This window comes from Geobacter benzoatilyticus, assembly GCF_017338855.1.
GTDB classification, from domain to species: Bacteria; Desulfobacterota; Desulfuromonadia; order Geobacterales; family Geobacteraceae; genus Geobacter; species Geobacter benzoatilyticus.
In genome coordinates this window covers 403,005-460,675 of record NZ_CP071382.1, presented here as the reverse complement: position 1 = coordinate 460,675, position 57,671 = coordinate 403,005, and the positions used below count along the sequence as shown (strand labels likewise).

47 protein-coding genes and 1 riboswitch (2 of these 48 cut by a window edge) are annotated in these 57,671 nt (G+C 60.1%); of the genes, 23 read left to right on the top strand and 24 right to left on the bottom strand.

The window, feature by feature from the left end; translation table 11 throughout:
- From feoB to JZM60_RS01985, 5 genes are all read left to right on the top strand, one after another.
- Positions 1-1,089, top strand: partial view of a ferrous iron transport protein B gene (feoB, locus tag JZM60_RS02005; protein ID WP_207163878.1) — the 3' end only. 1,155 nt of this gene lie to the left of the window's left edge; only the last 1,089 of its 2,244 coding nucleotides appear in the window; the start codon falls outside the window, past its left edge; the stop codon is at positions 1,087-1,089.
- A 3-nt stretch (positions 1,090-1,092) separates the two neighbouring features.
- A complete protein-coding gene (locus JZM60_RS02000; protein WP_207163877.1) occupies positions 1,093-1,221 on the top strand; it encodes a FeoB-associated Cys-rich membrane protein in 129 nt (42 codons plus the stop codon).
- A gap of 98 nt (positions 1,222-1,319) precedes the next feature.
- Positions 1,320-1,889, top strand: a complete 570-nt coding sequence (locus JZM60_RS01995) for a class I SAM-dependent methyltransferase (RefSeq protein WP_207163876.1) — start codon at positions 1,320-1,322, stop codon at positions 1,887-1,889.
- 116 nt (positions 1,890-2,005) lie between these two features.
- Complete coding sequence (locus JZM60_RS01990; RefSeq protein WP_207163875.1) at positions 2,006-5,602, top strand: DUF748 domain-containing protein; 3,597 nt, start codon at positions 2,006-2,008, stop codon at positions 5,600-5,602.
- A gap of 150 nt (positions 5,603-5,752) precedes the next feature.
- On the top strand, positions 5,753-7,405 hold the full coding sequence (locus tag JZM60_RS01985; RefSeq protein ID WP_207163874.1) for a methyl-accepting chemotaxis protein: 1,653 nt from the start codon (positions 5,753-5,755) through the stop codon (positions 7,403-7,405).
- Between the two features lie 493 nt (positions 7,406-7,898).
- Here JZM60_RS01985 and JZM60_RS01980 read toward each other — a convergent pair whose 3' ends face one another.
- From JZM60_RS01980 to JZM60_RS01970, 3 genes are read right to left on the bottom strand one after another with little or no spacing between them, the layout of a single operon-like run.
- Positions 7,899-8,558 carry a hypothetical protein gene (locus tag JZM60_RS01980; protein WP_207163873.1) on the bottom strand — a complete coding sequence of 220 codons (660 nt, stop codon included), beginning with the start codon at positions 8,556-8,558 and terminating at the stop codon, positions 7,899-7,901.
- Positions 8,555-8,956 (bottom strand): hypothetical protein, encoded by a 402-nt coding sequence (locus tag JZM60_RS01975; RefSeq protein WP_207163872.1) that lies wholly within the window; start codon positions 8,954-8,956, stop codon positions 8,555-8,557. Before JZM60_RS01975 ends, JZM60_RS01980 begins: the two co-directional genes overlap by 4 nt.
- Positions 8,957-8,966: 10 nt before the next feature.
- Positions 8,967-9,365: a helix-turn-helix domain-containing protein gene (locus tag JZM60_RS01970; RefSeq protein WP_207163871.1), complete on the bottom strand. Its 399-nt coding sequence runs from the start codon at positions 9,363-9,365 to the stop codon at positions 8,967-8,969.
- 35 nt (positions 9,366-9,400) lie between these two features.
- Here JZM60_RS01970 and JZM60_RS01965 point away from each other — a divergent pair, with 35 nt between their 5' ends.
- Positions 9,401-9,640 (top strand): hypothetical protein, encoded by a 240-nt coding sequence (locus tag JZM60_RS01965; protein WP_207163870.1) that lies wholly within the window; start codon positions 9,401-9,403, stop codon positions 9,638-9,640.
- 413 nt (positions 9,641-10,053) lie between these two features.
- Here JZM60_RS01965 and JZM60_RS01960 read toward each other — a convergent pair whose 3' ends face one another.
- The 8 genes from JZM60_RS01960 to shc all read right to left on the bottom strand — a co-directional run bounded on the left by JZM60_RS01960 (position 10,054) and on the right by shc (position 21,201).
- Positions 10,054-12,210: an AAA family ATPase gene (locus tag JZM60_RS01960; protein WP_207163869.1), complete on the bottom strand. Its 2,157-nt coding sequence runs from the start codon at positions 12,208-12,210 to the stop codon at positions 10,054-10,056.
- Positions 12,211-12,442: 232 nt separating this feature from the next.
- Positions 12,443-12,697 (bottom strand): helix-turn-helix transcriptional regulator, encoded by a 255-nt coding sequence (locus JZM60_RS01955; RefSeq protein ID WP_207163868.1) that lies wholly within the window; start codon positions 12,695-12,697, stop codon positions 12,443-12,445.
- 111 nt (positions 12,698-12,808) lie between these two features.
- A complete protein-coding gene (locus JZM60_RS01950; protein ID WP_207163867.1) occupies positions 12,809-13,354 on the bottom strand; it encodes a hypothetical protein in 546 nt (181 codons plus the stop codon).
- A gap of 286 nt (positions 13,355-13,640) precedes the next feature.
- Positions 13,641-14,873 (bottom strand): integrase family protein, encoded by a 1,233-nt coding sequence (locus JZM60_RS01945; RefSeq protein WP_207163866.1) that lies wholly within the window; start codon positions 14,871-14,873, stop codon positions 13,641-13,643.
- 194 nt (positions 14,874-15,067) lie between these two features.
- Entirely contained in the window at positions 15,068-16,066 is a 999-nt protein-coding gene (gene hpnH, locus JZM60_RS01940) for an adenosyl-hopene transferase HpnH (protein WP_207163865.1), read from the bottom strand.
- A 67-nt stretch (positions 16,067-16,133) separates the two neighbouring features.
- A complete protein-coding gene (dxs, locus tag JZM60_RS01935) occupies positions 16,134-18,041 on the bottom strand; it encodes a 1-deoxy-D-xylulose-5-phosphate synthase (protein ID WP_207163864.1) in 1,908 nt (635 codons plus the stop codon).
- Positions 18,042-18,096: 55 nt separating this feature from the next.
- Positions 18,097-19,083 carry a hopanoid-associated sugar epimerase gene (gene hpnA, locus JZM60_RS01930; protein ID WP_207163863.1) on the bottom strand — a complete coding sequence of 329 codons (987 nt, stop codon included), beginning with the start codon at positions 19,081-19,083 and terminating at the stop codon, positions 18,097-18,099.
- A gap of 78 nt (positions 19,084-19,161) precedes the next feature.
- Complete coding sequence (gene shc / locus JZM60_RS01925; RefSeq protein ID WP_207163862.1) at positions 19,162-21,201, bottom strand: squalene--hopene cyclase; 2,040 nt, start codon at positions 21,199-21,201, stop codon at positions 19,162-19,164.
- A 231-nt stretch (positions 21,202-21,432) separates the two neighbouring features.
- Between shc and JZM60_RS01920 the strand changes: the two genes are divergently transcribed.
- The 3 genes from JZM60_RS01920 (at position 21,433) to JZM60_RS01915 (ending at position 26,819) form a co-directional block, all read left to right on the top strand.
- Positions 21,433-24,123 carry an MMPL family transporter gene (locus tag JZM60_RS01920; RefSeq protein ID WP_241426337.1) on the top strand — a complete coding sequence of 897 codons (2,691 nt, stop codon included), beginning with the start codon at positions 21,433-21,435 and terminating at the stop codon, positions 24,121-24,123.
- Between the two features lie 90 nt (positions 24,124-24,213).
- Complete coding sequence (gene mnmM / locus JZM60_RS16715) at positions 24,214-24,789, top strand: tRNA 5-(aminomethyl)-2-thiouridylate-methyltransferase MnmM (protein WP_241426336.1); 576 nt, start codon at positions 24,214-24,216, stop codon at positions 24,787-24,789.
- A gap of 80 nt (positions 24,790-24,869) precedes the next feature.
- Positions 24,870-26,819: a SpoIIE family protein phosphatase gene (locus JZM60_RS01915; RefSeq protein ID WP_207163861.1), complete on the top strand. Its 1,950-nt coding sequence runs from the start codon at positions 24,870-24,872 to the stop codon at positions 26,817-26,819.
- Here JZM60_RS01915 and JZM60_RS01910 read toward each other — a convergent pair.
- Both JZM60_RS01910 and JZM60_RS01905 read right to left on the bottom strand, forming a co-directional pair.
- A complete protein-coding gene (locus tag JZM60_RS01910) occupies positions 26,776-27,894 on the bottom strand; it encodes an HD-GYP domain-containing protein (protein ID WP_207163860.1) in 1,119 nt (372 codons plus the stop codon). The genes JZM60_RS01915 and JZM60_RS01910 overlap by 44 nt on opposite strands.
- Positions 27,891-30,062 (bottom strand): HEAT repeat domain-containing protein, encoded by a 2,172-nt coding sequence (locus tag JZM60_RS01905; protein WP_207163859.1) that lies wholly within the window; start codon positions 30,060-30,062, stop codon positions 27,891-27,893. The genes JZM60_RS01910 and JZM60_RS01905 overlap by 4 nt, the downstream gene beginning before the upstream one ends.
- Before the next feature lie 43 nt (positions 30,063-30,105).
- Between JZM60_RS01905 and JZM60_RS16905 the strand changes: the two genes are divergently transcribed.
- The 4 genes from JZM60_RS16905 to JZM60_RS16705 are packed head-to-tail and all read left to right on the top strand — an operon-like array spanning position 30,106 to position 32,027.
- Entirely contained in the window at positions 30,106-30,180 is a 75-nt protein-coding gene (locus JZM60_RS16905) for a hypothetical protein (protein ID WP_207165409.1), read from the top strand.
- A 42-nt stretch (positions 30,181-30,222) separates the two neighbouring features.
- On the top strand, positions 30,223-31,359 hold the full coding sequence (hpnI, locus tag JZM60_RS01895; RefSeq protein WP_207163858.1) for a bacteriohopanetetrol glucosamine biosynthesis glycosyltransferase HpnI: 1,137 nt from the start codon (positions 30,223-30,225) through the stop codon (positions 31,357-31,359).
- A gap of 37 nt (positions 31,360-31,396) precedes the next feature.
- Complete coding sequence (locus tag JZM60_RS16710; RefSeq protein ID WP_241426335.1) at positions 31,397-31,798, top strand: HAD family hydrolase; 402 nt, start codon at positions 31,397-31,399, stop codon at positions 31,796-31,798.
- A 4-nt stretch (positions 31,799-31,802) separates the two neighbouring features.
- Positions 31,803-32,027: an HAD family hydrolase gene (locus JZM60_RS16705; protein WP_241426334.1), complete on the top strand. Its 225-nt coding sequence runs from the start codon at positions 31,803-31,805 to the stop codon at positions 32,025-32,027.
- A 9-nt stretch (positions 32,028-32,036) separates the two neighbouring features.
- Here the strand turns inward: JZM60_RS16705 and JZM60_RS01885 are convergent, their stop codons facing one another.
- A complete protein-coding gene (locus tag JZM60_RS01885) occupies positions 32,037-32,411 on the bottom strand; it encodes a sll1863 family stress response protein (RefSeq protein ID WP_207163857.1) in 375 nt (124 codons plus the stop codon).
- A gap of 190 nt (positions 32,412-32,601) precedes the next feature.
- Between JZM60_RS01885 and JZM60_RS01880 the strand changes: the two genes are divergently transcribed.
- The gene (locus tag JZM60_RS01880) at positions 32,602-34,806 is read left to right on the top strand and encodes a sensor histidine kinase (RefSeq protein WP_207163856.1); all 2,205 of its coding nucleotides are present in this window, start codon (positions 32,602-32,604) and stop codon (positions 34,804-34,806) included.
- A 118-nt stretch (positions 34,807-34,924) separates the two neighbouring features.
- Here JZM60_RS01880 and JZM60_RS01875 read toward each other — a convergent pair whose 3' ends face one another.
- Together JZM60_RS01875 and JZM60_RS01870 are read right to left on the bottom strand one after the other, a co-directional pair.
- On the bottom strand, positions 34,925-39,070 hold the full coding sequence (locus JZM60_RS01875; protein WP_207163855.1) for a translocation/assembly module TamB domain-containing protein: 4,146 nt from the start codon (positions 39,068-39,070) through the stop codon (positions 34,925-34,927).
- Positions 39,067-40,890 (bottom strand): autotransporter assembly complex protein TamA, encoded by a 1,824-nt coding sequence (locus JZM60_RS01870; protein ID WP_207163854.1) that lies wholly within the window; start codon positions 40,888-40,890, stop codon positions 39,067-39,069. The genes JZM60_RS01875 and JZM60_RS01870 overlap by 4 nt, the downstream gene beginning before the upstream one ends.
- Positions 40,891-41,070: 180 nt before the next feature.
- On the opposite strand from JZM60_RS01870, the gene JZM60_RS01865 reads away from it, so the two are divergent.
- The 4 genes from JZM60_RS01865 (at position 41,071) to JZM60_RS01850 (ending at position 42,850) form a co-directional block, all read left to right on the top strand.
- Positions 41,071-41,505 (top strand): PPC domain-containing DNA-binding protein, encoded by a 435-nt coding sequence (locus JZM60_RS01865; protein WP_207163853.1) that lies wholly within the window; start codon positions 41,071-41,073, stop codon positions 41,503-41,505.
- Between the two features lie 156 nt (positions 41,506-41,661).
- Positions 41,662-41,904 (top strand): hypothetical protein, encoded by a 243-nt coding sequence (locus tag JZM60_RS01860; protein ID WP_207163852.1) that lies wholly within the window; start codon positions 41,662-41,664, stop codon positions 41,902-41,904.
- Positions 41,901-42,266 (top strand): translation initiation factor Sui1, encoded by a 366-nt coding sequence (locus JZM60_RS01855; protein WP_207163851.1) that lies wholly within the window; start codon positions 41,901-41,903, stop codon positions 42,264-42,266. Before JZM60_RS01860 ends, JZM60_RS01855 begins: the two co-directional genes overlap by 4 nt.
- Positions 42,267-42,268: 2 nt before the next feature.
- Entirely contained in the window at positions 42,269-42,850 is a 582-nt protein-coding gene (locus tag JZM60_RS01850) for an LOG family protein (RefSeq protein ID WP_207163850.1), read from the top strand.
- A 59-nt stretch (positions 42,851-42,909) separates the two neighbouring features.
- On the opposite strand, the gene JZM60_RS01845 is transcribed toward JZM60_RS01850, so the two are convergent.
- A complete protein-coding gene (locus JZM60_RS01845; protein WP_207163849.1) occupies positions 42,910-43,080 on the bottom strand; it encodes a hypothetical protein in 171 nt (56 codons plus the stop codon).
- Here JZM60_RS01845 and JZM60_RS01840 point away from each other — a divergent pair.
- Positions 43,079-44,098, top strand: a complete 1,020-nt coding sequence (locus JZM60_RS01840) for a hypothetical protein (RefSeq protein ID WP_207163848.1) — start codon at positions 43,079-43,081, stop codon at positions 44,096-44,098. The two genes, JZM60_RS01845 and JZM60_RS01840, sit on opposite strands and share 2 nt — an antisense overlap.
- A gap of 706 nt (positions 44,099-44,804) precedes the next feature.
- A complete protein-coding gene (locus tag JZM60_RS01835) occupies positions 44,805-45,449 on the top strand; it encodes a hypothetical protein (protein ID WP_207163847.1) in 645 nt (214 codons plus the stop codon).
- Positions 45,450-45,662: 213 nt separating this feature from the next.
- Here JZM60_RS01835 and JZM60_RS01830 read toward each other — a convergent pair whose 3' ends face one another.
- The 4 genes from JZM60_RS01830 to JZM60_RS01815 all read right to left on the bottom strand — a co-directional run bounded on the left by JZM60_RS01830 (position 45,663) and on the right by JZM60_RS01815 (position 50,312).
- Entirely contained in the window at positions 45,663-47,054 is a 1,392-nt protein-coding gene (locus JZM60_RS01830; RefSeq protein ID WP_207163846.1) for a rhodanese-like domain-containing protein, read from the bottom strand.
- Positions 47,055-47,200: 146 nt separating this feature from the next.
- Positions 47,201-48,292 carry a putative NPN-dependent ornithine cyclodeaminase gene (locus tag JZM60_RS01825; RefSeq protein ID WP_207163845.1) on the bottom strand — a complete coding sequence of 364 codons (1,092 nt, stop codon included), beginning with the start codon at positions 48,290-48,292 and terminating at the stop codon, positions 47,201-47,203.
- Between the two features lie 209 nt (positions 48,293-48,501).
- Positions 48,502-49,923 carry a response regulator gene (locus JZM60_RS01820; protein WP_207163844.1) on the bottom strand — a complete coding sequence of 474 codons (1,422 nt, stop codon included), beginning with the start codon at positions 49,921-49,923 and terminating at the stop codon, positions 48,502-48,504.
- 20 nt (positions 49,924-49,943) lie between these two features.
- Complete coding sequence (locus JZM60_RS01815; protein WP_207163843.1) at positions 49,944-50,312, bottom strand: response regulator; 369 nt, start codon at positions 50,310-50,312, stop codon at positions 49,944-49,946.
- 131 nt (positions 50,313-50,443) lie between these two features.
- Here JZM60_RS01815 and JZM60_RS01810 point away from each other — a divergent pair, with 131 nt between their 5' ends.
- The 3 genes from JZM60_RS01810 (at position 50,444) to JZM60_RS16825 (ending at position 54,875) form a co-directional block, all read left to right on the top strand.
- On the top strand, positions 50,444-51,481 hold the full coding sequence (locus tag JZM60_RS01810) for an IS630 family transposase (RefSeq protein WP_207163216.1): 1,038 nt from the start codon (positions 50,444-50,446) through the stop codon (positions 51,479-51,481).
- Positions 51,482-51,732: 251 nt separating this feature from the next.
- Positions 51,733-53,409, top strand: a complete 1,677-nt coding sequence (locus JZM60_RS01805) for an ATP-binding protein (protein ID WP_241426419.1) — start codon at positions 51,733-51,735, stop codon at positions 53,407-53,409.
- 134 nt (positions 53,410-53,543) lie between these two features.
- On the top strand, positions 53,544-54,875 hold the full coding sequence (locus JZM60_RS16825; RefSeq protein WP_207163842.1) for a cyclic 2,3-diphosphoglycerate synthase: 1,332 nt from the start codon (positions 53,544-53,546) through the stop codon (positions 54,873-54,875).
- Between the two features lie 7 nt (positions 54,876-54,882).
- On the opposite strand, the gene JZM60_RS01795 is transcribed toward JZM60_RS16825, so the two are convergent.
- The 3 genes from JZM60_RS01795 to JZM60_RS01785 all read right to left on the bottom strand — a co-directional run.
- Positions 54,883-56,703 carry a KUP/HAK/KT family potassium transporter gene (locus JZM60_RS01795; RefSeq protein ID WP_207163841.1) on the bottom strand — a complete coding sequence of 607 codons (1,821 nt, stop codon included), beginning with the start codon at positions 56,701-56,703 and terminating at the stop codon, positions 54,883-54,885.
- Between the two features lie 81 nt (positions 56,704-56,784).
- A riboswitch (cyclic di-AMP (ydaO/yuaA leader) is annotated at positions 56,785-56,924 on the bottom strand.
- A gap of 15 nt (positions 56,925-56,939) precedes the next feature.
- Positions 56,940-57,647, bottom strand: coding sequence for a response regulator (locus JZM60_RS01790; RefSeq protein ID WP_207163840.1), 708 nt, complete (start codon positions 57,645-57,647; stop codon positions 56,940-56,942).
- A protein-coding gene (locus JZM60_RS01785; protein WP_241426333.1) for a sensor histidine kinase crosses the window boundary here: on the bottom strand, positions 57,644-57,671 show its 3' end. The gene runs 1,055 nt beyond the window's last position; only the last 28 of its 1,083 coding nucleotides appear in the window; the start codon falls outside the window, past its right edge; the stop codon is at positions 57,644-57,646. Before JZM60_RS01785 ends, JZM60_RS01790 begins: the two co-directional genes overlap by 4 nt.

Genomic DNA, 57,671 nt, shown 5'->3' with positions numbered 1-57,671 from the left:
GTATTCGTGCCGGTCATCTTCGCCATGATGTTCTTCATTACCTTCCTGGAGGGGAGCGGCTACATGGCGCGGGCCGCCTTCGTCATGGACCGGGCCATGCACGCCATCGGCCTCCACGGCAAGTCGTTCATCCCGATGCTCCTGGGTTTCGGCTGCAACGTGCCGGGCATCTACGCCACCCGCACCCTGGAGAACCCCCGGGACAAGGCCCTGACGGCGCTGCTTCTGCCGCTCATGTCGTGCGGGGCGCGGCTCCCGGTCTACGTCCTCTTCGCCGGCACCTTCTTCGCCGCCAGTTCCGGCACGGTTATCTGGTCCCTCTACGTCATGGGGATCGTCCTGGCCATGGTCATGGGGCTCATCTTCAAGAAGACCCTCTTCCGGGGCGAGGCCCCCATGTTCATCATGGAGCTTCCCCCCTACCGGATGCCCTCCTTCAGGAGCCTCTGCCTCCACACCTGGGAGAAGGGGAAGCACTTCCTGATCAAGGCCGGCACCTACATCCTGGCGGTTTCCATCTTCGTCTGGTTCCTCCTGAACCTCCCCTGGGGAGTGGAGAGCAAGAAGGACTCCTACCTGGGGCAGGCGGGCCAGGTGATGGCGCCGGCCCTGGCGCCCCTGGGCTTCGGCACCTGGGAGGCGGCCTCGTCCCTCATCACCGGCGTCATTGCCAAGGAGATCGTCGTGGGGACCATGGGCGAGATCTACGCCCCCGGGAAGAAGGAAGAGGAGAAGGCCGAGTCGACCCCAACCCTGGGCGAGGACCTGAAGGAGATCGTCGTCTCCTTCGGCGCGGCGGCCAAGACCGCCGTCACCACCACCATCGGCATTGCAGGGGAGGCCGAGGAAGAGGAAGACCAGTCGTCCCTCAAGGCGGCGGTGGGCCAGGCCTTCACCCCGCTCACGGCCTACGCCTTCATGTGCTTTGTCCTCCTCTACATGCCGTGCGTGGTGGTGGCCATCGCCATGCGCCAGGAGTTCGGCTCCTGGAAGTGGTTCGGAGTCGCCTTCCTCTACCAGACGGGGCTGGCCTGGACCGTGGCGTTCATCGTCTACCAGGGGGGAAGACTCCTGGGGCTGGGAGGTTAAACCATGGGAACAGTTGACATGATTATCGCAGCCGCCATCCTGGGGGTGGCGGCCTGGCTCCTCTACCGCTCCGTCTGGAAGAAGAAGGGGCATTGCCACGGCTGCGAGGGGGGATGCTGCGACAAGAGGTAGGGAAACGCCGGCAGTTTGGCCGTGACGGGCCGGGATTCTCCTGTTACAGTTTACCTGTGGTGTGAGCATTTCGGAATGAATGGACGCGGGTGAATGCCATGAACGACGACAGCAGGCGGTGGGACGAACGGTACCAAAGCGAGGAATTTCTCCTGGGGGCGAACCCCTCGAAATTCCTGGCCGAGCGGATCGGGGAGGCGAAGCGTCTCTTCCCCGGCCGGAAGGCCCTGGACATCGCCTGCGGCGAGGGGCGGAACAGCATCTTCTTGGCGCGGCAGGGTTTCAGCGTCACCGGCCTCGACATTTCCCCCGTGGGACTCGCCAAGGCCCGCAGTTGGGCCGAACGGGAGGGGCTCGACTGCGACTTCCGCTTCGTGAACCTGGAAGAATATCGTATCGCCGAGACCTATGACCTCATCATCAACTTCAACTTCCTCCTCCGGGACCTGATCCCCCAGGAGGTGGCGGCCCTCACGCCGGGGGGCGTCATCCTCTTCGACACCATCCTCGAATCACCCACCGCGCCGGTTCCCCACCGGAAGGACTTTCTCCTGCAACCGGGGGAGCTGGCGCGGCTCTTCGCGCCGTACCCAGGCACCATTCTCTTCTGCGGGGAGTATCCCGACAGCGAGACCCCAACCGCAAAACTCTTCTATCTGCATCGTTGATAGAAACTCCGGAAATGAATGAAAACGGCCGCGTCAGCGGCCTTTTTCTTTGACACGGTACCGATTTCTGGCACATTAATAGGGTTGAAGCGTACAGAAAGGGGTGGAGGGAGAGCATGAAAGCCTGGCATAAAATTCTCGTCGGCTGCGGCATTTTTCTTGTGATACTGGCCGGTTTTACCGCGTTCGTTCTGCCGGGCATCGTGAGAAGCCGTGCAATACAGGCCGTGGAAGAGGCTACCGGGCGAAAGCTTGCCATCGGCGACGTGAACATAAATCCCGTCACCTGGACCGCCGAAGTGCGCGGTGTGCGCCTCACCGAGCGGGATGGGACCACCACCTTCGCCTCATTCTCCAGCGCGCGGGTTTCCGTGAGCCCCTCTTCCATTTTCCGGGGGGCCCCCATCGTCTCCGAGGCCCGGCTCCGCTCCCCCTACGTCCATCTGGTGCGGACCGGGGCCAACACCTACAATTTTTCCGATCTCCTGGAAAAGAAAGGACCGGAGAAGCCCGAGCCCTCCAAGGAGCGGGCCAGGTTCGCCGTCTCCAACATTGTCGTTGCCAACGGCGCCATCGACTTCATCGACCGTGGGCTTGCCGTCGAGAAGCTGCACCGGGTCAGCGGGCTGGAACTGGGCATTCCCTTTGTGAGCACCATTCCCCATTATGCCGACAGCTACATCGCCCCCCGGTTCCGGGCGGTGGTGAACGGCTCCCCCCTGGCCCTGGATGGCAAGCTCAAGCCCTTTGCCACTGCCGCCGAGTATTCCCTCGACATCAACCTGAAGGAGCTGGACATCCCCTACTATCTGGCCTATGTGCCGGCAAAGCTCCCGGTCCGGGTGGAGCGGGGGACTGCCGCCACGAAGCTGGCCCTGACCTACCGGACCGACGCCAGCAGGAACCCCGAACTCTTGCTGACTGGCGAGATTTCCCTGGCCGGCCTGAAGGCAGCAGGTGCGGACGGGGCGCCCCTGGCGGCTTTTGACCGGCTGGGGGTGGTGGTCGGCAGGAGCGAGCTCCTCACTCCCGCCATCTCCCTCACCTCCGTTACCCTGGATGCCCCTGTGTTCAACCTGTCGCGGGACGGGAAAGGGGTGTGGAACGTGGCCCGTCTCTCCTCGGGAGAGACGCCGGAGCGTCCGTCGCCAAAGCCCCCGGCGAAACCCAAGGATAAACCGGCAGGCAAAACGATCATCGACGTGGGGGAGGTGACGCTGCGCAACGGCACCGTGACGGTCGCCGATGCCATGCCGCCGGGGGGCTTCAGGACCGAGGCCCGTGAGATCGCCTGCACCGTCCGCGGCTTCTCCACCCGACCGGGCAAGAAAGCCGATTACACGCTTTCCTTTGCCACGGGCCGGAATGAAACCGTGCGCATCACGGGGGGCTTCTCCCCGGACCCAATGGCTGTCACTGCCATGGCCGACCTGAAGGGGATCGTGCTTGAATCCTTTTATCCCTACCTGGCCGGCGTGCTCAACGGTCCGATCAAGGGGCGGGTCGACGTGGGCGGCGAGGTCGCCTATGGCGACAGGACCGTCAGCGCCGACAAGGTGGCGATCCGCTTTACGGGCCTTGCCGCCGATTTCGGCCCCAAGGAAGGGGTGCTGTTCCGGCGCGCCGCCATGGAGGGAGGACATTACAGCCAGAAGGAGAACCTCCTCGAATTCGAAACGATAGCCGTCTCCGGGGCAAATATCCGCCTTTCCCGGCGGGAGGATGGATCGTTCTCGCCGCTGGCGCTGCTGAAGACGGAGCAGCCAGCCCGGAAGGAGCCCCCCCGGCCCAAGGGGGCATCGGGACCTCCTTTCCGGTACCGAACCAAGAAGTTCGTCGTGAACGGCCTTGACGCCACCTTCACCGACCGGAAGACCGTCGGTAATCCCGTCTTCGAACTGACGCGGGGGGACCTCACCGTCCAGAACTTCGCCTGGCCCGAGCGCGAGGCTATGCCCTACCGCATCAGCGCCCGGTACGGACGGGGCGGGGCTATCGCCTCGTCGGGGACCCTCCGGCCGGCTCCCTTTTCCCTCAAGGGGGAGACGACCCTGCGGCGGATTCCCCTCACCGACTTCGACGCCTACCTTCCAGAGGGGCTGAACATCATCCTGGCGGAGGGCTCCCTCGACACCCGCCTCACCTACGCCCTGGCAACGCGGGGGAAGGGGCTCGGCGGCACCTTCGGCGGCTCCCTCGGGGTCCGCTCCTTCCACTGCCTTGATTCCGACGCCGACGATCTCCTCACCTGGGAAAGCCTCCAGATCGACAAGGTGTCGGGGAGCCTGGAACCCTTCTCCCTCAAGATCGGCGAGGTATCCGTCGCCAAGCTCTTCTCGAAGATCGTCATCGACCGGGACGGGCGCCTCAATCTGCAGAAACTCTACACCCCGGAGGCGGGAGACGCGAAAGCCGAGAGCCCGGATGTGGGGGGGCAGTCCCCGGCGATCAAGCCGGCTCAAGCGGTACAGCCGCCGGCCCCGCAAGCGACTCCGCCGGCTAAGCCCCAGCGCCAGGTCACCATCGACGCCGTGACCATCCAGGAGGGGACCCTCGCCTTCTCCGATCATCACATGAGTCGGGAGTACGACACCACCTTCTACAACCTCGGCGGGAGGATCAGCGGCCTTTCATCCGAAGAGAGCCGGTTCGCCGACGTGGACCTGCGGGGCAACCTGGAGAACCTCTCACCCCTTCAAATCACCGGCAAGCTGAATCCACTGCGGGACGACCTCTATGCCGACATCACGGTCCGCTTCGCCGACATCGACCTGACGCCGCTTACCCCCTATTCGGGCACCTATGTGGGGTATGGTATAGACCGGGGAAAAGTATCCTTCGATCTGAAATACCTCATAGAAAACAAGCAGCTCAATTCCGAGAACAAGGTGTTCATCGACCAGCTCACCTTCGGCGACAAGATCGAGAGCGACAAGGCCACCACCCTGCCGGTGAGGCTGGCGGTGGCGCTCCTCAAGGACCGCAAGGGCGAGATCCATCTGGACATACCGGTCACCGGCCGCACCGACGACCCCCAATTCAAGGTCTGGCGGGTGGTCTGGCAGATCATCAAGAACCTCCTCGTCAAGGCGGCAACATCTCCCTTCTCCCTGCTCCAGTCGGCATTCGGCGGCAAGGAGGACTTCAGCGTGGTTCCCTTCGCCGCCGGGTCGGCCCATCTGGCCGAGGCCGAGCAGGCGAAACTGGCTAAAATAGCCCAGGCATTGAACGACCGGCCATCCCTCAAGGTGGATATCAAGGGGTACGTGGACAAGGAACTGGATCCCGAGGGATACCGGCTGGAACTCCTGACCCGTAAGATGAAAACGGAAAAATTCCTGGAGATGGTGAAGGAAAAACGAATCCAGCCGGGGGATTCGGCGGATACGATAGTCATATCGCCCGACGAGGTCTCCCGTTATCTCAAGGCTGTCTACAAGAAGGAGAAGTTCCCCAAGCCACGCAATGTTCTCGGTTTGGAGAAAGGGCTCCCCGAAGCGGAGATGCGCAAGCTGATCCTTGCCAACACGAAGGTTGGAGACGCAGAGCTCAAGGCCCTGGCCGCAGAGCGCGTCGGGGTGGTGAAGGCTCTCCTGGCGGGTCCGGGCAAAGTGGACCCGGCACGCCTGTTCCTCAGGGCGGACGATATCTACAAGGCGCCGGAGGACAAAAGGGGGGCTGCACGGGTGGAGTTTGGCGCGGCGGTGCAGTGAGATTGCGTTAATGTATTGATTTTATTAAAAAAATATCTAATAGAGTCTCAAGTTCTTAGCGATTTCGCCGAAACTTAAATATAGAACTCATGCGCGTGGTCAGATGGCGGGGCGCGGTTCTAGTTTATTTTCAGTGAAGGAGAAATCTCTATGCCGTTCAGATTCACAATCAAGGCCCGTATCGTTTTCATCGTCACTTTTTTCTCGATAATGCTCATTGCTTTCGGCATTCTCGGCCTTTCAGGGATGAAGGATGCCAATTCCACCACCCGGCAACTCTATGAAGAAAACATGGAGAGCGTCCGGATTCTCAGCAAGATTACAGGAATTATGCGAGACAACCGGGTTCAGCTCCTCCTCGCCATACAGCATGATCCGGGAAACGTGAACAGCTCGCTCCATGACCATCCCCTTTCCATTCATATTGAAGCCGTAGCCAAGAATATTAATGAGATCGACGCTCTCTGGAAGCAGTATGAAAAGCTGCCCAAGAGTGACGAGGTGCGCAAGCTTACCGCTGAGTTCAATGCCGCGCGAGCGGCTTTTGAGCAGGAAGGTCTGCTCCCTGTACGTGATGCGATAAGTGCCGGCAAGTACGATGACGGCACCCGCCTTACTCTCCAGAAAATCAACCCTCTCTTCAAGTCTGCCGATGTTGGCATCGCAACATTGATCGACCGGGAATTCTCCGCGGCCAGAAGTGCCCATGACCTGGATGAGAAAAACTATGCATTCAACAGGATTGTCCTGATCGTCGGACTTGCGTTTTCCGTGGCGCTTGGGGGGGGATTAAGCCTGTTCATCCTTAAGTCGCTGCGCCGCAGCTCCGAAGAGCTGGCATCTGTTGCTGCCGCCGTTTCCGCCGGCGATCTGACCCGCCGCGCTGCCGGACTTTCCAATGACGAGCTGGGAGACATCGGGGGGTCTTTCAATGAGACTGCCGATTCCTTTGCGCGAGTTATTGCCGGAATCCGCGTGAATTCGGAGCAGGTGGCCACGGCCGCCAACCAGGTTCAAAGCACCTCCGAACATATGGCCACCGGCGTGGAGGAGGTGGCTGCCCAGACCGGGACTGTTGCCACCGCCGGCGAAGAGATGGCTGCCACGGCCTTCGAGATTGCCCAGAACTGCCAGGTGGCGGCCGAGGCGGCCCATCGTGCAACGGAATCGGCCAACGGCGGAGCCGTGGTGGTCCAGAGGACCGTGGACGGCATGGCACGGATCGCTGAACGGGTCCGCAGTTCCGCCAGAACCGTCGAAAGCCTCGGTTCCCGATCCGAGCAAATCGGCGAGATTGTCGGCACGATCCAGGACATTGCCGACCAGACGAACCTGCTTGCCCTGAACGCAGCCATCGAGGCTGCCCGTGCCGGCGAGCAGGGCCGCGGCTTTGCGGTTGTTGCCGACGAGGTGCGGGCGCTTGCTGAGCGCACCACAAAGGCCACCAGGGAAATCGGCGAGATGATCAAGGCGATACAGCAGGAGACCCGGGGAGCCGTTGCCGCCATGGAGGAAGGGGTTCAGGAAGTGGCGTCCGGGACTGCCGATGCCCAGCAGTCCGGTGCCGCACTTCAGGACATATTGAGCCAAATCAACGAGCTGGCCATGCAGGTGAGCCAGATTGCCACCGCCGCAGAGCAGCAGACCGCAACCACCGGCGAGATCAGCGGCAACGTCCAGCAAGTCTCCGAAGTGGTCCAGCAGACTGCCAAGGGGGTCCAGGAGTCGGCCCAGGCGGCATCGCGGGTTGCCGAGCTGGCCGGCGACCTCAATAACCTCGTGGGGCGGTTCAAGGTGTCGTAGTCCGGTTGGCCGGATAGTGAAGCAAAAAAGAAAGAGGGGCGACCGCCGGCATGGTCGCCCCTCTCTTTTATTATCTCAAATTACCGCCGGTTTCATGTTACGACATGTTCCAGACGAACAACGCAAGATGTGATTATATTGCGTTAAATCAATATGTTGCAAGTGATTGGTTTTTTATAGGTAGGCCATAGGTAGGAATAGGCTGCATTTCAAGTCCTTCTGATAAGCAACTTGATTCCCCCTCCTCCCGTTGACGTTCTCCCCCAGATTGCCCCCTTGCTCCGCCCTGTTTTTTTCTTACGCCCCCCCGGCCTGATCCTCTCACTACCTCCAGGCAAAGGGGGAGGGGGGGTGGGGTGGGGGGTACCCCTGCCTATGATACGCGGGGGGGGTGGCATGAGACGCCATGCCGCAGACGCCCCTCCATCCCTTTTCAGCCCACCTGAGATAAAAAGCCCCCGGACTTCTCCAGGGGCCTCAGTTGCTTCGGGGATTACATTACGCCGCCAGTCGAGCCGCCGCCGTCGCCACCGCTGCCGCCCTTGAAGCCGAAATTCCAGCCGCTTCCGCTGCTCTTGGTGTACTGCCCCTTGGTCCCGTTCCAAAGGTCAGCAAGATATTGGTACGGTTGCCACTGCGCCGCCAGGTTGGTTTGTGCCTGATTCGTGTTGAACGTGTTGGCCTGCCCGGCAGATTGCAGGTTATAGGCGTTACGCGCTGCAAGGTCATTCTGCTCAAGGTTAAGCCCTGCCTGCTGCCCTTCCGCCACGGCCTGCATGATGGCCGGTTGCACGTTGTCACGGTAAAGGTCGATTTCCTTCTGTGCGCCGATACCGCTTGTGTATAGCCCTCGGTCGCTCATTTCCTGGTTGATGTCGTTCTTGGTCCGGTCCCAGGCGCTGTTGATCGCGGCAAGCCGTGCGTCGGTCAGGTTCTGCGTCAGCCCTTCATAGTCGCCACTGTTCAGCCCGGTATACTCGCCGGGGTTCTGGTAGGTGGGCGTTTCGTATTCGGGCATCTGAAAGCTGTTACCGCTCAAGGTGCCCCACATATTTGACAGGGCCTTGTCATAGTATTTTGTACGTTCTTCGGGTGTCAGTTCCCGCGTGGTGGATTTCTGCTTTTGTTTGCCGCCGCTGATATTCAGGCTCATTGCTTGGCCCTCCGTAATGGTAAAATCTCAAATCCTTTCCGGGACCGGTAGCATATTGTTTGCGCTAACGGTTCCATTTCCAGAATTAGGGAAAAATCCTCTTCCACTTCCGGCGCGGTGGGTGATCGTGCATATTCCGCGACAATCAGTATAGGCCCCCGGGTGAACGTGTCGGGGATCTCCCCGCTCTGTATTTCCGCGAACCCCTCAATGTTAGTCAGGAAGTAGCCGCCAAAGGTGCAGACATTGCCCCCGTCCCGGCGGAGCAAGTATTGATTTGCCCCAAGGGACAGCATGACAGCTTGACGCGACAATACAGTGAGGGGGCCATTGTGAATGCCCTCCAGGAAGAAAATCACTTCGTCGTAAAGCTGATTCGCCTGCTTAAAGCCCTGCATGGTCCCTCCATTATTTCGGCGAGGCTTGCTCATCTTCCTCGGGGGGTAAGTCCGGGGCTTCCGCAACGATGCGGAAAAATATGCTCTGGTTGCTGGTGGACTCGCCACGGAGTAGCCGCATTTTGTCTGTGGCGATACCGCTTGCTACGGTTCGCTGGTAGGCGTTGATTTTCAAAATGTCGGCATCCGTGATACTCGCCAGCATCCGGCGCGCCGTAGATTCATAGACGTCTGCCAATTTCCCCCTGGCCTCTTCAACCAAAACCATTACTTCCGGTTCCTTCAGTGCCTTTGAGATGGTTTTCTCGTCTCGGCCCAGGTCTTTACTCATGGCGTGGGGTGTAATGCCTTGTGCGGCCAATATGGCGATTTGCTGCCTTTCGAGATTGTTCAACCGTTTGTTTGCCATTGAAGGCCCTCCCGCTGTTATGGTCTGCCCCCGGTTTGTTCCGGGCGATAAAAAGGAACGATCTTCCCGCCCGGTTCACTCTCGGCTACCAGCTCCGCCGCATCGAGCAACAGCCGTTGCAGTTGTTCGGATCCGGTGCCCGGGTGTGCATAGACCTCCAGGACTGCCGCGCCGTTGACGGTGATTGCGATTCGTGGCTGCATGGTGTCCTCTTTACCGCGTCACCCATTCAGGGACGGGTGGGGCGGGTGCAACTCGATACCCCTCGCGGCTGACATGCTCAATGATGACGCTTCGGATGTAGGGTTCAATCGGGACGCCTAATTGGTCCGCAAGCTTCCTGAGCGTGTCCAGGGTGCTGGGGGAAACTTTTACTGTGGTTGTTTCAGAAGCTATTCTTATCAGAGCCATAATTTTTCTCCTTCATTTTGCCATCACGGCAATGTTACGGGACAGGTGGTCCCGGTGGTGTATGCCCCCCCCATTACTAGGGGCATATACCTACCCTTTAGGGTAGTAATGCTAGTAATGCTAGTAATGCCCTATAAAATCAGCTAGTTATCCATTACTGGCCCTGCCTTAGTAACGTTAGCAATGGATGCTGTAAGTTGTTGTATTTATTTGGCTTTACCGTTACTACCCCCATACCATTACTAGCAGTAATCAGTAATGTTAGTAATGGTACCCCTCATTTCCGCCCCCCTGAACCTGCTTCAAAGGAACCGCGACCCTCCGCAAATGGTCCACCTGGAACGTCCAACCATTTGACGGTGGTTCCATTCGCAAGACAGGTAACAACCTTGTTGGAGTCGAGAAGCGTCTGTGCCATGGATTCCAACCGCTCACGACCGAAGCATTGAAGCGCCTCCGGTAACTCATGGCGGCGTTGACCTACTCCGTTCACCCCTGTTCTGGTGAAGGGACGGCCGGTCGCTGCTGCCGTGGTGATGGCCGCGACGAGGATCTCGTCGGCTTCGTCACGCCGTGTCCCACGCGACTTGATTTCAAAGGTACGGTCAACCAGGAGACCAAAGTCATTACGAACATACGTTGTTACGGTCCTGTCAGCGGGGCCGTTTGACTTCACGATTCCGCCATTGACCACACGGTTTGCCATGTAATCAACCTTTAGGGCTTTACAGGTGGCGCGGCCGTCCTTTTCTGATACCGGCCACAAGGCGTAAGCAAACCGGCAACCATCCACCAAAGCACTAGCGCCCCGGATTGCCTCCCGTGCTTCGGCGAGGCTGTTAATCTCGCCCGTTTTCTTCATGTGATGCGCCCCGATCGTGGCGGCCCCCGTACGTGACGCAAGTCGACTCAACAAGGTGGCGGCAAATTGCCCGTTCTCGTTTTTGTTTAGGTCGACGGGGAAAAGGGGTTGCATGGGGTCAAAACAAATCAAGGCGGGTTTCAGCTTTTCCAGGTCATCGGCCATGCGGTGAAAGGTGTCTGTCTCTTGCAGACTGCCATATTTGTTGGCGTCCAGAAAACGAGGCACACCCCCGGCTGTGGGAAGAGGAACAATAATCAAGCGGCCGGGATACTTGAACCGCCTCCCCGTGGGGTCAAGTGAATTAATCCTTGAGTGGATTGTGGGCGCGTCATCTTCGGCGGCAATAATTACGACCGGCCCCTCCGCTTCCACCAACCCGCCGAAAGCTTCATGTTTCAGCACGTCACAACCAAAAGCGACCTTGACGCCAAGATCAAGGAAGAGAAACCCCTTCCCCGTATCTCCCATGGCAGCAACAAGCCCAGGTTTACCCAAGGGGAAACGCCCCGACACAAGCATCTTTTGTGGTTCTGGATCACCCTGCGTGTAATTCTCAACAGCCCAGGAACTAAGCGACAATTGAGAAGTGTTTGAAATAGTCTCAGTGGGTTTAGGTTCTGGCGTGGTTGCGGCTGAAATGGAAGCCATGACGGCTTCCAGCCCTGCAAGGCGCGCAAGGTCATTAAAATCGGTATCCTTCGCCCCACGACCTTCTGGAAAGCATGGCACTGCTAGAAATCCGCCAACGGCTTGTGCCGCTTCGGTGGCCTTCGTCAACCCGGGGTTTCCTCCCGTGGCGTGGTCATCATCGGCGCAGACAATCAACGCGGCATCGGGGTACTGTGCCCGGAATGCTTCTGAAACCGGCTTTAGGTTCCCGGCATTGAAGGCGACGGCGACGGGATAGCCGGTAACTTCGTGGAGCGTCGCCCCTGTAGCGTAGCCCTCCGCAATCAGGAACGCCCCGCCTGTAAAATCACCAATCGGGGAAAAATGCCCCGAAATGGCAGTTCCGGCCTTGAAGTTCTTGGAGCCGTCCGGCCCGATAAATTGCAAGCCCTGGAGGGTTCCGCCCATGTCCATGACAGGGGCAACGAGACTGTCTTTCCATTCTTTCAGACCGTGGCCCTTGACGTTCTTCCTTACAAGGTATGGGTGGTCCTCGCGAGCGGGCGGCGCGTTGTTCCAAATGAAGAGGGATTTTCCCCGGCACTCGGTGTGCCTTCGTTGTTCTTCCTCCTTTTGGAGTCGTTTTGATTCAGCGATCCGCTGCCGGTACGCTTCGCGCTCTGCCGCCGTAAACTCAACCTCCTTCTTGGCGGTCCACTTGTGCCAGTTCCCGGGACCGTGATCTTTCCATGATCCGAAAATAATGGTCGGGTTCTCGTCGGCCCACGCCTGATAGTAGCCGTTTTCCGTTTTCCATTTATCATCGGGGAGATGGAAGCGGTGCCGCTTGCCGTCTGCTATGATCTCCCCAGGCGGGGCAATCCCCACTTCCTGCATTGCTCTCCTGAATAACTCTTCTGTCGGTTCGACAAGTCGTAGGGTGGTGTTGAAGTCAATCACAGCGACCTCCCTGCCGAATGCGTCTGAAGAGGTTCAGCCGATTGGAGAGGAGACGCCGCGCGTTCAGCGTGAGACCGGATTCTGTAATCTTGCATCTGAAGTCTCCCGGTTGTCTGCCTCGCGGCAGTCGGTTGGATTATCCTCATCGTGGCCCGAACAAGCCGGGCACGGCGCTTCACACTTACAAGCATGAGGATCGTGGAGAGCGTTACGCTTACATGGCGGTGTCATGTTAGCCGCCTTGGGATACCGTCGCATGGGAAGTGTTGGTGCAGCACCGCGACTCGACAAAGTTTATGACATCCTCTGAACGGTATCGGACCGCCCCATTACCCCCGCTCAATTTGATGTAGGGGATTCCTCCACCTTCCCAGCGCTTGCGTCTGAGCCAGTGGGTTGACATGCCGATTAGCCGCGCCACCTCTTTTTCATTCAAGAGGCCGGTGGCTGTGATGAGATTGGGGGGGGTGATAATTTCAGAAGACATATAAACTCCTTTCGCGCATGTTATCTGTGACGCATCACGTGGCTGCAACATTAGCACTAGGAGGGTTAAAACGCCGCTGAACTTAAATATGGAGGGGAAGTCTTATTTCGATTAAATGCGGGGGAATTGGTTAGATTTTGCTGCTTCGATTAATTGGATGGCTTTTTTCTGGTGGTTTACTACTTTGTGATAATCGGAATCCCATGAGTTTTTTTCGTGCCAGGTAATTCGATTATTCCCATATACCTTTTTTACTATTTCACTTCTCTCGGCTCCGGCTACTGTCAAATCATAAATAGTCAAACACGTTTTAATCTCTTCGATTTGACTCAAGGGGTTATTTCTTCCCCTGCCGGTTTCAAATTGTGGCCGTTCGGACTCAGGGCAATCAAGCGTCATAAGTGATTTATGGAATCGGATATGGTCCATTACCTCATTATGTAGTGACTGTGCAATTTCATCGGTGGAGGCATACATATTGACAGTCAATATTAATTTCACTGTCCCGAGCTTGCATACTTCTGTGGGGTAGTCAACAGATATAGGCGTAACCTCTTGACCTTCAAGGGCGAGTTGTGCCCTGTGCATAGCCCCTGTGTCCTCGCCTCTTTTAAGGAATTCTAGTCGTATCAGTTCCAGTTCTTTCTCTGCATCCATACTCTTGCGCCTCCTGGTAGTGCGCTCCTGGCTGAATGAATCGCGGGGAAACCGCCCCAGGAAGGCGGCTTATCGTCTGGCCGGACTATCCCCGCGAAAGGTGAAACTATTCCTCTGTTTTCCCCTTCTCCAACTCCGCTTGGACAAGCTCCAAGGCTTTTTCAACCCCTACTGCCTCTACGATTTGGATAATAGTGTTCAGCGGATTAGCCATGATACTTCCTCCTTGTGTGATGTATGGCCGTTTTCGGCCTTGAAACCGGTGTTCTCTCTTTCGCCCCTTGTCCTATTCGCCTTGTGCTGTCGGCAGTTGCACTATCTTCGCCCCTACACCCTCGACCATAAGCCGCTCTATCTCGTTGCAGATGGCTTGCAGTACCGGCCTCAAATCATCTGGTGTCAGTTTCGAGTAGTGTTTACCGGTGACAGAGCTGTCGACGTGTCCGGTCAGCCTGTTTATATCTTCTCGCCGAAAGCGTAACCGTTCGCCCGTGGTGATGAATGACCGGCGCAAGCCGTGGACCGTTAAGTTAAGGCCGGTTCGGCGTCTCAGATCGTCTGCTCTTATTATCAGGTGATCGTGTTTGTTGCGCGGTCCCTGCTTCGGAAATACATACTCTTGCCCCTCGATTGCTGCGGCTTTCCGTCTTTCGAGGATTGCCCGTGATTGCCTTGAAAGGGGGGCCGTATATGACCGCTTCGACCTTTCTGTATCATGCCGAAATGTCACAACGCCGCTTTCTAAGTCAACCTCGTTCCAGGCGAGGGTGTAGGCTTCGGATGGGCGGATGCCATGGTAAAGGGCGAAGGTGTAGCAGTCACGGTGAACGGGAGTGCAGGTCAGTAATGCTTCCGCGAATATCTTGAATTGCTTGGGTTCAAGGCAATCGTCCCGCCCTTCGATCTTCTCCCACATTTCAGCACGGGACAAGACCTTGACGGGGTTCCGTGTGATGAACTGAGGGTAAAGTATTTCTGCATAGTTGATGATTGCTTGCAGGCACTTGAAGCTGTTGTTTGCCGCTCCTGGGCCGTTTACCTCTCGTATATTCTGGAATCGGTCAATGATGATCTCCGGGGCAAGTGCTTGCTCAAGGAGATTCAAAGGGAGGTCAAGCCAGCCCTCAAAGAATCGGGGGACGTAGCTTTTATAAAGCGTCTCGGTTCCTGTAGACAGTCGCTTGTCTGCCAGGTAGCGGTCATACATCATTTTAAGTGTTGGCGGTGTCTCGTCTGCCGGTCTGCCCTCACGGATACGCCGGGCAATTTCGGGGGCCTTCGCTCGTGCCTCCTCCGGGGTGTACTCGCCGTAAGCTCCCAACTTCTCCTTGACGGTCTTGAACTTGCCGGTGACGGGGTCCTTCACATCCACCTGGACGTAAAACACCTTGGAGTTCTTGCCTACCCGAAGCATAAGGCCCTTCACTTCCGTATCGAAGTAATCAACCTGCCCCTTTTCTACGGGGGGGACGTGCTTCTTGCTGTCAATGTTGCGCTTGGTGAGTAGCAGTCTTGGCATGGTACCCCCTGGTTTCCTACCTAGAAAATGGTGGTGGAGGAATTAGGTAGGATATAGGTAGGAATAGAATTAAAAAACCCGCTAAATCTGTAAAAAAGATTAGCGGGTTCTAGGTAGGAAGTCAAGGCGTAAAGTATGAAATTTATAGCTAAATGTTTTTATCCTTTTTTAAGGCTTAATAATGCCGTTTAGGGTCACGACAAGTTCCAGACGGCCATTTCCAGAATATCTTTCCAGCTCTTCCCGATTTCCGAAACCACCGTAGGTTCGAAACCGCAGTGCATCATGCACTGGGCGCAGCGGGGGTCTTTTCCCACGCCGTACTTGTTCCAGTCGGTCTTTTCCATCATCTCCCTGAAGCTGGGATAGTGGGTGTCGGTGATGAGGTAGCACGGTGCCTTCCAGCCAAGGGGGTTGCGGGTCGGGTTTCCCCAGGGAGTGCAGTCGAGCTTTTTCTCCCCCTTGAGGAAGCGCAGATACATGGGGGTTGACCAGAAGCGGAACCGCTTGCTCATCCGGTAGACTTCCTCGAACTTTTTCTCGATTTCCCGCCGCTGAAGGAAGAGGTGTTCACCCACCGCTTCGTAGTCGAATCCCGGCGCCACCAGGATGCCGTCAACCCCCAGATCGGTTAGGAGCGAGAAGAGCATCTCGATCTCCACCAGGTCGGTATCCTTGAAGATGGTGGTATTGGTGCAGACCCGGAAGCCCTTGGCCTTTGCCTTTTTGATCCCTTCAATGGCGATCCTGAAGGTCCCTTTCCGCTCCAGTATCCGGTCGTGGGTCTCTTCGAGGCCGTCCATGTGGACGTTGAGGTAGAAGTTGGGGTGGACTTCGATGTTCTCTAGGGCCTTTTCCAGCAGCAGCCCGTTGGTGCAGAGATAAACGTGCTTGCCCCGGTCAAGGACCGCCGGGATCAGTTCGTAGATGTGCTCATAGAGAAACGGCTCGCCGCCGGTGATGGTCACTACCGGGGCCGGGCATTCGTCCACGGACTTCAGGCAATCCTCCAGGCTCATCATCTGCTGGATTGTGTCGGCGTACTCGCGGATGCGGCCGCAGCCGGAGCAGGCCAGGTTGCAGAGGTGGGTCGGCTCAAGCATGAGGACCAGGGGGAATTTCTCGATTTTCTTCATCTTGTTGGAGATGATGTATTTCGTGAGGTCGTAGTTCAGTCTTGCGGGAAAACGCATGGATAAACGGTTCCTTTCAATGTTGCATCAAATGTGTGGGGCGGGGTTTGCCAGCCCCAGAGAAGTATTATTTAACCAGCGACAGCGCCGATTGCCCCTTTGCCGTCAGAAATGCCTCGGCCGTGGCGGCGATGCCGGTTCCGTCGAGCCCCAGGTTGGCGCGAAGCCGTGGTTGCGGACCCTGCTCGATGTAGCGGTCGGGGATGCCGATACGCTTGACCCGCACGCCGGTCATCCCTTCGTCGGCCAGCAGTTCCAGAATAGCGCTTCCGAAACCTCCCTGAAGGGCGTTTTCTTCCACAGTGATAATGCAGCCGGTCTGCCGGGCCACGCCAAGGATGAGCTCCCGGTCAAGGGGTTTCACGAAGCGGGCGTTGACCACCGTGGCCCGGATGCCCTTGGCCTCCAGGAGCTTTGCCGCCTCCAGGGCGGGGTAGACGGTGGCGCCGATGGCGACGATGGCGAGATCGTCCCCCTGGGACAGAAGCTCACCCCGGCCGATCTCCAGGGCCTGCAACTCCTGGTCGAGGGGGATTCCGTAGCCGGCACCCCTGGGGTAGCGCAGTGCCACGGGACGGCCGGCATAGATGGCGGTCTTCAGCATGTGCTGGAGTTCGTTCTCATCTTTGGGGGCCATGAGGGTGATCTCCGGCAGGTGCCGCAGATAGGAGAGGTCGAAGGTCCCGTGGTGGGTCGGGCCGTCGTCCCCCACGAGTCCGGCACGATCCAGGGCCATGGTCACCGGAAGCTTCTGGAGACAGACATCGTGGAATATCTGGTCGTAGGCCCGCTGGAGGAAGGTGGAGTAGATGGCCGCCACGGGACGGAAACCGTCGGCGGCAAGGCCGGCCGCAAAAGTGAGCCCGTGCTGCTCGGCGATACCCACGTCGAAGAAGCGCTCCGGAAAACGCTTGGCGAAGGGGGTGAGTCCGGTGCCGTCGGGCATGGCCGCGGTAATGGCGATGATCTTCTCATCCTCTTCTGCCAGTTTCACGAGCGCCGCACCGAATACGCCGGTGTAGGATGCCGCGCCCGGCTTGCCGCCGGTCGTCTTGCCGGTGGCCACGTCGAAGGGGCCGACTCCGTGGAAGACGTCGGGGTTCTCCTCCGCCGGCTGATACCCCTTCCCCTTGGTGGTCATGACATGGACCAGCACCGGCCCTTCAATCCCCTTGACATTCTCGAACACCTCCAGCAGTTGCGGGAGGTCGTGGCCCGGAATCGGGCCGACATAATCGAAGCCCAGCGCCTCGAAGAGCATCCCCGGCGTGAGGAAGCCTTTGAGGGAGTTTTCGGCGCGGCGGGCGAAGTGGAGGATGTCCTTGCCGATGGCCGGGATTGATTCCAGGAGCCCCTGCATCTCCTTCTTGAGCTTGCGGAAGTCGCTGCCGGTCATTTTGCGGGAGACGAAGGAGGAGAAGGCTCCCACGTTCTTGGCGATGGACATCTCGTTGTCGTTCAGGACGACAATCAGGTTTTTCTTCAGGTGCCCCGCCTGGTTGAGGGCCTCGTACGCCATGCCGCCGGTCAGCGACCCGTCGCCGATCACTGCGATGGCCCGGTTGCCGCTCTCTTTCAGATCCTGGGCGGCCGCCATGCCGAGCCCCGCCGAGATGGAAGTGGAGGAGTGCCCGGCGCCGAAGGCGTCATGGGGGGATTCGCTCCGCTTGGGGAAGCCGCTGATTCCCTGGTACTGGCGCTGGGTGTGGAAGCTGTCGCGCCGACCCGTGAGGATCTTGTGGGTGTATGCCTGGTGCCCCACATCCCATATCAGCTTGTCGGCGGGAGAGTCGAAACAGTAGTGGAGGGCGATGGACAGTTCCACGGCTCCCAGGTTCGAGGCCAGATGGCCGCCGGTTTGCGCGACTGTCTCAATGAGAAACCGGCGAATTTCGGCGGCCAGCTCCGGAAGCTCCTGGCGGGGAATATTCTTGAGGTCGGCCGGGTTGTTTATGGTGTCGAGCAGCTTGTACATGACGCTCTCCTTGTTGCGTAGGGGCAATTCATGAATTGCCCTTACATGATCCCCTTTATCTCACATACCCGTTGGCGCGGAACCAATCCACCGCGCGGCCAAGGGCTTCGGCGGCCGGACGCCGGGGAAGCCCCAGCTCCTTCTCCGCCTTGGACGAATCGAAATACATGAACTTTCTGGCCATCTGCACCCCTGCCAGCGGAATGAGGGGTTCCCTGCCGGTGAGCCGCGACAGCGCTTCGTTCACATAGGCTGCCATGAGGATCGGCGTATAGGGTAGCCGCACCTTCGGCGCGGAAAGCCCGGTGACCGTTTCGAGCATCTCGAAGATCTGCCGCAGCGTCAGGTTCTCGTTGCCGAGGATGTACTTCTCGCCGATCCTGCCGTGCCTGGCTGCCAGGATATGCCCCCGGGCGCAGTCCTCCACGTCGATGATGTTGAGTCCCGTGTCCAGGTAGGCGGGCATGGCCCGGTTGAGGAAATCAACGATGATCTTTCCGGTGGGGGTCGGTTTCAGATCACGGGGACCGACGGGGGTCGAGGGATTGACAATGACGAGGGGTAGCCCCCGTGACAGGAACTTCTCGGCCTCCCGCTCCGCCAGGAATTTGCTTTTTTTGTAATGGCCCACCATGTCAGAGAAGCCAACGGGCGTAGTTTCCGTGCCAGGGGTGCCGTTGCCGGGATTTCCCAGGGTGCCGACGCTGCTCGTGTAGACCACGCGGGACAGTCCGTGCCTCAAGGCTGCTTCCAGGATGTGGCGGGTCCCCTCCACGTTGGCGGCGTACATGGCGGCAGGGGTATGGGTCCAGAGGCGGTAGTCGGCCGCGGCGTGATAGAGAACCTCGCAGCCTTTGATGCCCCCGTCAAGGGATTCGGGGGCGCGGAGATCTCCCTCGCACACCTCCACATCTAGGTCATTGAGGTTGCGCCGGTCTGAGTCGGGTCGAGCCAGTACCCGGACATGGCAGCCATCCTTCAACAGTTCCCTGACAATGCTTGCGCCTATGAAACCGGTTGCGCCGGTGACGAAAACCTTCATATTTCCTTCATGCAAAAACTAACGTAGGGGCGGTTTTCGGACCGTCCCTACGCGGAATGCCGTTTCTGTGCAGGGGGGTTATCCCCTTTGTCTCTTCAGTGCCCGGTAACGTCCCAGAGCCGTGAGGGGGAAACAGTTCCGGTAAATATGGTACTTGATCATGAAATACTTGGGGAAGCCTGTTCCGGTGAACTGGTCCTCGTCCCAGGTCCCGTCGGGCCTCTGGGCCTCGATCAGGTACCTGATGCCCCGGGCCGTGGCCGGGTGGTCGACCTCTCCGGCTGCCAGCAGGGCAAGGAGGGCCCAACCTGTTTGGGAGGCCGTGCTGGGGCCTTTTCCGGCCAGCTTCGGATCGCAGTACGATTCGCAGGATTCTCCCCAGCCGCCGTCGGGGTTCTGGTGGGAAATTAGCCACTCCACCGCCTTGCGGATGTACGGTTGCCCCATGTCTTCGCCGTAGGCCTTGAGGCCGCAGAGCACCGACCAGGTGCCGTAGATGTAATTGACCCCCCAGCGGCCCCACCAGGGACCGTCAGGCTCCTGGTTCTCCTTGACGAACTGGAGTGCCCGCACTGCCGTCGGATGGTCCATGGGGTAGCCGAAGGTACCCATGAGCTCCAGCATCCGGCCGGTCAGGTCAGCCGTGGGGGGGTCTATGAGGGCTTCCAGGTCCGCAAAGGGAATTTTGTTGAGTATATGCTTGGTGTTGTCCTTGTCGAAGGCGCCCCAGCCGCCGTTTTTGCTCTGCATGCCGAGGCACCAGGCGATGCCGCGCCGGATGGTCTCTTCTTTGGCCTTTGGGTCTTTCACCTTGACGTTCTTGATGGCCATCATGACGATGCCGGAATCGTCCACGTCGGGGTACCAGTCGTTCTGGAACTCGAAGGCCCATCCGCTCGGTTCCAGCTCCGGAGCCTTGATCTTCCAGTCGCCCGGCTTGCGGATTTCCCGGTCAAGGAGCCACTGGGCGGCTTTTACCAGGGCGGGGTGATCCGTGGGAACCTCGGAGTCCACCATGGCCATGAGGGCCAGTGCCGTATCCCACACCGGCGAGATGCAGGACTGGAGAACAATTTCGTCGTCGCTCTCCACGCAGAAATTGGCCAGGGCCTGGAGCCCCTTGGCCACTGCCGGGTGATCGTTGGCGTAGCCGAGACAGTGAAGCGCCAGAACGGAATTGAGCATTGCCGGCTGGATGCCGCCCCAGTCGCCGGTGGGTTCCTGGTGCTCCAGTATCCACTGCTCGGCAATTCCCGTGGCCTTTTTCATGCCGGGGCGTATGGGGCTCGCCTCGTAGACCTTGAGGATATGGTCGATTCCGATGAAGATGTTCTTCCAGGTGAGGATGCCGTCTTCCTTGGTGAAAGTGTAATCCATGGGGCGCGGCGGCCGCACGTAGAGTTCCTGGACCCGCGCCCAGGGGGGGAGCTTGCGCACCGGCCGCTCGGCCATGACTATGGAAAGCGGAATGATGGTTGCCCTTGACCAGCTGGAGAATTCATACAGGTTGAACGTGAAACCGTTGGGCAGGAGCATCATCTCAATGGGCATGGAGGGGACCCCCAGCCATGAGAACTCGCCGAAAAGGGCCAGGAAAATCTTGGTGAAAACCCGCGATTTGAGGATGCCTCCCTTTTCGAGAATGAAAGAACGGGCCTTCACCATGGCCGGATGGTCGGCTGGATAGCCGGCAAGCTTCAGGGCAAAATATGCCTCTATGGTGGTGGAAAGGTCGCCCGGCCCGCCGTACCAGATGCACCAGTATCCTTCACTGGTCTGTTTGGACAGGATGTAGTTGGCCAGCTTCCGCTCTTTGTCCCGGTCCACCAGGCCCATGAAGCGAAAGAGGATTATGTACTCGGCGGTTATGGTGACGTTGGACTCCAGCTCAGCCCACCAGTAGCCGGCAGGTAGCTGTTCCCGCAGGAAAAACTCCTGCGTCCGTTCAATGGTCTGGTCGAGAGGGCTCGTCTGTTCCACGTCCCGCTTCTTCCAGATGGAGGCGGGAAGGTGGTGGACCTTGCCGACCGTTTTTTTCTGCGGTGCATCCTCCGTCTCTTTCGCTGCGTCGTTGAAGGAAGTAAGTGCATACGAAATGGGGTGCTTCGAGATCTTCATCTCTCTTCTGCTCCTTGTCTTTCGGGACGGACATTTCCCGGCGCGAGGGCGGGAAAGCCGGAATAAGTACATATTTTTAACACAGTAGGGAACAAAAATACATATTTTTCCCGTGTTGCCCAATGCCGCGGCGCATGACGGCGGCCCAGGGCGGGAAGATTGTCTTTGCCGCCGGGGTATGGTACGCTTCGCGAGTTTTACCCGATACCGGCTAATGAGGAAACGGTCAATATGCAGAAGCGCAGTGATGCCAAACGCTTTACAGGACTTTTCGGGTTTGTCGCCCGTCACCCGCGGCTAATTCTCGCGGTGGCGCTCCTCCTGGCGACCCTCTCGGTAATCTATACCAAGGAACAGATGAAGTTCCTTACGGGGCGCGATGATCTGATGCCCAGGAACGCCCAGTTCCAGCGGGATTACCGGGCCATCCGAGCCGAGTTCGGCGACCGTGAGGAGATTGTCGTCGTCATGGAAAGCGCCGATGCGGCCGCGGTCTCCCGGTTCGGGGAACGGCTCTACGGGAAGCTTGCCTCGGACCCCACCCGGTTCCGGGAGGTCTTTTTCCCCGGCGGCATGCCGTTCTTCCGGGAGCATGGCCTCCTTCTCTTGCCCCTTGAGGAAATCAAAAGCCTCCGGAAGAACTTTACCATGGCGAAGCCGGTTCTCAAGGAGCTGGCGGCAGCACCCACCGTACAGACCCTGTTTACCCACCTGACCGGCCGGATGGATGCCTACGTTGATGGGGGTGGGAAAGGGGGCAGCGCTGAACTGACAGGCCTCACCTTCATGCTCGACAAGCTGGGCGCCGGCATTGACTCCTTTGGCGGTGGCAAGAAGGGCTCCTTCTCCCTTGAGGAGGTATTTCTCGGGGGAGATTCTGCCCTGGCCCGGGCTGGTCGGATGCAGATTCTAACCGTAAGGCCGGTGAAGGAACCGGGGAGCTTCGTCCCCGCCGTGGAGGCCATCGGCGCGGTGCGCAAGGAAGTTGCCGCCCTTAGGGCTCTCCCCGAGTTCACCGGGGTCACGGTGGGGCTTACCGGTACGCCGGTCCTGGAATACGAGGAGATGGCCACCAGCGAGCGGGACATCACCCTGGCCACGGTCCTTTCCCTGGGGCTTACGGTGGTGCTCCTCCTTCTGGCGTTTCGGGGGATCCTCAACGTCATTGCGGCCATGACGGCCCTCATCGTGGCCATCTGCGTCTCCTTCGGCCTGGCGACCCTGGTTGTGGGGCACCTGAACATCCTTTCAATGGTGTTTGCCGTGATGCTGATCGGCATCGGCATTGAGTACGGCATCCAGGTGGTGCTCCGCTACCAGGAGGAGCTGGGGCTCGGGGCGGGAGAGCTGGATGCGGTCGCCATCGGCCTCAACCGCAACCTGCGGGCCATCGTTATGGCCGCCGTTACTACTGCGGCAGCCTTCTTTACCTTCGTATTCACCGACTTCCGCGGGGTCGCCGAACTGGGAGTCATCGCCTCGCTCGGGATTGGCGCGTGCGTGTTGGTAACCTTCACGGTCCTGCCGGCATTCCTGGTGCTTCTCGCTCCCTACCGCAAGAGAAAGGAGGAGGAGCGGGAGGCGCGGGCCGCCACTCTCCTCAACCGGTCCCCCTGGGTAAAGGGGCTGGAGCGGTTTCTCTTCGGGCATCCCAAAACGGTGGTCGGCATTACCGTTATCCTCTGCGCTGCGTCACTCTACCCCCTTATGGAAACCCGGTTCGACTACAACCTCATGAACCTTCAGGCCAAGGGGCTGGAACCGGTGGAGTACGCCTACAAGCTGATGCGCAGCCAGGAGAATTCCGGCTATTTTGCCGAGGTGGTGGCGTCGTCCGCCACGGAGGCGCGGGAGCTGACCCGGCGTCTCGAAACGCTTCCCGCCGTTGACCACGTGGTAAGCATCGCCAGCTTCGTTCCCGACGACCAGGAGGTGAAGCTGGCCGAGCTGGCGGCCCTGCGCCGGGAGTTGTCCGACGTTAAGCCGGTTCCCTACGAGGAGGACCTGCGGGTCATGGAGCTTCCCTCGGTCTTCGAGGATTTCCGCAACTCCGCGGAGCGGCTGAAGCTCCACCTGGAAAAGGAGCAGAAGCCGGAGGCGAAGCGGGTAGGCGTATTCCTGGCCACTCTGGACCGCTTCTTCGCCACCCTCGAGAAGGAGAAGGACAGAAACGCCCTCGGTATGCTCCGGGATTTCCAGGGGGGGATGCTCGCCTCTTTCCCGGAGAAAATCGGAATATTTGCTGACAGCCTCGACGTCACGCCGGTGACTGAAGGGGAGATTCCGCCCCAGCTGCGGAAGATCTTTGTGGGAAAAAGCGGGAAGTACCTCCTCCAGGTGGCGCCCCGTGAGGAGATTTTCGACCGGGACCCCCTGGAGCGTTTCCTGGACCAGGTGCGGAGCGTGGCGCCCCGGGCCAACGGCGAGCCGGTCATGGTTTACGAGTCCATGACCATCATGCGCGATTCGTATCTGCGGGCCTTCATCTATGCCTTTGCCGCCATTGTGGCGATCCTGTTCGTGAACTTCCGCAGCTTCACCTACACGCTCGTGGGGCTGGTTCCGCTTGTGGTGGGGATTCTCCTCATGGTGGGGGGGATGCGGCTGTTCGGCATCAGCTTCAATTCGGCCAACATCATTGTCATGCCCCTCATTCTCGGTATAGCAGTAGATTCCGGGATCTACATCATCAACCGTTTCCGCCGCGAAGACGGCGACGCCGCCGCGGTCATCATGAGCAGCACCGGCCTGGGGGTCATCTACAACACCTTGACCATCATGGCCAGCTTCGGCGCCCTCATGGTGGCTCACCACCAGGGGGTCTTTTCCATCGGCGCGGTCATGAGTCTCGGCATGGTCGCATGCCAGGCGGCCTTCGTCCTGGTGTTGCCGGCGGTGCTGACTCTGGTGGGAAAGAAGTGAATTCGTAGGGGCGATCCTTGTGATCGCCCTTGGTGTGATATCTGTTGCATGCAAGGGCGAATACAAGATTCGCCCCTACAGGAGAATCGATTGAAGAGTCGAGGTTTGTCCGGTGCGGTGCCGTTGTCGCATTTTTTTCTCCGGGAGCGCCTGAAGACCGGGGACTGTGCCGTGGATGCCACCTGCGGCAACGGCCACGATACCCTTCTGCTGGCGCAGCTGGTGGGGCAGGGGGGGCGGGTCTGGGCCTTCGACGTTCAGGAAAATGCCCTTGTGGCTACGGAGGAGCGCCTCGCGGGGGCGGGGTGCCTTGATCGGGTTGTCCTGGTCCACAGCGGGCACGAGCGCCTGGCGGAAGTGGTCTCCGAACCGGTCAAGGCAGTGGTCTTCAACCTGGGGTTTCTCCCCGGCGCCCCAAGGGAAACGGTGACATCCTCCGAAACGACCCTTGCCGCCCTGGAGCAGGCCGCGGAGCTTCTGCTCCCCGGCGGAATCATTACCTTGGCGGTCTATACGGGGCATCCCGGCGGGGCCGTCGAGGGGCGTGCCGTCGAGGCCTGGGCCGCGGCACTTGCTCCCGGCAGGTTCAATGTCTGGCGCTGCCGCCAGGGGAACCGGTCCGAAGTGGCGCCGTATCTGGTGGTTGTCGAGCGGATCCCTTCGTAATTACTTTCTTTTCCCGTCAAGCTTGTTCGACTTTCCCTGCGTAGTACAATAAAAGCAGACTCCTTTCATTGAGGCAGATTATGGCAAATGCCCTCCGTGTTCTTATCATAGAAGATTCCGAAGATGATGCCTTCCTGCTCCTGCGCGAACTGAAAAAGGGGGGGTATGAGGTGGAGTACGAGCGGGTCGAGACCTCGGAGGCGATGATGGAGGCCATTGTCGGCAGCTCCTGGGACATCGCAATTTCCGATTACGTTCTGCCCCGATTCAGCGGGCTCGAAGCCCTTGAAATCTGGCGCCGGAGCGGTTTTGATGCCCCGTTTATTGTCGTTTCGGGAAAGATCGGCGAGGATACGGCTGTCGGGGCCATGCGGGCGGGGGCCAACGATTATTTCATCAAGGGGAATATCTCGCGGCTTGTGCCCGCCATCCAGCGGGAATTGAAGGAAGCGGAGTTGCGCCGGAAGAAGCGGGAGGCGGAGGATGCGCTACTTACCAGCGAACTGCGCTACCGCCGGCTCGTGGCGGCGGTTACCGATTACATCTATACCGTGGCGGTTCGCGACGGAAAAGTTGTGAGGACATCCCACGGCCCCGGCTGCACGGCGGTCACCGGTTACGATCCCGAGGAGTTGGAGGACGACCCGTACCTCTGGTACGAAATGATTCACGAAGAGGACCGGCAGCGGGTAGCCGGCGAATCCCGGCGGCTTCTGGAGGGGGAATACATCCCCTCCATGGAGCACCGCATCATCCATAAGGATGGATCGATACGCTGGGTCCGCAACACCATCGTTCCCCGCTATGACGAGACGGGAGAACTTGCGGCCTACGACGGCCTCATTGCCGACATCACAGAGCGCAAGTCTGCCGAAATCGAGCTGAAGCTGAGGAGCGCGGCGCTGAATGCGGCGGCAAATGCAATCATTATCAGTGATCCCGAGGGGAAAGTCATCTGGGCCAATCCCGCTTTCACGCTCATGACAGGCTACACTCCGGATGAGATCATTGGGCGCAGCCTCGGCATCCTCAACTCGGGAGTCCATGGCAAGGAGTTCTACCGGGATCTGTGGGAGACGATCCGGGCCGGAAAGGTATGGCGCGGCGAGATGATAAACCGCCGCAAGGACGGCTCACTCTACCCGGAAGAGCAGACCATCACTCCCGTAATGGACGAGAACGGGACGGTTCGGCACTATATAGCCATCAAGGAGGATGTGACCGAGCGCAAAAGGGCCCAGGAAGCGCTTCTGGAGAATGCCCGCATGTCCTGCGACATGGAGCTGGCCCGGCAGATACAGCGTTCCCTTCTGCCGGCGGCTCTTCCGGCCGCGCGGGGGGTGCGCTGTGCCGGGCGCTGGGTTCCCGCGGCTCACGTGGGGGGAGATTACTACGACTTCTTCCCGCGGGACGACGGCTCCTTTGACACGGTCATTGCCGATGTCTCCGGCCACAGCGTCGGCGCGGCGCTCATCATGACCGAGGCGCGGAGCGTTATCCGTGCCCAGGCCCGCTCCGGTGGCTCGCCCGCGGTCATTGTCGGCTCCCTCAATGAAATCCTCTATGAAGACCTCACCCGTGCGGAACTCTTCACTACCCTGTTCTATGCTTCCTACCAGCCTGCATCCCGCGTCCTCACCTATGCCAGCGCGGGGCACAATCCGCCCCTTCTCTGCCGTGCTTCCGGTGAGCAGTGCCTTGAACTGGATGCGGAAGGTCTCATTCTCGGGGTAAGGCTCCAGGAAACGTTCGAAGAGCGCGAGGTACGGCTGGAGCCGGGAGATATTCTTTTTCTCTACACCGACGGGATCACCGAATCCGACAACGGCAGCGGAGAGCTCTTCGGCGTGGAGCGTCTCGGGTCCCTCTTGAGGGCGCGTTGCGGTGAAGAGCCCGAGGCGGTTATAGAGGCCGTGCTGGCGGACCTAGCCGCGTTTACCGGCGGCAGGCCCCCTGCTGACGACATCTGCATGGTGGCGGTGAAAATCATGCCATCATCCGGCTCAGGATCAGAAGGAAATTGCGGGTGAGCAGCGGGTGGAACTCCCGGCCCCGCTGGTCCAGGAGGATGCCGGCGATCTGGCTCAGCTCCATGGAGTCGCGATAGGCCCGGCGGGTTCGCAGCGCATCGAAGAAATCGGAGATGACGGTCATCTCGCTGACGAGGCTCTGGCGCCAACCGGAAGGGACGGCAGGATAGCCCGAGAAGTCGTGCTTCATGTGATGCTCGAATGCCACCACCGCCGCCATGTGAGGCACCCCCGGCGTTTCCACGAGACAGCGCGCCCCCTGGTGGGGGTGTTGGCGGATAAGGCGCCATTCTTCCTCGGTGAGTTTACCCGGCTTGGTGAGGACCTCCCGGGGGACGAACATCTTGCCGATGTCGTGGAGGAGTCCGGCAATGCCGATCTCCCGCAGGAGCGCACCGTCGATTCCCAGGGACATGGCCTGGGCCAGGTTGAGGATGCAGACGTTCACCGAATGGGCGAAGGTGTATTCGTCCAGATCGCGCAGGGGGGCCAGGGCCATGAGGGGACGGGCCTGCTCCCTCATGGCGGTGATGAGCCCCCCCACCATGTCGGCAATGCCCGAGGCCTTCAGCTTCCGGTCGCGGGCAACCGCCTCGTAGAGCTCGGTGACCCGCGAGACTTCCTCGGCCGTGAGATCGGCGAGGAGCTCCTGATTCTCTCCGTCACCGGAGCGATTGAAGCGCACCTCCACCGTGCCGAGACGAATGTGCTCCGAGGAACGGATATCTCCATCCCTCCGGTTTCCCCCAAGGGATGCCGCCAGACTTGACAGTTCCATCCCGGTGATTCCCTTCAGAAACCTGATGTGCCCTATTCCCCGTGCCCTCAGCATTTCCACGAAACGTCCCACGTACAGGCCGGTATCGAGGGGAATCCCCCCCGCCAGGAGTTCGTCGCCGATGATGACGAGGGAAATGTCGGGTTCCTCATCCATGGCGGCGGTGAGGTTTTCGAGGGTCATGGCCCTCAGCCGCGTGACCTGCTGGTGGTCGAAAGTGTAGAGGGCCGCGCTGGAGACGGCGGTGACCAGATGACGCACGGCGTTGCGCAGCGGTTCGATGGCGGCTCCGTTCATGGCCTGCTCCTCTCCATGGCCAGCAGCGTTTGCCGGGCAACCAGCTCGATGTCGGGCACTCCCGAGGCGGCGGCTTCGCGAAGCAGGGGCAATGCTGCTTCCGGGGGATATTTCGACAGGGAGCGGACGACCTCTGTCTTCAGCCGGACAAGGGAGGCCGAGCGAAGAATGCTCCGGGAGCGGAGCAGGCGGGCAAGGTCGGGGAGTGCCGCCGGATCGCCGGTTTCGGCCAGTGCTTTTACTACGGCGCAGCGGATGTCGATGCCGGTGCCCGTGAGGCCGCCCTTGTTAAGGAGCCCCGTCAGCCGCTCCCGCACCTTTGGGCTGCGGCTGCGGTCGGAGAGCTGGATTGCGGTCAACACGGTTTCACGGTCGCTGCTCCCCAGTTCCCTGAGAAGCATCCGTTCTCCCTCGGGGTCGCGGAAATGGACCAGGGTCCGGAGCGTCTCCTGGCGCACACGGGGATGGGGGTGGTGCAGAAGGCGGCTCAAGGGGCGGATTGCCGTGGGATCGTCGAGCCCCCTTAGTACCGTGACGAGATTGCGGACATAGAACCAGCGACCGTCGTCCAGGCGCGCAATGACTTCGTCGCGGGCCGCCTGCCCCAGCGAAAGAAGGCACGCCATGTAGTAGCGCCGGAGCGACATGCTCTCCTCTTCGGCCAGGCGGTCCAGGAGAGGCTGTACGCAGGGTGTGCCGATGAGGGTTATGATGGCGCGTATTTCGTCGTAGCGCCCCTTGCCCCACACTGCGGGCGCATCCATGAGGGGGACGATGAAAGATGGCGAGCCGACTACCTTGAGAAGCCTCTGCTGAAGCAGCGTGGATGGAGCTTCCCCCGGAGGCGGGAGGTGCTCGCAGACCGCCTTGAGGGCGGGGAAGTCCCCCGCATCCCGGTAGTAGGCGCAGAGTTCGCCGAGGCTTTCTCCTATGCCGGCGGCATCCTCCCAGGCCGGGTCGGATTTCATGATCTCCAGGATTATGGTTCCCACCTTCGCTTCGTAGTTTTCCGACTCCAGGAGTTCCCGCAGGGTTGCCGCCTCGGAAAGCCCCGAGGCGATCTTCCCGGCGGCGACGATCTGCTCCAGGTTTCCTTGGTAGACTTCGGGAACGTACTGCTCGAAGCTCTCCGATGCGAGCATGGCGCCAAAGTTCCGGGCCACCTTGCCGGCCTCGGCCCGGGAGACCGGGAGGGGGGCCTCGCTGTCATCGGAATAGGCATTGAGCTTTTGGCAGAGGGTCAGAATGAGGGGCGGAACGGGGACATTGCGGGTGTTGAGTTCTTCAATGGTGTCGAGGATTATGTTGTCATCCATGGATGACACAAGCCGGACGGCCGCCTCCGGCCGGTCGGCCAGCGCGTTGAAAGCCCTGCCCATAAACTGCCGCCTTAATTCAGGGTTCAGGTTCTCCGCAAGCGCTCCCAGCCGCACGGCGCACTCCGGCTCGGATTGTTCGCCGGAATTCCGGTCGATGCGCCGCATGAAAGCGGCGATTACCGCATCGTAGGTTTCGTCCTGGCGGTCCGGATCGCTGAATGCCAGGCCGTTCAGCACATCGGCCAGGATTCGCGGATCCATTGGCGGCCGGTTTTCCGTCGAGTCGCCGAAGGGGTCGAGGGTGCCGTTCAGCAGCCCCCGGACGAACTGTTCCCAGAGGGAAGCCGAACCGCTCGCCCCCTCCTGCACCCCCGGGAGCTGGTCCGCCTCTGTTACTCTGAACATGTCATAGTTAACCCCCCGGACCTCCAGGCGGGACAGCCCCTCCGCCCTGGCGACCGCCTCTATCCCTCCGCAGGCGTTAATCTCTTCGCGGCTGCGCGAGAGGATGTCCCCGAAGCGAAGCAGTTCGACGTCGTCCAGGCCACGATGGCAAGTGATGGTTACAATTCCGCGATCGGAGAGCACCCGGGCAAAATCCCGGAAGACGGGGTTCTTTCGGTCGAGGGGATGGTCGCCGAACAGGATCGTCTCCCGGGCGATGCCGAGGGTCACGCTTGAGGTGTTCTCCAGTAACCGGCCCAGCAGATGCGCCACCTTCCGGGCCGCCTCCCCGGGCAGCGGGTGGCCGGCCGGGTAGGCGGTCACGTGACGGCGAAGAATGTTCAGTTCTATGACCAGAGTCGAGAGCCGCTCTGTGCTTAAATTTGTGTAGGGTGATGTCACCATGTTTCCCGTATGCGTGGTATCGTCACGATAGTAGCTTGGCGGGATGCATTTCCGCAAGGGGGATGAACCGGCCGGTAGAGTTTTGCGTTGCAATGACTGCGGGAACAAGGGTAAATAGGCGATGTGCCAGCAATAAAATCCCCTGAGGTTTCATCCAGCCATGATGAACACGGTGCTCCCTTTTTTCTGCGTCCTTCCGCCCCTTATCTATGGAGTCCTGGCCTTGTTCTGTGCCCGGTCATACTTCGGGCGGAAGCACCCCTTGCCGGGGCATGCCCCTTCCGTCACGATAATCAAGCCGGTCAAGGGGATGGACGCCGGGAGCTTCGACAACTTTGCCTCCTTCTGCCGTCAGGAGTACCCGGCGCCATTCCAGATCGTCTTTGCCTGCGCCGACCCTGCCGATCCGGTAATTCCGGTCATCAGGCGGCTTATGGCGGAGTTTCCCGCCATCGATATGGAAATGGTGGCGGATGCCACCCTCCACGGTCCCAACCACAAGGTTTCGAACCTGGTCAATGCCTATCCGAAGGCAAAGCACGAACTGCTTATCGTCTGCGACAGCGACATCCGGGTTTCCCCCGGCTATCTCCGCGAGGTGGCCGCCCCCTTTGCCGACCGGCAGGTGGGGCTCGTCACCTCCCTGTACCGCAGCCCCGGCGTGAGCGGCGCCGCAACGGCGGTGGAGGCCATGGGTTTCACGGTGGAGATGATTCCCAACGTCATGGTGGCCATGAAGCTGGAGGGGCTTTCCTTTGCCCTGGGGGCTTCCATGGCGGTGCGGCGGGAGGCCCTTGAGGCCATCGGAGGGTTTCGCGCCCTGGCGGATTACCTGGCCGACGACTACCAGCTCGGCAACAAGGTCTACCGTGCCGGGTGGCGGCTGGAGCTCTCCGATTGTTACGTGGAGAGCGTCATGCATCGGGAGGACCTGGCGACGGTCCTTTCCCGCCAGCTCCGCTGGTCGCGCACCATGCGGGTTTCGCGCCCCGGCGGCTACCTTGGCTCCGGCATCACCCAGCCTTTCCCGATGGCATGCCTTGCGCTGGCGGCCTCCGGATTTTCCGGCACGGGGTGGCTGGCGGTCCTGCTTCTCTACCTGGTCCGTGCCGCCGTCGCCCTCGTATTCAGCCGCCGTTACGTGAAAGACGGAATCTTCCCCCGCTGGCTCTGGTTGCTGCCGCTGCGGGACGCCCTTGCCTTCGGCACCTGGGCCCTGTCGTTTGCGGGAAACCGGGTCCGGTGGCGGGGAAACCTCTTCCGGCTCCTCCCCGGCGGCAAAATCGTGGAAATTTGATAGTCATGGACGGCGACCATCCACTCCGGGAGAAAAGATGATACCACAACGGCAACACATCGCGGCCATTGCGGAGATTATGGCCCGCCCCCACTGGGTTTTCGATCTGGACGGGACACTGACTGTTCCGGTCCATGATTTCGCGGCAATAAGGGCCGAACTCGGGGTTCCGGAGGGGAGCGACATCCTGGAGTATATCGACGGGCTGCCCTTGGAGGATGCTCGACTTCTTCACCGCCGGCTCGACGGGATCGAGATGGAGCTGGCGAAACGGGCCGAACCGGCGGCGGGCGCGGTGCGGCTCGTGGAGGCGCTCCATCGTCGGGGAGCCCCCCTGGGGATCGTCACCCGCAACACCAAGGAAATTGCCCTGCAGGTTCTGGAGACCATCGGCGTGGGGGGGGCGTTTCGCACCGGGCAACGTTCTGGGGCGCCATGATGCCTTGCCGAAGCCCGATCCGCAAGGGCTCTCCATCCTCTCCGCCCGCTGGGGGGCCACCGGCGAGTCCATGGTCATGGTGGGCGACTACCTCTTCGACCTCCAGAGCGGCCGGGCCTTGGGCGCCGCTACGATCCACGTGGACCGGAGCCGGAGTTTCCGTTGGCCGGAACTGACCGATCTCGCCGTCGAAAGTCTCGATGAACTGGCGGGGCTGCTGGGAGCCTGAACGGAGATATTACGGCTTGAACTGCTCCCGCGCCCGGTCGTATGACTGCTGCAATTCATCAAGGGCTTTTTCCGTCCCTTCTTTCATTTCCTTCCATACCTTGCCGCTTGTTCCCCTCATCTCCTTCATCCTGTCCCGAAGTGCGGCCTCTTGCCTGCGCAGTTCGGCCATTTCGCGGGTAAAGGCGGCCTTGGTCTCGTCTGAGGCCTCTTTCATCCTGCGTTCCATTTCGTCGAGCTTGCGTCCAATTTCCGAAGCTTTTTGTTCCATGTCGCTGCCATTCTGCTCCTGCCGGGGAGGCGGCTCTTCGGCTGATTGTGCCATGGGGGAGAATAGGGTTGTGACGATAAGCGTTGCGGTTACGGCGAAGAATAAATTTTTCATTGCGCACTCCTTTGCACAGTGATGAAGGTCTGGGTTTTATTCACATAATCATAACAAATGAAGGATGCTTCCATGCAAATATTGTTTGCCCCGTGGCATGTCTTCTGAACTATGTGGTATAAAAAAAGCATAGGAATCGATTTGGCGGCAATAATCATATAACCACAAGCCTGACAGCAGGGGTCCCCGCATGACGCAACTCAGTCTCAAAGCCCGCATGGCAATAGGGGTTGCCTTGTTGTTCCTCTGTTTCGGCTTGGTGGCCGGTTTATTTGCTCTCAGCTATTTTCAGCGGCAATTCAAGGAAAGCATTTCGACTCACCAGGAGGCGCTCCTTTCATCCATTGCCGACGACCTGGACAAAAAACTCCTCTTTGCCCAGAAGTCGCTTCAGGCGTTTGCCCCGAAACTGACGCGGGATGTGCTCCGGAATGAGGATGATCTCCAGGAAGTCCTTGACGGCAAGACCACCCTGCATCTTCTGTTTGACGCCCTTTTCGTCTTCACTCCCGACGGAAAGATGCTAATTGAAAGCCCCCGGAAGCTCGAAATCAGGGGGCATGATTATTCCTACCGCGAGTATTTCAAGAAAACCGTTGCAACCGGCAAGCCTCAGATAAGCGCTCCCTTCGTCTCAACCTACGCGCCGGGCCATCCGGCGGTCATGCTGACCTATCCGTTGTTTGACGCCAATGGCCGGCTGACGGCCATCCTTGCCGGCCATGCCGATCTGCTTGGCGAAAATTTCCTGACGGACGTCGGGAACATGCATATCGGCAAAAGCGGATATGCAGTGCTGGTTGACGGGAACCGGAGACGGCTCGTGCACCCTGACAAGTCACTCATCATGCAAGTGGTCACGTCAGGGAGCAACCCGCTTTTCGACCGGGCCATGGCCGGCTTCGAGGGGAGCGGCGAGACGGTGAACTCCAGTGGGGTTCCCGTTCTGGCTTCCTACAAGCACCTGCGTTCCGTGAACTGGCTCCTCACGGCGGTCTACCCCCTTGAGGAGGCATATGCTTCCCTCAACCGGGCCCGCACGTATTTTGTAACTGCCTTAGTGCTGGGTATCGTCCTGATGCTCCTGGTGAGCTGGTATGCCATGCAGCGGCTGATTCTGCCGCTTTCGCGCCTCACCGGCCATATCAAGGCATTGACCAACAGCTCCGATGGGCGGACACCGGTGCCCGTGGAGTCCCACGATGAGATAGGCACCCTCGCCACGGCATTCAACACCATGATGGAGGGGCTTAGGCAAAAGCGGGAATCCCTGCAGCACGCCGTTGCGCGGGCCGAAGAGGAAAGGGCGAAGTCCGAAGCCATCATCGCCGCCCTGGGGGATGGGCTCAGCATCCAGGACCGGAACTTCCGGGTTCTGTACCAGAATGAAAAGCATAAAATGATAACCGGTGGCGACCATGTGGGGCGTTTCTGCTACGAGGTCTACCTCCACAGCGACCATGCCTGCGATGAGTGCCCGGTGGCGCGGTGTTTCGCGGACGGCATGGTCCACACCCAGGAAAACCGGATACCCCTGGAGGATGGGGACAGGTTTGTGGAGGTTTCCGCTTCTCCGCTGAAGGATGCCGGGGGGGAGATCGTCGCCAGCATCGTGCTTGTGCGGGATGTCACCGAGCGCAAGCGGGCGGAGGAAGAAATCCGGACCCTCAATGCCGAGCTGGAGCAAAGGGTCCGGGAGCGGACGGTGGAGCTTCAGCAGTCGGTGAGGGAGATGGAGACTTTTTGCTACACGGTATCCCATGATCTCCGCACCCCTCTCCGGGGGATCAACGGGTTCAGCGCCATCCTCCAGCAGGATTACGCCGACCGCCTCGATGAGAACGGGATGGAAAACCTCCGGCGGATAGCCGCCGCAGCCAACCGCATGGGAGAGCTGATCGACGACCTGCTGGAGTTGTCCCGCGTCAACCGCGACGAAGTGTGCCGCCAGCCCGTGGACCTTAGCGTCATGGCCCGGGAGATTGCCGATGACCTCGCCCTGGGCCAGCCGGAGCGGAAGGTGGAGTTCGTCATCGAGCCGGACCTGCGGACAACGGGCGATCCCTCCCTGCTGGGGGCGGCACTGACCAACCTCATCCACAATGCCTGGAAGTTCTGTTCCCGCAATCCGGCTGCTCGAATCGAGGTGGGCTCCCGCATTCAAGAGGGGAGAAAGGTGTTTTTCGTGGGGGACAACGGGGTGGGGTTCGACATGCAGTATGCGAACAAGCTCTTCCTCCCCTTCCATCGGCTCCACATCAACGAGGGGTTCGAGGGGACCGGCATCGGGCTTGCCACGGTGCAGCGGATCATCGAGCGCCATGGCGGCCGGATATGGGCCGAAGGCGAACCGGGAAAGGGTGCGACGTTCTTCTTTACGGTTGCCTCTGAATAAAACACGATAAGCATTTCACCACGGAGGCACAGAGGGCACGGAGAAAGCCTGAGGGAAGTCGGTCGCCTGTTCTTTCTCCGTGTTCTCCGTTTCTCAGTGTTATGCAGATCTTTAGCGGTTAATCGAAGTCGATCCGGTAGGTGAGGTCCGCCCCCAGTTCGGCGCCTGCCTGGGTTTCGATTTCCAGCCGCCTAGTCAGCCGGTAGCGCAGCACGACCTGGTTCCGCTCGCTGAAAAGAGAGCGCCCGTAGCTCAGGTAGAGGTCGGGGGTCAGGTATTTCCCGACCGTCACCATTGTCTCGTCGATTCCCGTCGGCGTTGCCGTGCCAGTTGCCGTTCCGTTCGGCGTAACGTCGATCTTGCGGTACCCTCCGTATGACGTGCCGCGGGCAGCGGAGAAGTCGAGCACGTCGATGCCGACCCGCTGTTTTACCTGGTCCTGGAGGGCCACGGACTGCCCGGCCGACAGAAGCGCCCCTGCCGCCTTCATCAGCAGGCCGGTTTCTTCTTCGTTTCCGCTGCTCATGGGGCGCCCCAGCACGATGTAGGATAGAATCTCCGTGTCGGGCATTGCCGGTTCCGAGTAGAGCTTGATTACCGGCTGGTCCGCAGTTCCGCTCACCGTTACTCCCGCCTTCACGTCGCCTTCGGTCCGCACCGCCAGGAAATCGAGGGTCGGCCTGTCGATGGGGCCTCCGGCGTAGAATACCCGTCCCCTGACAATCTCCAGTTTTACCCCGTAAGTACTGTAGTGCCCCTTCACAACCCTTATGGAACCCGTGCTTGTGACCTCGTTCGGCCCGAGAATCGTCAGGTCTACGTTTCCTCCGAGCTGGGCATCGATTCCCGCCGCCTTGACGATTACCCGGTCGCCCAGCGTTACCCCGACCCGAATGTCGAGGGCAAGGGGAATTTCGGTCTCCCTTGGAGGGGGGGCCCCTTCAAGAACCACGTCAGAGCTGGCCGAGACGGGGCTTCCCGTCCCGGCAGCGGTTACGAGGAGTTCGGGGACCTGGAGCCGGCCCCGCACCGAAACCTTCTCCGGCGTCCCCTCAAAGGTGAGGTTCGGGGTGGCGAGCAGCCGGATTTCGGGAACGTCGATCGCCTGGAACCGTTCACCGGCCACGGTTCCCCGGTAGCGCGCCACGCGCCACTGATCGAGCCCGATTACCGCCGTGGCGGTGAGGGTTCCGGGGCCCGAGGCTGCTTTCAGCGATTCGATGGTGATCTCGTTGCCGGAAAGGCGGCCATTCATGGCAACTTTTTCGAGTTTTACCCCGGCCGGGGGGAGATATGCTCCGGCGTCGGCCAGGGCGAAGGTGCCGCCGAGCCGGGGCGACTGCCATGTGCCGTCGATGCCCAGGTCGAGATGGAGCGTGCCATGGCTTTCCTGGACAAGGCCGGGGAAGAGGGCGGTGAGGATTCCCCGCTCCCGGAAATCTCCGGCGAGGGTAGCGCTGAGCGGCCCCGCGGGATCGATGGCGGTGGGTATGCGGGCGGGAAGGGGAAGCCGGAAGGTCCCCCGCACCTGTCCGTACTCGGCGAGGGTCAGGGCAAGGTCCCCGGACAGGCTCCCGTCGCGCCAGGCCCAGGATGCGCCGGCTTGGCGCAGGCGGGTTGTATATTCCCGCATCCCGTCGTACCACCGGACGCTTCCCTCCCCCACGGCCGCTGTCCCGCCGGCGTCGATGCGGGCGCCGGGGAGGATGGTCCCCCTGGCTTCTCCGGAGAGGTTTCCTTCCAGGTCCACCGTTTGCGGGAGCCAGGGGCGCGCCAGGGCCATGTCGAGCCCCTGCCACGATGCGGTGAACTCCCCTTGGTCCGGAATGGCGGTCCGGGCCGGTTCGCGGGATACGAAGCGGGCGTCGAGGCTCCCGCCGCCGGCAATGCGCAGGCCGATCCGCGCTCCCATGCCGTCCGGTCCCCCCTGGAGGGAGAGTGTCATCTCCGGAACGGCAATCTCCTGCTTATCGGTGGTGATTGCCCCCCGGGCCGCAGCGGTTCCGGTGAAGACCAGGCGGTCGTCGGCGAGGGGGCGCGCTCCTTCCGCAAGCCCGCCGCGCCAGGTCGCGGAAATATCTGCCCGGACGTTGCCGGCGGTTATTCCCCCTCCGGGTCCGGTCCACCGGAGAGCGCCGGAGTTGAGGGCGCTGCGCCCGGTGAGGTCCAGGCGCTTGCCCGGCAGGAGGTGTGCCGTCGCGTTGCCTGAAAGACGCCCTTCAAGATGCAGTTCGGGGGAAAGCCACGGAGCTGCGTGGGCAAGGTCTACGTCCTGCCAGGTTCCCCTGACGGTTCCCTGGAGCGTTTCGCGGGCAAGGTTCGCCGAGATTTCCAGCCGTTCGCCGTTGCTGCCGGCAAGAACGAGGGGCGACAGGCCGATGGCGTCGGGGGTGACGGCAAGCGCTGCCGGTGCCGTAAGGCGCCACGCACCCACGGTATCGCGGGCGGTGAGGCCGGTTATCCGTCCCCGCCAGCTGCCGTCGGCATAGCCGCCGTCAAGGCTTGCTGCGGCGGAATATCCCCCGGAGCGGAGCTCGCCGTCGATGACGTGCCGGGGAAGGGTGCCGGAGACGGTGAGGCCGGCGGCGTCGGCCCGGAACTGTCCGGCGGCAAGTCCTGTGAGCCGGGCGTCGGCGGCGAGGGTGCCGTCGGCATCATCGGCAAGGCGGGCGTTGAAATCCAGGGCGGCGACGGTAGTGTCTCCGGCGCCCAGCTCTTTTCCGGTACCGGTGATGCCGCCGGCGAACCGGCTGTCTCTGTAGCGGGTCCATCCATCGAGGGCGAGACGGCCGCGGGTATCGGGGATGAGTCCCCCCAGGTCGGTGATGGCGGCTTCGAAGCCGATCCGTTCCCGGAGCGTGCCCCTGGCGCCGAGGTCAACCCCTTTGCCGTGGAGGGCTAGATCGTTGATCGTTACATCGTTGCCGTCGGAGTTGGCATCCAGGACCCCGGCAAGGGGGTATCCCCTCAGGCGGCTTTCTCTCAGGGCGAGCTTCACCGTCCCCTGGGGGAGGGGGGCGCCGGACCAGCGGACATCCCCCTTGAGATCCAGGTTCACGATCCCGTTCCATTGGGGTGACAGCCGCCTCGGGTCAAGGCGGTCCCCCCGCAGGGAGCCGGAGACGGAGAACCCTTCGCTCCAGCCGAGCTTAACCCCTCCGTTTACCCGTCCACCCAAAAGGCTTCCGGCCAGGGACGAGAGCTCCATCCCCCGGCCGGTGCCCGTCACGTTTGCGGCAAGGCGGGCGTTTCGCCACTCCTTGCCCGTGTTGGCCAGGTTGAAGCGGCCCCGGTACTCCTGCCAGGTGCCGTCGAGGTCGACGGTGCCTGATATGTCGGTGGCGATTCCGGTTTCCGGCTCGATGTCGAGGGATTGGAGTTTTGCCTGCAACTTCGCCACGGGATCGCCGGTGGTGAGGGTGATCGACCCATCTGCGGTGACGGTGCCGCGCCTCCCCGCCTCGGCGAGACGGACCCCCTTGAGGGTGAAGCCGGTGCGGGTCATTCCCATTTCACCACCGAGGGTTGCGGCGGGCCGTCTCCCCCCGTCGGCGGTGACGGTGATGGGGCCGGCCATCTGCTCGGGGGCGCGGGCCGGCGTGAGCCGCGTAGCGAGGGCAAGTCGGCGGAACCCTGATGCGGTATCTGTCAGGGCGGCTGCAAGGTCGGCCCGGAGTGCCGGCCGCTCGAAGCCCGCCGTCACAAGGCCGGTTATGGTGCCGAAGCCGTTTTTTGCGGAAAGCCTGCCGACGGCAAGGGTCCGGTCGTGCCAGGTGACGGTAGCGGCCATATCCCCCAGGTTGTTGAGCGGCCCGCTGCGGCTCCTGTAGCTGAGCCCGGTGATGCGGAGGGCGTCCAGGTAACCATCCATGCGGGCCGGGATGCCGGTGACGGTTGGCCAGGAGAGGTCGGGCGCGGTGGTGCTGGGTGGGGAGTTGTCCTGGATCAAGACTCCGTCAAGGGAAAGTTCCTTCACCGCCAGGGTGCCGGAGAGGAGCAGGAGCGGCTGCCACCGGAGCCGGAGCCGCTCCGCGTCAAGATATCCCTGGGGCCATGCCACCCGAACCCCCCGAAGTCGCAGATCGCGCCCCGCGCTCCCTTCCAGCTCCCTTGCCGTAATTGTCAGCGGCGTGAACCGCGATACGGCCGACAGGAGCCATCTGGCCCCCTCCGGTGTTCCCAGGAGCCAGCGTGCCGTGAGCGCGCCGGCGGCCAGCAGCGCCAGAGCCAGGATTGCGATCAGGTAGGCGGCAAAGCGTTTCACAGTTCGAACCCGATGGTCAGGTGCACCCGGAAATCGGGGTTGTCGACGCCGATCTGCCGGGCCACGTAGAGGTTGATGGCCCCGATAAGGGTGTAGTAGTGGACGCCCACCCCAGCTCCCTCGTAGAGGCGGATCTTTGAGAGGTCGTTAAAGGCGTTGCCCGTATCGTAGAAAAGGGAAACTCCCCAGTTCGTGAAGAGCGCCCGCTGGAGCTCGATGCTCCCCTCCAGGAGGTTGCGGCCGCCGACCACATCCCCCGCTGAGTTCCTTGGCCCCAGGGATTTATAGGCGTAGCCCCGCACGCTCCGGTCGCCGCCGGAGAAAAACCGCAGCGTCGCGGGCAGTTCGGCCATGGGGTCGTTGAGGAATGACAATCCACCGGCCACCCGCCCCAGGAGGGAGAGCCGCCACGGCAGCGGCACGATGCCGCTCCCTTCGGCCCGCACCTGGACAAGCCCCGTATCGGACCCCATAAACTGGTGGGTGCCGCTCCCCTCCACCATGAAGCGGTATCCCTTCGTGGGCCGGACCAGGTTGTCGAAGCGGTGCTCGGAATAGCGGATGCCGGGAAGGACCAGCAGGGAGGCGGAGTCCTCGTCTCCAACGGTGAAGCTCTCCTGGTGAACTCTCAGGAACGCGGTGCCGAGCTTCCCCTTCCCCATGCTCCGGTTCACGCTTCCTTCCAGGGCCACCAGGCGGCTGATGTAAGTTCTGACATCCTCTCGCTGGAGGTTGAGCTGCAACGCCGAGTAGGTTCTGGTGTCCCGCGCCGAGGGGATGACATAACTTGCCGCTATCCCCTGGAGCCGTTCCGAGAGGAACAGCTGCGAGTGGAACTCGTGCCCCAGGTCCAGAACGTTCAGGTGGCGATAGGTGAGGGAGCCCCTGGCTCCGGTATCGCTGCCGTAGCCGATTCCCGGCCGCAGCCGCTGGGTCGGGCCGGGCTTGAGGGTGATGGTTACCGGCACCCGGTTGTCCTTGGCCAGTTCCCGTTCGGGGGTGATGCGCACCTCGTCGAAGCGCTCCGTGTTGGCGAAGTTGAGCTGGGTCTCGCCCAGCGTGTTGTAGGAAAAGGCGCGGCCAGGCTTGATGGTGACGTGGCGGCGGAGATAGGAGTCGGGATAGCTGGGGGCTCCGGTGATGGTAACCTCGCCGAACCGGTAGAGGGGCCCCGTATCGAGAACGAGCGTGATACGGGCCTCGGTACGGTCGGGGGAGATGCGGATCTCGCGGGTGGTGAAATCAGCGTCCAGGTATCCGAGGATCATTGCCTTGGAGCGGAGCACCCCCTTGGCCTCCTCGTAATCGGGCTGGATAAGGGCGCTGCCGGTTTTGAGGGGGAAATTGCCGACAAGCTCCTTCAGGGTCGGGTTGGTGCTCCCCTCGCCGGTCAGGGATACCTGCACGTCCGATATCCTGACGCGCTTTCCCCGCTGAATGACGGCCCGAAGCAGGTATTTCCCTTCGCCGGTTTCCTCCAGGGTGGTGGTGACCCTGGCGCGATAGTAGCCGTAAGGTTCCAGGGCCGCCCGAACCCGCTCCTGGGCCTGGCCCGCGAAGCGCTCCAGCCATTTGCCGTCAACCTTCCCGTCCCGGACGAAGCCGTGGGGGAGCGCCAGGGCCTTTTCCACATTTTCCAGAGCCTCGTCCTCCACTCCTTCTATCGCCACTTCCACCGGTTCCTCGGCCCGGAGGGGAGCGGCGCAGAAAAGTAGCCACAATATTGCCGTGGCTGCCACCACCCCCCTGAGGAGCCCGGGCAGCTGGCTGCCTGTCCGGTGGCGGGGGGACGGGAAATGGATCGGGAAATGGATGGGCATTTATAGTCCTGTTCCGGATGGTTGCGTCTGTTATACGGGGAAAGTGTACCGAGTGATGCAGCGAAAGGCAATCCCCGCGTTTCCCCTTTTAACAGCCCTTCAAAAGGTGAGACACCCCCTTGACAACTGCTTTCGTCCCGTTCATGGTCAGGGTATCCCTGGAAGAAGGAGAAACATCCCATGAACTATCAGATCGGAACAGCCGGCCGTGTTGTCATTGCAAGGTTCGACCATGGCGAGGACGTCCTTGCGGGACTTGAGGAGATTGCCCGCCGCGAGGGGCTCCGCGCCGCATCCTTCAATCTTGTGGGGGCGCTCAGGGGAGGACGCTTCGTGGCCGGGCCGGAGACGGAGCATCTCCCGCCGGTGCCGGTCTGGCGCCAACTGAGCGAGAGTCACGAAGCGGTAGGCTTCGGCACCATCTTTTGGGAGGGGGAGCGGCCGAAGGTCCATTTCCACGGCTCCTACGGCAGGGGCGATGCGGTTTGCATGGGCTGCCTCCGCGAAGCCTCCGAAGTCTTCCTGGTCCTTGAAGCGGTCATCACCGAGATCACGGGAACCACTGCCCGCCGGGAACTGGACCCCGCTTCCGGGATGGTCCTGCTGAAGGTCTGATTAAAACCTGAACAAATAGAAACATGGCGCAACTGTGCAAGGCCGGAATTTTCTCCCGAATTACGTTTTTTGCCGTGTTTGTGGAGATCGATTATAAGGTTTTCTCCGTGTGCTCTGTTGCTCCGTGTTATTAAAATTGCCGTTGGAGGAAAGCCGATGAAATATCTCTGGAGTTATTCCCTGCTGGTCCCGTTTGCCCTCGTCCTGGGGCTTGCGCCGTATCCCTTCGCCCCTGAGCCCCACCTCGTAGAAAAGTCGCGCATGCTCATGAACGGCGCCCTGTCGCGCCCCATCGACATCTTCGATGTGGTCTGGCATGTGTGGCCCCTGGTGCTTCTGGGCATAAAAATCGGCCGCGACTTGGCGATGCGGATGGCGGAAAGGGGGAGGGACCGGTGAAAAAAGGGAATTCTTCCGATACCCCGCTGGTCTGGTCGTCGGAGCATGGTCGGGTTTGCCCCGGCTGCGGCAAGCCGCTGGCGGGGTGCGTCTGCAAGAAACAGCAGTCCCGTCCGGCAGGGGATGGCATCGTCCGGGTTCGGCGCGAGTCCAAAGGGCGCGGCGGCAAGACCGTGACTGTTATAACCGGTGTCCCCTTGGGGAGCGAGGGGATCACCGCCCTGGCCGGCGAGCTGAAGCGCCGCTGCGGCACCGGCGGGACGGTGAAAGACGGTAACATCGAGATCCAGGGTGATCACGCCGATCTTCTGGTGGCCGAGCTGGCGAAGCGCGGCTACACCGTCAAGCGGGCAGGGGGGTAGCCATGCAGCGAATCTGCGTCTTTTGCGGTTCAAGTATGGGGAGAAACGGCGCCTACCGTGACGCCGCGGCGGCACTGGGCCGGCTCCTGGCACGGGAGGGGATCGGCCTCGTCTACGGCGGGGCAAGCGTCGGCCTCATGGGGACCGTAGCCGACGCGGCCCTGGCGGGGGGCGGCGAGGTAATCGGCGTCATCCCCCGCGCCCTGGAGGCCAAGGAGATCGCCCATGCAGGGCTTTCGGCCCTCCACGTGGTGGAGACCATGCACGAGCGCAAGGCCCTCATGGCCGAGCTGGCCGACGGGTTCATCGCCCTTCCCGGCGGCATGGGAACCTTCGACGAGTTCTTCGAAGTGGTCACCTGGGCCCAGCTCGGCATCCACGCGAAGCCCTTCGGCCTCCTGAATGTGGCGGGGTACTACGACCGGCTGGCCGCGTTTCTCGACCACACCGTGGCCGAGGGATTCGTCAGGGGGGAGCACCGGGAGATGATTGCCGTGGAAGAGAGCCCGGAGGCCCTGCTGGAGCGGTTTCGTACTCGCCGTGCCCCGGTGGTGGAAAAGTGGCTTGATCTGGGAGGGGGTTGAGGCAATCGTAAAGTTTGGGAAATTGGTTTGCTGGTGTGTTAGAGAAAGCCTGGACAGATTTATTTATTAGAGGAAAATAGATCTGTCCCGGATTTCTCTTCGGATTTCTCTTCTCGGATTTCTCTTCTCGGATTTCTCTTCTCGGATTTCTCTTCTCGGATTTCTCTTCTCGGATTTCTCTTCGGATTTCTCTTCGGATTTCTCTCCTCAAGGAGAAAGACTATAAACATGATGAAAAAAATTGCTAATGGCCTCAGTGTTTTTGGCGTAGCCGCCTCCCTCGTGGCTTGCGGTGGTGATGGTGGCTCCCGCACGCCGATCACCGTCGATGCCGACGGTGCTGGCAAATGGAAGATTAACGGTACCATGACCGCCGAAAAAGACATCTATGATGTGACTTTTTCGCTGTTCAAGGGCAACACCCAGATCGAAGGCGCTATCTACGCCTATGAAGTCAAGGACATCAAATCCGACAACTCTCTCAATACTCTTCTTGAGCTGAACTACGGTGCTGCTGCCGATGGTGTTTATGGTCTTGACGCGACCATTTACCAGAGCAACATGGGCGAAATTTGCGCCGATGGCGAAACAACGGTCGAACTGACCGTGCGGGTGATCGGCAAGGTGTTGGGTATCAGTGCTGTGACCGGTTCCGTCGATACCTTGGATATCGAACACGAACCTGTTAATTTTACGGTTACTTGCTCCGCCGCTGCCGTAGAATCCGGTAGCGAAGAGCTGACAGATGCCGAAAAGCAAAAGCTGATCGGTGGTTGGGAAAAGGTAACCCCTATCGCCGCTCTGGTTGACACGTCCTTCGTGCTGGGTGGTGCGATTGCAGCTGTCGGTTCTTCCCTTGACTTGGATGCCAATGCTATTTACACCTCCAAGGGTGTGACTGAAACGGTGGCGAATGCGATCGACCTGATCTACAGCGGCACTGCCATTATGACCCCCTATGGTACCCAGTCCATGAACTACATGACCAAGAAGTACATGTTCTCCACCAGCGCCGCCATGATCTTCGCCGTAAGCGATGTCAGTGCCGCCAAAGCCGCCACGACTGTGAAAGATCTGTCCGCCTTTATCGATGTAGATAAGGCCCTCGACTACGTGAGCAGCTTGACTTCGGGCAACTACTACCTCGTGGTGTCCAGCGATGCCAAGCCCTACCTGATCTCCATCACCACTGTGGATGGAGACAGGCAGATCCTGACCATCAAGAGCCAGGGCGAAGCGATCAAATAATTTCCGTCCTGTTTGTTACCAGGCCGCCGCTATTCTTTGTTGTCCGTTGTCCGCGTTGTCCGGGGTCGGACCAAGCTAAGCAATTGATGCAACGTTGTTTTCTTCAAATATTGGGACTCTTTTCCCCCTTAGAACCACCTTTTCACCGCTAAAATTGAGCGTTTAAGAAGGTGGCGCGAGCGAACAGGCACTACATACCGGAGCAGGTGTGGCACATCACGCACCGATGCCGCAAGAAAGCGTTCCTTCTCAAATTTGCCTAAGACCGGCGTCGGTGGTTGTATTGGCTATTCGAGGCGAAGAAGCGGACTTGGATGCCGTGCCAGAGGAAGAAAGCTCGACGTGCAAACGGGCGGGTCATGTTTCCTGAAGGAGGAGGGGGAGTCTTACACTGCCGATTTTGTCGGTAAAAGCGAGGCTCTAAGCGTTGAAAATGTGTTCTTTTGGGCCAAATATGCTGACGCTACAGGTAGTTAGCTTGGTCCGACCCCGTTGAACGTAAAAGCGAGGCTCTAAGCGTTGAAAATGTGTTCTTTTGGGCCAAATATGCTGACGCTACAGGTAGTTAGCTTGGTCCGACCCCGTTGAACACAAGTAAATGAATAGGCATAGGCCGGTGGAGCGGTAATCCACTCACCACTCACCCTGTTGCAAACCTTCAAAATCGCCGTAACATAGCATCCATCAACGAATCCGGAGGGAACATATGACTCATATGGCAGCAACCAAACGCGTAATCATTTCGTTGGGGCTCCTGCTTATCGCATCTGCACCGGCCGATGCCTTCGTGTTTGACGTGTGGAAATCGGGCATGAAAACCGACCGGGTCATTGAAGCCGGGAAAAGGAAGGATCTTGCCGTCAAGTTGTCGGGGGGCGGGCTGTTCGCAAAAAAGGAACCGGAAGATTTGGCCGTCAAGGTCGAATACCAATGCGACACCAAGCTCATGGGATATGATGCGAAGATACTCTTTTCCTTTTCGCCCCTGACCCGGGTGCTCCACACGCTGCGTGTGACGGTAATGCTCCCCTTGTCTTCGGAAAAGGCGGACATGGATGTGCTGGCCGACGCCATTGCCCGTCAACTCGACAGTAAATACAAGGATCAGGGGGAGCTTCCTGCTGAAAACCTGATCGGGGGGCTGGTGGACAAGGTGCGTGATGTCAAGCGTCGCGCCTGGAAGGGGGGCGGCGACACGGTGACCATGGAATCGCACTGGAAAGTGATGGGTGGAGAGGTGGTCGTCCTGTACGTGAATGACAAACTGGCAGAAAAGGCAGCGGTTGAAGACCGGCGAGTCCGCGAGAAAAAGCTGGAGCGTTCATCCGGCGGCGACCGGAGCAAGTTCTAGCAGGCTGTTGAAAAACTACTGCGGGGGCCATCTGCTGCGTTGCGCGGTGCTCGCCCCCTCGCCTATCCAACTGATATGTCTCGGGTGCTCCGCTCCGTGCGCCTTGCATGTGGCCCTCCTCGCTACGTTTTTCAACAGCCTGCTAGATACTGGAGAGCCAACGCCCCGACGGGATTCCTGCCGGGGCGTTGGCGTCTGAAGCGGTTAGCACTTTTATTTCTTGATCGTGAAGGTGCCATCATCATCGGTGATGATGGTGGCGTCGAGGAAGCGGACCTTGTACCCCTTTTCCTTCAATATGGTGTAGGTCATCTCGGCCCGGGCGCCGGTGGCGCAGTGCAGGACCAGTTCCTTGTCCCTGGGGATTTCGGCCAGGCGCGCGATGATTTCTTCGGCCGGGATGTTGATGGCGCCCTTGATAATGCCCGTGTCTTCGGCTTCTTCCGCCGTGCGGACGTCAAGAATCTGGACAGTGGGGGGAATCCCCTTGGCAAAGGCCTCGAACTCGGCCACCGGGATGGTGCCGGGTTTCGGTTTGGGGGCGTACGTCACTGTGGCTGCCGGCTTGCCGGTTTCAATCCCGTAATCGGCCGCCTTCCAGGCGGCAAAACCGCCCGTCAGAATCCGCGGCCCCGGATAGCCCGCCTCAACCAGCTTCATGGCCACTTTTCGGGCGCTGCCGTCCCCTTTGGCGTCATAAATCACGATGGGGGGCTTAAGATCTTTGTTCGGGAAGGTCTTGAGGGCCTTGTCGAGGGCCTTTTCCGGAATGTTCACCGCTCCCTTGATGAAACCGGCCCCGGCGTCTTTTGGGGGGCGGACATCCAGGAGCACGAAGGAGAGATCCTTGTCGAGCCATGCTTCTTTGAGGGCCTTGGGGTCCAGGACGGTGTAGTTGCGCTTGTTCCACTCGGGGATGCCGTCGTGGAAGATTTTGACGTTGGTGTAGCCGAGTTTCTCCGCCTCACGGGCGGAGGAGGGGCTGAGCGCTCAGGTGACGCCGGCGCAGAAGTAGACCAGGAGTTCTCCCTTGTCCTTGGGGAGCTTGTCGAGGTTCTTCTGGAACGCCGGGAACGGGATGTTGATGGCGGTGGGTATGGACCCTTCCTGGAACTTGAGGGGAGGACGGGCATCCACGAGGGTGTACTTCGTTTTTCCCTTCAGCAGGCGCTCGATTGCGTCGACGGTCAGCTGCTTCTCGGCCGGCACCTTCATGGGGGGCTTGATGGAGATTTCCGAAATGCTCTTGATGCCGTCGGCCCCTTCCACGTAGGCGACCCGCACCTCGTGCCCCTTTTTGATGCCGCGCAGGGATTTCTCCACGTTGTCCGGGGCCGAGCCGTTGAGGACTTTTAGTGTGCCGCTGTTAAACCTGACCACCTCGGGACCGTTGTCCAGCTTGAGCTGGATGGACTGCGACTTCGTGGACAGAGTGTCGAAAAATGCCCGCAGCTGCCCGTTTTCCGGCGCGTGACAGATGGCGCAGGACTTGACGTCACGGGTCTTTGCGGGTGGCGGCTGGTCGGCCGCCTGTGCCGCCGGCGCAACCATCAGCGCGGCGACAGCCAGTACGGCAAGCGTGTTTCCGGTTGTGCGAATGTTCATGACAATTCCCTCTGTTCGCTGTGATTTGCCGAGCTGGGGCGATTCAGATCGGCGGCAGGACACCCCGTGGCTTGCGATCCGATTTCCGCACATTTTCTGCAACAATTATGCCTTGACTGCTGTAGGAAAGCGTTTGAGGGAATGGCTCATCCCCGCAGGTTGTGCCAGAGGTTGACCATGAAATCCTGCACGTTGGTCAGGATGGCCCGGGCCTGGGCCGAGCCACGGTTGGCCAGCTTGTCAGCAATGAATTCGGACATATCGACAATGTAAAAGTGAACCGGCCGTACGGTGCCGTCGTCAAGCACCCGGTAGCCCGGCGTCATGTTGCCGACAGCGATGGCGTGGAGCTGGGTTGCCAGGGCGATGACGGTGGTGGCGCGGCGGGCGTGGATTCGCATGGCGTCCTGGGCCTGGCGGGAGTCGGTGATGACGCCGGGGAGCGGCCCGTCATCGCGGATGGAGCCTGCCAGGACCACCGGAACCCGTCGCTCCAGGCATGCCCGGATGATCCCGTCCCGTATCCCCAGCCCGGCGATGGCCTGCTCCATGGAGCCGTGGCGAAGGACCTCGTTGATGACGTCCAGATGATTGTAGTGCCCCCGGGGAAGGAGGGCCTGGGTGTAGATGTCCTGGCCGAGGCCGGTGTGGAACAGGGCCGCCTCCAGGTCATGGGTGGCCAGGGCGTTGCCGGCCAGAAGGGCGTGGCAGTAGCCGGCCCCGATGATGCGGGCCATGGCGTCGCGGCTGTCCCGGTCGAAGGCCACGGCGGGTCCCAGGACCCAGACGATATGGCCGTTTTCCCGGTCATGGCGCAGGATGTCGTAAAGCTCGTCATAGGAGCGGGAAAAGGGGGTCTCCCTGGTGCCGCGGCTCCGGAAGGCGAACTTGTCTTCCGCCGTTTCCGTCGGGGCGTCGAACCCCGTCGTGTGGACGAATATCCCTTCCTCGCCGTTCTCCGTCCGCCCTACCACGACCCGCTCCCCTTCCATCACCAGCCGGGGCTCCACGGTCCTTAACGTATTTCCTTCAAGGATGAAGACGGCGTCCATCCTGCTCTCTGCCGCAAGAAGCCACCGCCCGCCGCCGAGGTGGACATACTCCGGGTGGTTGGACGTGGCGTGGAAACCGGCAGGGAGGACTCCGTCGCGGGGAGCCGCCTCCGTGCGGGCCGGCGGGGCTGCGGCCAGATCGGGGCGGGTGAAATCGGGGCGGGTATACGTTGGGAAGGGGGGCATGTTCGTACCTCGCTGGCATTCAAAACCCGAAAACTACGGTTGAATAACACGGAGAAACGGAGAGCACGGAGAAACCGAAACCTTGAGTCGGTTTGTTTAAGGATCGGAAGGCGATAATAAGTGTATTTCACGGGGACGCCATGGCTTTACGGTGTTTACCCGGTTCCGCTCGATGATGTGCCTGCCCGTGCCAGGTGGGGTGTTTCCTGTTAGTGGGAGACTGTCCCGATGGCGGCTTCACTCTGCCAATCGGGCACTGCCCGGCCGAGCGTGAAATAGAAGGTTGCTCCTTCCTCCACCTTTCCTTCCGCCCAGATGTTGCCTCCGTGGCGGTGAACGATCCGCTGGACTGTTGCCAGCCCGACTCCCGTTCCTTCGAACTCTTCTTGATGATGCAAGCGCTGGAAGGGAGTGAAAAGTTTTGAAACGTACCTCATGTCAAAACCGGCGCCGTTGTCTTTGACAAAATAGACGCGTTGATCGTTCTCAATGATGCCGAATTCGATCCGAGCGGTTTCTTTCCGGCGGGTGTATTTCCAGGCGTTATTCAGAAGATTCTCAAGGGCTGATCTGATAAGGGGCCGGTCTGCTTCTGCCGCCACGCCGTCGGCTATGGCAAATGTCACCTGACGTTCCGGGTTCCCTTCATGAAGCGCTGTAGCGATCTCGCTGGCAATATCGCTCAGGTCGACCATGTTGGGATGTATCGTGGCAGAGCTGGCCTGCGACAATCCCCGCAGGGCGTCAATCAGTTCGTTCATCCTGGAGGTGTTCCTCTCGATCCTTCTGAGGTATTCAAGCACCGCTTCCCCGACCGCTTCCCCGCACTCCTCGCGGACGATGGCGGTATAGCCGGTAATGCTGCGGAGGGGCGCCCGGAGGTCGTGGGTCACCGCCGAGCTGAAAGCCTCCAGTTCCCGGTTCAGCATCTCGAGGGATGCGGTCCGTTTCAACAGGACATCATTCAGCAGGGCGATTTCTTCCTGGGCCTGTTTGGACCGTGTGACTTCCTCCCGCAACTGTTCGTTGGTTGCGGCAAGGAGGGCCGTGCGCTCGGCAACCCGTTCTTCGAGAGCATGGTTCAACTGCTGCAACTCTTTTTCCGCATTCTTCCGTTCGCGAATTTCGTGTTCCAATTCGTGGTTGGTCTTTTCCAGATCAACCATCTTCTTTTGCAGTTTACGGAACAGCGCTTCGCTATATTCGCGAAAGTGCCCGTCTTCTTCCTCTTCTCCCGGTGCTCCTCCGTGGACCCCGGACTCCGTTGCGGCGAGCAGGCTACGGACAATCCGCATCAATTCTTCCGGTTCCGTAGGCTTGAGGAGAAAGCAGTCGGCACCAAGACTCAGGGCGAGTTTCCGGTCGTCTTCTTCGGTAAATGTTGCGGTGTAAAATATGAAGGGAATATTTTTCAGCCGGTCCGATTTTTTGCATTCGCGGCAGAATGCATACCCGTCCATGACCGGCATGAGAATATCGCTGATGATGAGGTCGGGGGGCGAGTTCCGGGCCATTGACAGCGCCTCGGCCCCATTTGGCGCGGAGAGTACCTGAAAGCCATTGGCGGAAAGTAAAACTTCCAGCATATAGAGGTTTTGCTCGTTGTCGTCGACAATCAGAATTCGTGACATGCGCGGTCTCCGTTAAACGGTCAGGAGGGGAGGTGTTCCCTTACCTGCTGCATGAATGTGTCTGGATTGATGGGTTTCTCAAGATAGCCCGTACAACCTGCCAGCAGCGCCTTTTCACGGTCGCCGGCCATGGCGTATGAGGTGACGGCGACTATGGGAACTTCTGCCAGGGCCGGGTTGGCCCTGAGGTTGCGGGCTACGTCGTATCCGTCCATTTCGGGCAGCTGGATGTCGAGGAGTATGAGTGCCGGCCTGACCCTGCCGGCAGCGGCAATCCCCTCGATCCCGTCCCTGGCGGCAAAGACTTCATAGCCGTGCTTTTCCAGAATGAATGTCAGCAGGTACAGGTTCTGATCATTGTCTTCGATGATGAGGATTTTGTTTTCCACGGCATAATCCTTTCGGTTGAGCTATGCAGTTCGTGCAAAACGTAAGGGGAAGGCCTCCGGCATGATTTTCGATGTTATTGACTCGGTGAATAAATATTCAAATTTACTATAATTTGTGATATACTTCGGGCATGAAAACTACAGATGCCCGCAAGCTAAATCAAGAAACACAGTATGAACTTCGCAAGCAAGTCGTTCGTCTCAAAGAAAAAGGCGAACTGGACAATCAAGCCATTTCAGAAATCGTCGGTTTGTGTTCAACCTACATCAGTACGATCTGGAAAAAGTACCAACGTGGCGGTCTGGATGCCATCAAGCCAGGGGTTCGTGGTCGCCGTCACGGGGAACAACGAGAACTGACAGCCATGCAAGAGGCTGATATCCAGAAGTTGCTAGTCGATAAGACGCCCGATCAGTTGAAATTGTCCTTCGCACTCTGGACCCGTGATGCCGTACGGTTGGCAATCAAGCAACATTACGGCATAGATTTGCCGCTACGAACCATCACCGACTATCTGAAGCGGTGGGGCTTTACCCCTCAGAAACCGACGAAAAGAGCCTACGAGCAAAACCCAAAGGCGGTTCAACAGTGGCATGAGACGGTCTACCCCCAGATTCAGGCCCGCGCCAAACAGGAAAAGGCCGAAATTCACTGGGGTGACGAGACCGGCATTCAGAACGATGCTTACAATACCAAAGGTTTTGCCCCCAAAGGGAAAACGCCAGTCGTGCGAATTAACGCCACGAAAAGCCGGGTCAACATGATCTCATCCATTACAAATCAGGGGAAAGTCCGGTTCATGATGTACCGGGAAACCATGACTGCCCAGGTGCTGATTAAATTCATGTCTCGGTTGATCAAGGATGCGGGCCGCAAGGTGTTTCTGATTTTGGACAACTTACGGGTGCACCACAGCAAAATGGTCAAAGACTGGCTGTTGGAGAACAAAGACCAAATCGAGGTCTTTTATCTCCCCTCGTACTCGCCGGAACTCAATCCCGATGAGTATCTCAATGGGGACCTCAAGCATTGTATCCGGTCTGGGCTTCCTCCTCGATCAGAGAAGGAACTGACCAAGAAAACCAGATCATTCATGCGAAAACTTCAAAATAGGCCACAACATGTCCGAAACTACTTCAGGCATCCAAAGATCGCCTATGCTGCCTGATTTGAACGTTTAATCACCGGAGCAATAACGCATGCATGCCACAGATGCACATGGGGATGATTTTGTGATACGGTAGTATAAATTTAAAGTTTTACAATCCTTATATCGTTGGTTTCCGGATCGCGGGCCGCCGTTTTTGCGGCATCGAATTTCGCCATGTCAGCTTGATGCTGGGCTTGATTGCCGGAGTATACATGATGATTACAAAGTTCAGTACACCGTTTCGAATCCAATTGCCAGCGCTTTTCGTGATGTTGCTCATCGTGCAATGTATTGCAATTTCTTCGGCGGGGGCCGATGCGAAGCTTGTGACCGTCGGCGTTTATGAAAACCCCCCCAAGGTATTCACTGACGAATCCGGCAAGCCATCGGGCATCTTCATCGATATTATCGAGCATATCGCGGAGACGGAAGGATGGAATCTGCGCTATGTGCGCGGCACATGGGCTGAAGGGCTGGCTCGTCTGGAAAATGGAAAGATCGATCTGATGCCGGACGTGGCATACACTACGGAACGCGAGAAAATTTACTCCTTCCACAAGATCCCGGTGCTCACCGCCTGGTCTCAGGTGTACGCCCGCAAAGGGAGCGGGATCCAATCGATACTGGACCTGAACGGCAAGCGGGTGGCCGCCCTGGAGCAGACGATTCAGCTTGAAACCTTCAGGAGGCTTGCGAAAGGGTTCGAGCTGAATATCACCCTTGTCCCCGTTGCCGATTACAAGACTGAGTTTGACATGATTGCCAAAGGCAAGGTCGATGCCGGCGTCACCAACCGCTTCTACGGATTGAGCCATGCAAGGGAATCCGGGCTCGAAGATACGCCGATCATGTTCGACCCGGCCACTTTCTTTTTCGCTGCCCCAAGGAACGAGCACGGCGAATTGCTGAAAGTCATCGACCGTTACCTCTCGGACATGAAAAAGGATCCCCGGTCGCCCTATTACGCATCACTGGAACGTTGGACATCCGAAAAGGTCCGTTTTGAACTGCCGGTATGGCTGCAAGTTTTGGGCCTGGTTCTGGTCGTGACGGTGATAGTGATGGCTGCCGGGTTTACTTTGTGGACCCGGACGCTGCGGCGTACCGTCAAGCTGCGTACGTCGCAGCTGGAGCAGGAGTTGGCCGAGCGTAAGGCTGCCGAAGAAAAGTTGCGGAAATACCGGGAGGGGCTGGAGGATCTTGTGGCCGAGCGGACTGCCGAGCTCGCCGTCGCCAAAGAGCGGGCCGAGGCGGCCGATCAGCTGAAATCCGCCTTTCTTGCCACCATGTCCCACGAACTGCGCACCCCTCTCAATTCCATCATCGGTTTTACCGGCATTCTCCTGCAGGGGCTGGGGGGACCCATTAACGCCGAACAGTCAAAACAGTTGAACATGGTCAGGCGTAGCGCCAATCACCTTCTCAATCTTATCAGCGACATCCTGGATATTTCAAAGATCGAAGCGGGGCAGCTGAAGATATCCCCTGAGCCCTTCGAACTGGCGGACTCAATTGAGAAAGTCGTCCAATCCGTAAGCTCTCTGGCGGACAAGAAGGGGCTGATGCTGTCCCTGGAGATTGCCGAGGATGTGGGAAACATCGTCAGCGACCAGCGGCGGGTGGAGCAGGTGCTTCTGAATCTGCTCAGCAATGCCGTGAAATTTACCGACCAGGGGGCGATTGTTGTCCGTTGTTCCCGTAATTCTGACTGGTACGTTACCAGTGTCACCGACTCCGGCATCGGCATCAAGGCCGACGATATGGACAGCCTGTTCAAACCGTTTCACCAGGTTGATACCGGTTTGAGCCGAAAATACGAAGGAACTGGGCTGGGGCTCTCCATCTGCAAGCGGCTGGTCGAGTTGATGGGTGGGAGCATTTCGGTTGAAAGCCGTCAAGGGGAGGGGAGCACCTTTTGTTTCATGCTTCCGGCTGTGCCGGGCTAGTCTCCCGTGCGCAACATCCATCATTTCCTGAGTTTAAAATTTTTATCAAGTAAACCCCCCGGACCGGCCTTTGTCAATGGCACCGCCTGCATCGGGCGCTTCCTGTGGTACCATTTTCGGCAAGGAGGGACGCCATGAAGCGGAAACGGATCATCATCATGGGGGCGGCGGGGCGGGACTTCCACAATTTCAACTGCTGCTTCCGGGACAACTACGCCTATCGGGTGGTTGCCTTCACCGCGGCTCAAATTCCCTATATCAGCAATCGGCGCTACCCGGCGGAGCTGGCCGGAAAGCTCTATCCCCACGGTATTCCCATTTTTCCCGAAGAGCAGCTGGAAGCGGTGATTCGCCGCCTCAGGGCGGAGCAGGTGGTGTTCGCCTACAGCGACATTTCCCACGAGCGCCTCATGCACACGTCATCCCAAGCATTGGCCCGCGGCGCTGATTTCGTCCTGCTGGGGCCCGACGCCACCATGCTCAAAAGCCGGCTCCCCGTGGTGTCGGTCTGCGCGGTGCGGACCGGGTGCGGCAAGAGCCAGGTGGTCCGCTACTTCTGCGACATCCTCCGGGAGCGGGGAATCCGCCCCGTGGTGGTGCGCCACCCCATGCCCTACGGCGACCTTGCCGCCCAGGCGGTGGAGCGTCTGGACCACGGGGCGGACCTGGACCGCTTCCACTGCACCATCGAGGAGCGGGAGGAGTACGAGCATCTCCTGGACCACGGGGCCATAGTCTACGCCGGGGTGGACTACCGGCGGATCCTGCGGCGGGCCGAGAGGGAGGCGAAGCTCATCATCTGGGACGGCGGCAACAACGACCTCCCCTTCTTCCGCCCCGATCTGGAAATCGTGGTGGCGGATCCCCTGCGGCCGGGTCACGAGACCTCCTGGTATCCGGGGGAGGTGAACCTGCGCCGGGCGGAAGTGGTGGTGGTGAACAAGGTCAATGCCGCCGATCCGGCGGCCGTAGCGGCGGTGGAGGGGGCGGCGCGGCGGGCGAACCCGTCGGCCCGGCTGGTGCGGACGGATTCGGTCATCACGGTGGCCGAAGGGGAGCGGATCAGGGGGAAGCGGGTGCTGGTCATCGAGGACGGTCCCACCATCACCCACGGCTCCATGGCCTCCGGCGCCGGCCTTGCCGCGGCCCTGCAGCACGGGGCCGCGGAAGTAATCGACCCCCGTCCCTGGGCGGTAGGGTCCCTGCGGGAGGTCTACGCCGCCTGGCCCCACATCGGCCCGGTCCTCCCTGCCATGGGTTACAGCCCCGCCCAGGTGGCCGACCTGGCCCGGACAATGGAGGCAGTGCCGTGCGACCTGGTAGTCGCCGCCACCCCCATCGACATCGCCCGTCTCATCGGCACGGGGCGACCGGTGCTGCGGGCCTTCTACAACGTGGCCGAAAGTGGGGGGAAGCCCCTTCGGAGGGTGTTCGAGTCGTTCTTGGACAGTCGTTCCATCCGGTAAGCGAGCCCTACATCTCCACCCGCGTCACCACCCCCTGAAGCTTGGCCGCCGGAATCCGGTAGAACTGGACGAAGTTCGGGGTCTGGCGCTTGAGGGTGGCAAAGAGCTTCCAGATCGGGTTGTCGGTGGCGATATCCTCGACGCCGTAGAAGATGACCTTCTCGCTGATGCCGTTTTCCTTGAGCCTTGCCTCGATATCCAGAATTTCCATGTAGCCGGCCTGAATCTCGAAGACGTCGATACCCGTGGCCAGGCCGGTCTTGAGCATTATCTCCTGGCCGAAGGGTTCGTCGGTGCGGACGATGGAGATGAGGACGTTGCGCTCATAGATGATGTTGCTGCGGATGATGCAGTGCACCACGTAGGGGGGGACGGTATTCCACTCCTTCACGAAGAAGAGGCCGGTGCCGGGGATGTTTTTACCCTTGGCGTAAATCTGTTCGTAGGCGAAACGGAAAGTTTCGAAGTCCAGGGGCTTCAATGCCCGGTAGAGGGCCCGTTGCCCCCTGGTCCAGACGAGGATGGTGACAAAGGGGATCGATGCCAGAACAATGGACCAGTAGCCGCCGTGGGGAATCTTGTTCATGCAGGAGACGAAGAAGATCAGGTCCACCAGCGTGATTACGACGGCAAGGGGAACTTTCCACTTTTTGGTGGTGCGGGAGAAAATCATGATCATCATGATGCCGGTGATGGTCATGGTGCCGGTAACCGCCAGACCGTAGGCCGCCGCCAGGTTCTCGGATTTTTTGAAAAGGAGCATGATGAAGAGCACCGCCAGCATCAGGATCCAGTTGATGGAACTGATGTAGATCTGGGATTTGAGGTGCGTGGAGGTGAAGTCCACCTTCAGCAGCGGCATGATGCGGGTGGTTATTCCCTGGTAGACCACGGAGAATACCCCGCTGATCATGGCTTGGGAGGCGATGATGGTGGCGAGGATGGTGAGGATGAGGAACGGGATGTAGAGCTGTGGCGCCTGGTGCTGCACCATGCCGAAGAGGTAGTTTTTCGCTTCGGGGTGGGAGAGGAGGAATACCCCCTGGCCGAAATAGTTGATGATCAGGGCGGTGAAGGCGAAATACCAGGCCCGCAGAATCGGCTTGCGCCCCAGGTGCCCCATGTCGGCGTAGAGGGCCTCGCCGCCGGTGGCGCAGAGAATCACCTCCGAGAGGACGAAAAAGCCGGCCAGCCCGTGGTGGAGCATGAAGTTGAGGGCATAGTGGGGGCTCACCGCCGCCACTATGGAGGGCATGGTAACGACTGACGTGAGGCCCGAGATGGTGAGGGACGTGAACCAGACCACCATGATGGGGCCGAATGCCCCGGCCACCTTGTCGGTCCCCTTGAATTGAACGACGAAGAGCCCCACGGCGATAATGGCGGCGATGAGGATGAGGGTTCCCTGCTGCGTTGCCTCCAGGCCGGGGATGAGGACCATCCCCTCCACGGCCGAAAGGATGGAGATGGCGGGGGTGATGACCCCGTCCCCCAGCAGAAGGCAGACTCCGATGTAGGATAGAAATACCACGAAGCCCAGCTGTCGCCCCGACTTGAGCATCCGCACCAGGATTTCCTTAAGGACGATGGTTCCCCCTTCGCCCTTGCGCCCCAGGCTCATGGCGAGCCAGGCATACTCGGCGGTGACGAGGATGGTCATGGTCCAGAATACCAGGGAGAGGATGCCGAAGACGTTGTCCACGGTGGGTTTGGTGAGGGCGAATATGACGGTGAGGGTGTAGATGGGGCTCGTGCCGATGTCGCCGAACACCAGCCCCATTGATTTGACAATGCCCCCCCAGTATGAGCTTCCTTCAGAATGATTCATTGTGTGCCTCCCGGATGATATGCGTGAAGGGTCGGGAAACGGAAAAGCCGCCGGCCGCCGCCGGCGGCCATCTAGCCGCTGTCGTGCCCTTCCAGTTGCCTACGAGGTTAGCTGACGGGCTCGAGGCTGAAAGTCCTCTATCCGGCGGCTGTGCCGGAACTCGCCCCAAAAGTGGTTCCCCCGCATCCTTTCATCAGAACGGATCTCGGCGTACGTGATTCAGTTGTCGTGGTGCTCTACTCGGCGGTTTTCAGGCGATATCCCACTCCCGGCTCGGTGATGATGAATTTGGGTCGAGATGGGTCCCGCTCGATCTTTTTCCGCAGATTGCTTATGGTGACCCGGAGCACGTGGGGCTGCTCATGGTGAGCGATTCCCCATATCTGCCTGAGGATCTGGCTGTGGGTCAGCACCTTTCCCGCATGGCTTATCAGCAGCCGCAAGAGGTCGTACTCCGTGGGGGTCAGCTGGATCTCGGTTCCGTCCAGGATCACCCGGCGCAAGTTGAGGTCCACGAGCAGGTCGCCGCTGGCGAATACCGGCTCGGACTCGGATGTGGCGGCGCGCCGCAGGGAGGCCCTGATCCGGGCCAGCAGTTCGCCCACGCCGAAGGGCTTCGATAGGTAATCATCCGCTCCCGCGTCCAGGGCAGCCACCTTGTCGCTCTCCCGCTCCCGTACCGACAGGATGATGATGGGCACCTGCGACCATTCCCGGATCCGGCGGATGACGTCGATGCCGTCCAGGTCGGGGAGCCCCAGGTCAAGGAGGATCACGTCGGGTCTGAACGCGGCGGCGGCGGACAGCCCGGCGTGCCCGGTCGCCGCCTCGTGGAGGCTGAATTCCTCCGACGACAGGGCGGAATGGAGAAATCGGCGGATGGCGGCCTCGTCGTCGATCACCAGGAGGCGGTGCCCGCTACTTTTTTCAGCTGCTGCGGTCATGGCTTCTCGCTAACCGGTTGCGTC

Bases quoted from the DNA above. Each gene is read 5' to 3' on its own strand.
- JZM60_RS02000 (WP_207163877.1), top strand. From the start codon at position 1,093: ATGGGAACAGTTGACATGATTATCGCAGCCGCCATCCTGGGGGTGGCG.
- JZM60_RS01995 (WP_207163876.1), top strand. From the start codon at position 1,320: ATGAACGACGACAGCAGGCGGTGGGACGAACGGTACCAAAGCGAGGAA.
- JZM60_RS01990 (WP_207163875.1), top strand. From the start codon at position 2,006: ATGAAAGCCTGGCATAAAATTCTCGTCGGCTGCGGCATTTTTCTTGTG.
- JZM60_RS01985 (WP_207163874.1), top strand. From the start codon at position 5,753: ATGCCGTTCAGATTCACAATCAAGGCCCGTATCGTTTTCATCGTCACT.
- JZM60_RS01980 (WP_207163873.1), bottom strand. From the start codon at position 8,558: ATGAGCCTGAATATCAGCGGCGGCAAACAAAAGCAGAAATCCACCACG.
- JZM60_RS01975 (WP_207163872.1), bottom strand. From the start codon at position 8,956: ATGCAGGGCTTTAAGCAGGCGAATCAGCTTTACGACGAAGTGATTTTC.
- JZM60_RS01970 (WP_207163871.1), bottom strand. From the start codon at position 9,365: ATGGCAAACAAACGGTTGAACAATCTCGAAAGGCAGCAAATCGCCATA.
- JZM60_RS01955 (WP_207163868.1), bottom strand. From the start codon at position 12,697: ATGTCTTCTGAAATTATCACCCCCCCCAATCTCATCACAGCCACCGGC.
- JZM60_RS01950 (WP_207163867.1), bottom strand. From the start codon at position 13,354: ATGGATGCAGAGAAAGAACTGGAACTGATACGACTAGAATTCCTTAAA.
- JZM60_RS01945 (WP_207163866.1), bottom strand. From the start codon at position 14,873: ATGCCAAGACTGCTACTCACCAAGCGCAACATTGACAGCAAGAAGCAC.
- hpnH (WP_207163865.1), bottom strand. From the start codon at position 16,066: ATGCGTTTTCCCGCAAGACTGAACTACGACCTCACGAAATACATCATC.
- dxs (WP_207163864.1), bottom strand. From the start codon at position 18,041: ATGTACAAGCTGCTCGACACCATAAACAACCCGGCCGACCTCAAGAAT.
- hpnA (WP_207163863.1), bottom strand. From the start codon at position 19,083: ATGAAGGTTTTCGTCACCGGCGCAACCGGTTTCATAGGCGCAAGCATT.
- shc (WP_207163862.1), bottom strand. From the start codon at position 21,201: ATGAAGATCTCGAAGCACCCCATTTCGTATGCACTTACTTCCTTCAAC.
- JZM60_RS01920 (WP_241426337.1), top strand. From the start codon at position 21,433: ATGCAGAAGCGCAGTGATGCCAAACGCTTTACAGGACTTTTCGGGTTT.
- JZM60_RS01915 (WP_207163861.1), top strand. From the start codon at position 24,870: ATGGCAAATGCCCTCCGTGTTCTTATCATAGAAGATTCCGAAGATGAT.
- JZM60_RS01910 (WP_207163860.1), bottom strand. From the start codon at position 27,894: ATGAACGGAGCCGCCATCGAACCGCTGCGCAACGCCGTGCGTCATCTG.
- JZM60_RS01905 (WP_207163859.1), bottom strand. From the start codon at position 30,062: ATGGTGACATCACCCTACACAAATTTAAGCACAGAGCGGCTCTCGACT.
- hpnI (WP_207163858.1), top strand. From the start codon at position 30,223: ATGATGAACACGGTGCTCCCTTTTTTCTGCGTCCTTCCGCCCCTTATC.
- JZM60_RS16710 (WP_241426335.1), top strand. From the start codon at position 31,397: ATGATACCACAACGGCAACACATCGCGGCCATTGCGGAGATTATGGCC.
- JZM60_RS01885 (WP_207163857.1), bottom strand. From the start codon at position 32,411: ATGAAAAATTTATTCTTCGCCGTAACCGCAACGCTTATCGTCACAACC.
- JZM60_RS01880 (WP_207163856.1), top strand. From the start codon at position 32,602: ATGACGCAACTCAGTCTCAAAGCCCGCATGGCAATAGGGGTTGCCTTG.
- JZM60_RS01870 (WP_207163854.1), bottom strand. From the start codon at position 40,890: ATGCCCATCCATTTCCCGATCCATTTCCCGTCCCCCCGCCACCGGACA.
- JZM60_RS01865 (WP_207163853.1), top strand. From the start codon at position 41,071: ATGAACTATCAGATCGGAACAGCCGGCCGTGTTGTCATTGCAAGGTTC.
- JZM60_RS01860 (WP_207163852.1), top strand. From the start codon at position 41,662: ATGAAATATCTCTGGAGTTATTCCCTGCTGGTCCCGTTTGCCCTCGTC.
- JZM60_RS01850 (WP_207163850.1), top strand. From the start codon at position 42,269: ATGCAGCGAATCTGCGTCTTTTGCGGTTCAAGTATGGGGAGAAACGGC.
- JZM60_RS01840 (WP_207163848.1), top strand. From the start codon at position 43,079: ATGATGAAAAAAATTGCTAATGGCCTCAGTGTTTTTGGCGTAGCCGCC.
- JZM60_RS01845 (WP_207163849.1), bottom strand. From the start codon at position 43,080: ATGTTTATAGTCTTTCTCCTTGAGGAGAGAAATCCGAAGAGAAATCCG.
- JZM60_RS01835 (WP_207163847.1), top strand. From the start codon at position 44,805: ATGACTCATATGGCAGCAACCAAACGCGTAATCATTTCGTTGGGGCTC.
- JZM60_RS01825 (WP_207163845.1), bottom strand. From the start codon at position 48,292: ATGCCCCCCTTCCCAACGTATACCCGCCCCGATTTCACCCGCCCCGAT.
- JZM60_RS01820 (WP_207163844.1), bottom strand. From the start codon at position 49,923: ATGTCACGAATTCTGATTGTCGACGACAACGAGCAAAACCTCTATATG.
- JZM60_RS01810 (WP_207163216.1), top strand. From the start codon at position 50,444: ATGAAAACTACAGATGCCCGCAAGCTAAATCAAGAAACACAGTATGAA.
- JZM60_RS01805 (WP_241426419.1), top strand. From the start codon at position 51,733: ATGTTGCTCATCGTGCAATGTATTGCAATTTCTTCGGCGGGGGCCGAT.
- JZM60_RS16825 (WP_207163842.1), top strand. From the start codon at position 53,544: ATGAAGCGGAAACGGATCATCATCATGGGGGCGGCGGGGCGGGACTTC.
- JZM60_RS01795 (WP_207163841.1), bottom strand. From the start codon at position 56,703: ATGAATCATTCTGAAGGAAGCTCATACTGGGGGGGCATTGTCAAATCA.
- JZM60_RS01790 (WP_207163840.1), bottom strand. From the start codon at position 57,647: ATGACCGCAGCAGCTGAAAAAAGTAGCGGGCACCGCCTCCTGGTGATC.